This window comes from Halonotius pteroides (genome assembly GCF_003605635.1).
In the GTDB taxonomy this organism is placed as follows: Archaea; Halobacteriota; Halobacteria; order Halobacteriales; family Haloferacaceae; genus Halonotius; species Halonotius pteroides.
The window spans coordinates 1-47,639 of the sequence record NZ_QMDW01000018.1 but is presented as its reverse complement, the minus strand read 5'-3'; the positions used below and the strand labels follow the sequence as shown (position 1 = coordinate 47,639).

The window sequence follows — 47,639 nt, the reverse complement described above, 5'->3', positions numbered from 1 at the left end:
TACCGATTTAGCCTCCACTATCGGAGACAGTGAACTTCTCAATGTGATCGACTGAGTATCTCTACAGTTTCGACGATGGCTTTGACGGTGTTTCGGGTATCACTCGTCTCACGACAGCTGATAATTCATATGAATAACGACCGCTGTTGTTTAATATCAATAAATCACTTCATACATAATTCAAAATTACAAGTGTTCATTGAGTCCAGCATCATCTAATAACTTGTTTTCATCTTGGGTTGCAATCCAAGTCAAGAAGCCTTTATCAACAGAACTCAGCCTTCGATTATTGCTATCGTAATCTAGAATAAATGGTTTTATTCCGATATTTGCCTGTAGAGATGAAACTGAAGTAATTGACTGGGTTAGATTTCCTGGGTTGAGATCTGTACCTTCTGGATGCTCACTTTCTATCATTTCTCGAATATCAGAGTAATGTACACCTCGTTCTAATTCCTCTGGAGTCGATTTAATGACGGGATATAACAACCACATATACATATCATACTGTGTTTCTTGAAACCCTCCGGCAAAATCTCTAAGAAAACGTTCATATCTAGCACTATTTTTGTCAACTACTTCTGTTATGATTTCAATAACATCTGTATCATCCGCCACTACCTTCTTATCTTTTTGTGTTGTTTCAATCTCCTCTTTTTCGAGAGCTTTTTGACAAGTTTTTTGCACAATAGAAACACTTTCATGGCAATTTTCAGCAAGTTTTCGTCTGAAATCTGTATCAAATTCTATATTGAGGTGTTCTTCACCTCTTTCAACGACTTCAATTAAATTTTTATCTTCCCATTTATCAGCATTTACTGAATTCACTCTGTCTCGTAGATCACCATTCAAAGAAATCAGTCGATTTTCTTCAAGCCAAACACCAACAATAATAAAAACTAGATCTGAATTTTCGTGAATGGCTTTCAATGCTACAGAAAAGTCTTCTTGAGTTTCTTCACTCATGTAGTGAAAATCTTCCAAAATAATGTACTTGTCGAAGTTTATGTTGTCTAATGCACGGATGACGTCATTAACATCACTAGGATCAAGTTCCAATTTTTCTCTGACTTTTTGTTCACTTTTTTCAACTCCTGCTTCACCACCTCCACCGAGAAAACCGCTTTTCAACTTGGCTATTATTTTGAACCTCCCAGTTATTGTCTTTGTTTCAGACCTTTCAATTTTATAACCTGCTTTTTTCAAAATAGCACCCATTAACTGTTCTAGATCCCATTTATTACTACAATGGACTTCTATTCGATCCTCTTCGGGAATACAATGCTTCCTCAGACATGTTTTTCCTTGTTTTGAACTCCCATATATTACTGTGTGTTTATCCCTATCTAGCATGTCAAGAAGTCTGTCATCCACGATTTTACGCTCGACATAATTTAGTGGTAAATCTCTAACAGTCCCAAAAACATCGTTTCGATGATATTGGTCTACCGACATAGTATATTTCTCTTGTGATATTGTTTATATTTTTTCCCGAGATAATGTGGTAATTATAATACTTCTCCGTCAGGTCTCTTTTGCCCCTCGGAATCGTGTACGACGACGCCATCGACATCCTTTGGCTCGTAGTTCTCCCGCACGCTGATGGCTTCCTCTATCTCGCTGACCGCACGCTCCTTGAGCGCGGCGGCCAACTCTTCGGCCTCCTCGCGCGAGATGTCGCGGCCAAGGCCCTCGCACTCGTGGGCCCGAACCATGCCCTCGCCGTCAACGGCTTCGCCCATCGGCTGACTCGTCCCGCCGAGGGCGACGCTGAACGGATACGTTTGACAGATCAGCGGGCGGTCGTCGTGCACCGAACAGCTGCCGGTGCCGTCGTCGCGCTCCTCGTAGAAGGTGCAGTCGCCGCAGGCGTCGGTCTGGAGTGCCCACTCGAAGGTCTCGCCGGACTGATCGCCAGCGTCGCCGTTGAGCCCGTACGGCATCGGCCGCGCCATATCGCGCCAGTCGTAGTCCGTGGCAGCCTCTATATCACGAATCTCGTCGGGAAACACGGTCGCTGTATGCGGTTCGCGGTCGGTGGCGTCGGCATCGTCGGCTGCGTTCTCCTCCCCATCGCCATCGCTGTCGGGGTCATACCCCTTGCAGCAGGCTCCACACCGCGTACACTCGAAGCCGATTGACTCGATGGCGTCGGCAAGGTCATCGATAGCGAGGTCGCGTGCCCGGTCGAGTTCGCTTTCGAGGCTCTCCATCAGTCTGAGGGTTGACTCGCCGCTGAATCGGTCGTGACGAACGCCGAGAGGTCGATCTCGCCGCCGACGGCGTCGGGCGTCTCGTAGGGACGATTGACGACGAGATCGCCGGCGCGCTGTTTCCCGATGCCCGGGATCGCCTCAAGTTCGGTCATGCTCGCGCTGTTGATATCCAGCGGGTACGGCACCGCCGTCACCGACCGGTAGCCGTGATCGACGATGACGGCATCGACGGTCTGGCCGAGCGGTCGCTCCTCGGGGAAGCCGACGAGAAGCGGGTAGGTGCCGAGCTGGCGGCCGAACGTGCGGCCGTCCTCGTGGTATTCGAGATGGACGTCCGGGAGGACGGTGCCGGCGGGGGCAACGCGCTCTAACATCGGCTGGTCGATGGTCTCTCGCACCTCCTGTTTGTATGATTTGAACAGCTCCGTGTGCTCCTCGGCGATGGCCGCGCCGGTGTCGGACATATCGGTGCCCTCGAAGGCCATCACCTGCCGGATGTTGATCCGGCGGAGCATCAGCCCCGCATCGTAAACGCGCTGAAGGAACGCCCGGTTGTGGTCGTACGTCGCGCGGCGTTCCTCCTGCAGGCCGTGCAGCAGATTGATGCCGGGCAGCAGTTTCGGCAGGCGGTTCGCCGCATCGTCGCCGTGGGTCGGTGCGTCGGCGGGGTTTTCGCCGGGTCGCCAGCCGGCCTCCTCGTTGACGATCTTGACCGCCTGAAAACACTCCTCGGCGGTGACGTTGAGGTTGTTGGCCTCTTGGACGACGGGATCGGCGGATTCCAGCCCGAAGGCGGCGGTGTCGCCGGGGGTGTTGTGCTCGGCGATGATGCGAATCCCCTCGCGGCTCTTTTCGGGCCAGTTGACGATCGTGATCGGGTTCATGTTGTCGAGGTGCAGCGTTTCAAGATCGGGCGCAACCTCTCGAATCCCGGTGTAGAGCCGCCGAAGCGCGTCGGGGTTGGGGGCCTCGCCATCGCCGCCGAAGGCGAGGATATCGGCCTGCCGACCGAGTCGGAAGTGTTTGACACCGTAGTTCGAGAGCGTGTCGACCTCGTCGACGACCTCGTCGGCGGTGCGGAAGGCAGGGTTTCCGTACAGCGGTTCCGTACAGAACGAACACCGATAGGCACAGCCCCGAGAGGTTTCCATCTCGCAGATCAGGTAGTCGGGATGGTTCGGATGTTGCTTGACGATGAACGCACCGCCGGGGGCCCAGCGGCTGAGCTCGTCGTTGTCGCGCATCCGGTTGTTGAACCCCTCTAGCCCGCTGTCGACGAGATCGTAGGCGGCCGCCTCAACGTCGCCTTTCGCAACGAAGTCAAAGTCGAGATCCTTGCGTTCGGTCTCGGTCGCCCCGGCGTTCTCGTCGCCGACACCAAACTTGACGGGACCGCCCATCAACGAGGTGCCCTCAGCGACCCACGCGAGTTCTGTGACCTCGTCGGGCTCGGCGGGTGTCCCGCCGACGTAGCTGCCGGGGACAGTCATCCCGCCGACGTAGATCATCAGGTCGGCGTCGGCGACGGCGTTCCAGTTCTGTTTGTCCGCGCGGAGTTCATCGATCGTGTGGTAGGTGATCTGCGATTGTGGGACGCCGGCATCAACGAGCGCGCCGGCGGTAAAGCGCGGATACGTCGAGATATAGGGCGGCACGCCGAAGTGGGCCGGCTCGTCGACGTAGCCGTCGACGATGGTGACCGCAAGGTTCGAGGGCCGAGTCATACCGTGTTGTTTGGCATCAAACGGCTAAAGCCGTGTGATCCGGCCTACGGACGTGTGCCGCTTTCAACAGCGTGTCACGTCATTTAACTTCATGGCAATCCTCCCTACCGGTATGCCCGAAACTGTCGAAGTCGAATGCGGCAACGGGGACTGCGAACTCGATATGTTCGAAGTTCACTACACCTACGACGTGCCTGACGACCACGGCGTCGATGATCTCAGCTGTCCGTGCTGCGCCGACAACGCAAGCCTCTCGGAGATCACGTTATGACAAAGCTCGAAACCTACGGCCGGGAGGCCCTCAACACGGTGCTTGAACGGGTCGGCCGCGGTGTCAGCCAACTGCAGTCACGCAAGCCGCTCTCATATGATCTTCTCGAGACTGACACCGAATATCTCGTCGTCTTCGACGCGCCAGGCGCGACCGCCGAGGATGTTCAGGTGCAGTTCGTCGACGGCGAACTGGAGGTGCGGATCGACCGCTTCCGGGCGTTCCACAAGGGCTTCGAGATGCGGTTCCCCGGCCGCGGGCTGACGCTTTCGGGGACGGCGACGCTGCCCGACGTCGCTAGTGTCACCGGCAGCGAGACAACCCCAGATGCAACGCTGACCCAGGATGGAACCCTCCATGTGACGATCCCGAAAGCTGACGCCGCCCATACCGTTGCCGTCGAAGACGACGAGCAGGCCGGCGATACAGATCACGACGGTACCTCCGGCAACCACACAGACGACGCCTAAGGACGCTCTACGCTGGCAGGGATTGTCGTTATATCGGTTGTTTCTCTCGTTGCACAGGCGCGGCCTACCGCGATAGACGGCACGGTTGAGCCGTCGTGGGGAGTGTTGTCTCAAATAAATCATTTCGATACAGAGTGCTACATACACATACAAAATATCCAGTAGTCGCCGGTTTTCAGCCACGTACAAACGCTAAATTCGCCAATACGCTTTTACATCTCAACAATCAATACACAGTTGAATTGAACTGCCACCACAAGCGATCCGTCTCACACTAGCTATGAAAGACCTCACAGCGTTCCAGCGAGACCTCTTGTACGTCATTGCGAGTCGTGACGATCCATACGGACTTGGGATCAAAGAAGGGATTGAATCGTACTACGACGACGATGTCAACACCGGACGTGTCTACCAGAATCTTGGGAAGTTAGTCGACAGTGGCTACGTCGAAAAGGCCGCCATCGACAAGCGAACCAACTCCTATACGCTTACCTCAACGGCTACGACCGCGATCCATGACCGGCAGATGTGGGAAACCAAGCAGGTGCAACGGATCGATGCCGGCGACCCACCGCCGTCGCCGGAGGCTGAAACCCACTCGTAACTACACCGGGAGGTCGGCGTCGGCATCAACGACGCGGTCGGCTTCCGGCGGGATCTCCCAGTCGGTCGTGAGTTCCAATAGCTGTGCTAACATGCGGCCGGTCGCCCCCCAAACGGTGTACCCCGCCACGTGGAAGAAGTGAATCCGGATCGGCCCGTAGTGGGGGTGATCACGGTGTTCTGACTCGTAGTTTGCGTGATCGATGAGCGCGGCGACCGGTAGGCGAACGATCTCGGCGACCTCATACTCATCAGGGGTGTACTCACGGTTTGGAATCCAACCGACGAAAGGGCGGACGATGTATCGGGTGACCGTTTCGATGTCATCGATTCGGCCGACGACCTCGACCTCGTTTGGCTGAAGGCCGATCTCCTCGTCGGCTTCCCGGAGGGCGGTGGCTTGGAGATCCGCGTCGCCCGGCTCGCGACCCCCGCCCGGAAAGCTCATCTGGCCGGGGTGGTCGCCGAGCTGCTCGGAGCGTTTCGTAAAGAGGATCGCCGGTTCGCCGTCCTGCTCGATGATCGGCGCGACCACCGCGGCCTCCGTTGTGGGGTCGGCGATCGGCGACGGCGTATACCGAGCTACCCCCGTCAGATCCATATGCATTTTTGCACAGCAGTCCTCTTAGTCCTGCGGGAGGGCCGCCGACAGCGACGCTCTGATCGCGTCGGTCTCGACACTGGCCCACGCTTCGAGGTCGTAGCTCACGTCCAGCAGTACCGCGGCGCGGTCGGCGTCATCGGCGGCAACAGCCTCATCGGCTTCGGCTTTGAGCCGCGTTTGTATTTGTTCGGCCAGTCGGTCGCGGTCGACAGCCCGTTTTTCGTAGTCGAGAATATGGGGTAGATCCTCGGCGTTCGGTGGCAACGTCGGAAACGCCGCCGGCCCGACCGTCAGCAACGACTCGTTGTCTGCGTCGCTTGCGGCGGGCTGATACTCGACGAGCACATACTCGCCGGTCGCGGTTTCGATAGCGTCGGTGACGGCCGCGTCGTCAACAGCTGCCCCCCGTTTGAATGCCAACTCGGTGAGGGCCTGAGCGAGCTCCTCGCGCGTTAGCGCGCCAAAGAGGTCGACGACGCCGGCGAGTTCGTCACCTGTCGCGGTCATACCATGCTTGTGTCGCTGCTGACAGTTGAGTCTACCTCACTCGGTGGTCGATCCCTCGGTTGCCGCCGCCAAATCGGCTGCGGCCGCATCGGCGATCGCCTCGGGGCTGATCGGTGCGTTGTTCCACGCTGGCAGGCGGCTATCAGCCCCCGGTTCACGCAGGGCATCGGCGTAGCTATCGATCTGTTCGCGCTCATCGTTGCGCTCGTAGGCCAGATCGTTGTAGGCGGCGTCGACGGCGTACTGTCGGCGCAGCGATTCGGCAGCCGTCCGATAGCGGTCGGGGAGCGTTCCGTAGTCGATGTCGACCCCGTGCTCGTCGACAACCCGGAACAGTGCCTCGCCGACGGCCGCGCTCATCTCAGAGAGGCCGGTCGGGCCGCCGACCGCGCGGTGGTCGTGCTCGTAGGCCCCAAGATCGACCTGCGCGCTGCCGTCGACGCCAGCGTGAGCGAACGCCTCCCCGAGTGTGCCGACCTCAAGGCCCCATGATCGCTGAACCCGCATCGTAGCGATGAGGTCGCCTGTGGCGGCAAACTCGCCGGCCAACGCGTACCGGAACGCATCGAGATACCGCAGGATCTCGGCACCAGGGGTCTCGTCGGCTAACGCTCGGACAAGTGGCGTGTAAAATAGCCGGAACAGCCGGCCGTAGAGCTGTCCGTTCTCGACGCGGGCGTAGTAGCCTTTCGAGAACTGATGGCCGTGTTCCAGCGGGAACAACAGCCGCGGGACGTATGAGCGGTTATACGTCTTCGTGTCGGCATCATGACAGACGACGTAGTCGGCATCGAGCACCTGTCCAAGCGCGAGCCACACGTCCCGGCCTTTGCCCGCCGAGCCGTTGAGCCCGTTGTCGGCAAGCAGGTCGGCAAGCGTTGGGCCGTTACACCACAACACTTCCAGTGGGAGGTCGAAGCCGGCGAGCCAGTCCCGAAACGGGCCGACCTTCTCGGCGGGGGCACGCAACGGGACGACGACGCGTTTGGGAGCGACGGCCTCCAGTTCGGACAGGACACCCTCGGCGGCGAGGCCGGCGTACTCCCGTTCGGTCATCGGGACGACAACCGCGGCGCGATCGGTCGGCGCGGCCGGTGTCGTCTCCCGGAGGTGGTGGAGCGTTGTAATCCGTTCTTGGACGTACTCCATTGGCAACGTGTTGTGGCCGTGCAGATATAGACCCCGCGGTCGGTGTTGTGTCGACAGCACGCTCTCACCGCGGCCTCAGCCTACCACCGAACCTCGAAGCCATCGATGCCCTCGGGTGTTTCCATCGTGACATCGACGCTGTCGACCTCGGCGGCACGGCTGCCGGTTTCACACCACTCACACATCGCCCCAACGCGTTCTTGATCGCCCTCGAAGACGGCTTCGACGCGGCCGTCATCGAGGTTTTTCACCCAGCCGTCGACGCCGCGCTCACGGGCGGCATCGCGGGTGCTGGCGCGGTAGTAGACGCCCTGGACGCGACCACTGACGAACACGTTGGCTCGGACACGGTCGGAGTCGGACATACCGTTCGTTTTTGCTGGGATGCTGATAAATACTCAGTTCGTGGTCGACCCGGCTGTCCGCGACGACACCTGCCGGTCAGGGATCGACCCGATCAAGCCACTGGATCGGCTCGGCCAACTCGGCGTCCGTCGGGAGGTGTTCCGGGCGTTCCCAGACAACGCTGGCGGCTTCCAGCCCGCGGGCGTCGGCAACGGTTTCGAAAAAGCGCGCGCCGCGTTCGTACTGATCGCGTTTGAGGCCCAGCCCGAGCAGCCGGCTCATCAGCTGTTTTAGCGGCCCGCCGGAGCCACGGCGAGCGTCGAGTTTGGCGCGCAGATCGGCGTACTCCTCGTCGAAGGCGCGATCCATCAGCAACTCGGCGTAGCCCTCGACGGCGGTCATCGCGGCGGTCAACTCCTCGAAGGTTGCCTGATCGAGATCGCCAGCCGAGATCGCGGTGACGCTGTCCTGCATCCGGGTTTCGAGATACTCCGGCAGCCACGGCGCGGCACCGAACTCCGCGGCGTGGGCGACCTCGTGGAACGCGATCCACCGACGGAAGCGTGGGTAGTCCACATCGAGTTCGTCGGCGACCCGACGGATGTTTGGGCGGACGAAGTACAGCGCGTGGCCGCCGTCGGCGAGCAATAGTGGGTCGTACTGCCCGAGGACATTCCGGCTCAGAAAGCCGAGTGTGACCGCCATCGTCCCGGTGTTGATCGTGCGTGAGACCCCCGGCAGCACCGTCGTCGACGGCTCCAAGGGGTCGACGACCCGCCGGAAGGTTTCGATGTTGGCGTCGATCCAGTGGTGGCGATGCTGGATCTCGATTGTTTCCGGAAGGTCGAAATCGACGCCACCGGCCGCACGCAACCGGTCGCGGGCGTCCCGCACGTCAGCCCGAAAGCCGGCCTGCTCCTCGGACGAGAGCGTGAGATCGCCGGCCGGCGTCGACGCCTTGGCCGCCTCGGCGACGCTTCCCCAGTCGATAACCTCGCCGCCGTCAGCGTCGGCGACCGCTTGGGCGCTGCGAAAGAGATTCATACTTCTGCTGGGGTGGCGGCGAGTAAAGTCCTTGTGCGTCCACCAACCGCCGCGTGGGGGCCCTAACCGTGACGTTGATACGCCTGCTGCCGCTGCAAAATAGCATGCAGGAGTCCCACCGGGAGTTTCTTGAATCGCTGCTGACGACGGCCAGCCCCTCGGGGTTCGAAACCGACGGCCAACGCGTCTGGGTTGATTACGTCGAGGAGTTTGCCGACGAGGTCACGACCGATGACTACGGCAACGCGGTCGCCGTCCACGAGGGGAGCGGCGAGGGCCCCGAGGTCGCCTTCAGCGGCCACGCCGACGAGATCGGCTTCATGGTTCGGGATATCGACGACAACGGGTTCATCCGGATGAGCCGGATCGGTGGCTCCGACCGGACGGTCTCGCAGGGCCAACATGTCACGATCCACACCGGCGAGGGTTCGGTACAGGGCGTTGTCGGCCAGACGGCGATCCATCTCCGGGACACTGGGGGGGAGGAGTACCCGGATATCGCCGAGCAGTTCATCGATATCGGCGCGACCGACGGCGACGAGGCCGCCGAACTGGTCGAGGTTGGCGATCCGATCACGTTCTCCAGTGAGCTGTATGAGCTCCAGGGCAGCCGACTCACGGCCCGTGGGATGGACAACCGGATCGGGACGTGGAGTGCGGCCGAAGGGCTGCGCCGGGCGGTCGAAGCCGATGTCGACCCAACGGTGTATGCGGTTAGCACGGTTCAGGAGGAACTCGGCATCAAGGGAGCCCAGATGGTCGGCTTCGATCTCGATCCTGACGCCGCCATTGCTGTCGACGTGACACATGCGACCGACAATCCCGATGTGCCGGGCGACAAGCAGGGCCCCGTCGAGTTGGGCGAGGGGCCGGTCGTCTCCCGTGGCAGCGCGAATCATCCGCGCGTCGTCGACCTCGCTCGCTCAGCCGCCGACGCCGACGATATTGAGATCCAGCTCCAAGCTACCGGCACCCGCACCGGTACCGACGCCGACGGCTTCTATACGAGCCGTGGCGGCATCCCGTCGCTCAACATCGGGCTGCCGAACCGGTATATGCACACCCCGGTCGAGGTGATCGACACCAAGGATCTGGATGCGGTCGCTGCGCTTCTCGGCGCGATCGCGACGCGGGCCGACGAGATTGACTCCTTTGCAGTCGATATCTAACCGTGGTCACTCGGCGACAATCTCGATCAACACGCCGCCGGTCGACGACGGGTGGAGAAACGCGACCTCGTGGCCCCACGCGCCAGGGCGTGGTTCGTCGTCGATGCGGTCGATGCCCTGCTCGGCGGCCCGGGTGAGGGCGGCCTCGATGTCGGCGGTGCTGAGCGCAAGATGGTGGATCCCGGGGCCGTGGCTGTCGAGATAGTGGGCGATCGGCCCGTCATCGTGTGGTTCTAAGAGCTCAAAATAGCCCGAACCGAGGTCGAGAAAGTTGACCGCCATCCCGTCGAAGCGCTCCTCGTGGACGATCGGCGCGTCAAACAGCGCGGCGTAACGGTCGGCGACGGCGGCAGCGTCGTTGGTGGCGATTCCGGCGTGATGAAAGTTCATGCCGAGCGTTGCGACGATAGCGGCATAAAATCGGGCGGTCGATGTGGTGCCAGCACGCCGTCGACCCGGCGCGTTACGCGCTGACGAGCGCGCGATCGAAGGCGATTCTGACGGTTGTCCCCCCGCTGTCTGGGGTTTCGATCGAGAGGTCAGCTCCGTAGCGGTCGGTGATCCACCGCACCAACCAGAGACCAAGCCCGCTGCCATGGTGGAGTGGCGTGATATCCTGATCGCCGGTGACAACCTCGCGTTCGGTCGCCGGAATCCCTGGCCCGTTGTCGTCGATGAGCAACTCGGCGGTGACATCGTCGACGACATGAGCGGTGACCGTCACCGCTGGTGTTGCGGCTGTATTGTGCCGAATCGCGTTGTCGATGAGGCTTTCAACGAGTATTCGGAGGCTGGCGTCGGCTGCAACAAGCAAGGCTGTCGGGCAGTCGGTCGTGATGGCGGCAGCCGGGAACTCCTTGTTGCAAGCTGTGACGACCCGATCGATGATGGCCGTGATATCGGTTGGTTCCAGCGTCGGCGACTCTCCGAGGACACGTTGGACGGTTTTGGCCTCCTCGCTGAGGCGGGCCAGCCCGTTTGCGGTCTCGCGGATCGTTCTTGCGGCCGTCTGTATCTCCTTGTTGTCGGCCAGCGTGGTGATCTCCTCGGCTTTGCCGACGATCACGTTCACGTCGTTGCGAAGATTATGTCTGAGGACGCGCTGAAGCACATCGAGATGGCGTTCCCGGCGGAGTTCCGCCGTCACGTCGGTGTAGACCGCAAAGGCGTGGCCCTGATCGATTGTGACGCTCCGATAGACGAACTGCCGGCGACCGTTGGCGGTCACCCGTTCGACGACCGCGGCATTTGACTCGCCGGCGGCCGTCTGCTCGTCGAACTGTTCGGCTTCCTCGCGGCGATCAGTTGGGACGATGAGGTCGTTGAGCGAGCTGCCGCCCAGTGACTCAGTTCCATCACCGAAGGTGTCGACAAACGTCGCGTTCGCCTGAACGATCATCGGGTCGCCGTCAACGAGTTCGAACTCGACGACAGCCTCGTTGAGTTCGTTGAACAGTCGTTCGAAGCGATTCGTGCTCTCGGTGCGTGGATAGGTGGTCACTGTGTCCCTCCTCTCATCGTCATCACCCCGGCAACGTATCGGCTGATCGAACTCAATGTATACTTTCAATCGATATGTAATAAAACACGACCAAGCGTTGTATAATCGCTACAAACGTCTTGCTTTTCGGAAAACGACCGTCCGTTACTGCACAGAGATTCGCATACAGCGGTCGTCGTCTATGTTTGTGGGGTTGGTGGCTCACACAGGGTGCCAACCGTGGCTGAAATCGATTGGTGCCATCAGACGCCGGGCTGGTACTCGCCGAACTCATCGCGAAACACATCGCAGATCTCCTCGACGGTTGCGTAGGCTTTCACCGCCTCGATCACCGGCGGCAACACGTTGTCGCCGCCAGCGGCCGCCGTAGCCACCGCATCGAGTGCCTCGTCGACGGCGTCGTCGTCGCGGTCGGCCTTGATCGCCGCCAGTTGGTCGATCTGTCGCTGTTCGTCTTCCTCGTCGACGGAGTCGAGATCCATTTCGGGATCGTCGTCGACCTCGAACTCGTTGACGCCGACGATGATCCGCTCGCCCGCCTCGATCTCCTGTTGGCGCTCGAAGGCGACATCCTGGATCTCCTGTTGGATGTATCCCGCATCCACCGCGCGCAACATCCCGCCGCGGTCGTCGATGTCGTCGATGATCTCGCGGGCCTCGGCTTCGACCGCATCGGTCAGCGACTCGACGTAGTAGCTGCCGGCCAGCGGGTCGATCGTGTCGGCGACGCCGGACTCGTGGGCGAGGATCTGTTGGGTTCGGAGCGCTGTCCGCACCGACTGCTCGGTCGGCAGTGAGAGTGCTTCGTCCTTGCCGTTGGTGTGCAAACTTTGTGTACCGCCGAGCACCGCCGCGAGTGCTTGGTAGCCGACACGAACGACATTGTTCTCGATCTGTTGGGCCGTCAGCGTCGAGCCGCCGGTCTGGGTGTGGAACTTCAGCTGTTTGGATTTTGGACTCTCCGCCCCGAATCGCTCGTCCATAATCCGTGCCCAGAGGCGGCGAGCGGCGCGGAATTTCGCTACTTCCTCGAAGATGTTATTGTGGGCGTTGAAAAAGAAGGAGAGCTGTGGGGCGAACTCGTCGACGTCCTGCCCGGCGTCGATGGCGGCCTCGACGTACTCGATCCCGTTGGCGAGCGTGAAAGCGATTTCTTGGGCCGCAGTCGACCCCGCCTCCCGAATGTGGTACCCCGAAATCGAGATCGTGTTGAAATTCGGGATTTCGTCAGCGGCGAACCCAAAGGTATCCGTGATCAGCCGCATCGAGGGCTCCGGTGGGTAGATGAAAAGATTGCGGGCGATATACTCCTTCATGATGTCGTTTTGAATCGTCCCGCGCAGTTCCGCGCGGTCGACGCCCTGCTTGTCGCCGACGGCGATATACATCGCCAACAGCACGACTGCGGGGGCGTTGATCGTCATGCTCGTCGAGACCTCGTCGAGTGGAATCCCCTCAAAAACGGTCTCGAAATCCGCGAGCGTGTCGATGGCGACGCCGGCTTTGCCGACCTCACCGGCAGCCATCGACGCGTCGGAATCGTAGCCCATCTGCGTCGGGAGGTCGAACGCCATCGAGAGGCCGGAGGAGCCCTGATCGATCAGATAGTTGAACCGCTCGTTGGTCTCGCTGGCGGTGCCCATCCCGGCGTACTGCCGCATCGTCCATAGCCGCCCGCGGTGCATCGTTGAGTAAACGCCTCGCGTGTAGGGCTCTTCGCCCGGAAAGCCGATATCGTCCTCGTAATCGAGATCAGCGATATCATCGGGTGTATAGAGCCGTTTGACGCGCTGGCCACCGGTGTCGGTGGTGAACGTCTCTTCGCGCTCGCCGAAGCGATCCAGCGTCGGGCCGGCCGTCTCGGCCTCCCAGTCGGCTTTCGCCTCACGGATCGCTTCGAGATCCTCATCGTCGAACATGGCTGTGGCCGACGGGCGGCACCGGCAAAAGCGTGACTCCGCCGGTGTCGTGTTCAGATACACCAGAGCAACTGAAACCATCTCGAAAGCCCACCCGACTGCGGCCGGTTGACCCACCGACGCGGAGGGACTGAAAGGGGCCGACGGCTTTCGAGGTAGTCTCGACCCAATCGACCGTATCTGAACGGTATCCTGCCCACGGTCGGTATGGCTTCGCCATGCTTTTGCTGCCGCCACAAGAAAGATGAGGCATGTTTGGAGGCGGCGGTATGAACCCGCGGAAGATGCAGCAGATGATGGAACAGATGGGGATCGACGTAACCGAGATCGACGCCGAGTCGGTCACGATCACGACGAGCGACGGCGAGCAGCTCGTCTTTGAGGCCCCAGAAATCACCCGAATGGACGCCCAGGGCACCCAGACCTACCAGATCGTCGGCGAACCCAACCGACAGGAGGCGTCCGGCGCGGCCGGTGCCGTCGAAGGCGGCGACACGGACGACAGCGACGCCGGCGACGCTGACGACGAGATCCCTGAATCCGATATCAAGCTTGTCGCCTCTCAGACCGGCGTCTCACCGGGCGAGGCCCGGGAGGCACTCGAAGCCGAGGACGGCGAACCCGCCGCAGCGATCAGCCGACTGGAGTGATCCTCCTCGTTCACGGCGACCGGGAGTACCTCCGGGAACCGGGCGATGAGCTTCACACCGACCTCGGCGTCGTCGACATCCCTATCGACGTCGACTCCGGTGACACGCTTGAGACGCATCTCGGCGAGGAATTCCGTGCCCGTGAACTCCGCGGGCCAGACCTGTTTAATCATCTTGAACGCACGGGCGCGCCGATGATGCCACGAGATATCGGTCTCGTGATCGGCCATACGGGCGCGGCCGCCGGCGACCGCGTGCTCGATGCTGGCACAGGAACGGGGATTCTCGCGGCGTATCTCGGCCGCCTCGGTGCCGACGTGACGACCTACGAGCGCGACGCCGACTTCGCCGAGGTTGCCCGCGACAACATGGCTGTCGCCGGCGTCGCCGACACCGTTGACGTGCGAACCGGTGACCTTACCGAAGAGACCGACGCGCTTGCCGGGGCCGAGCCGTTCGATCTGCTGACGCTCGATACTGAGGACGCCCCCGAGGTCGTTGCTAGCGCGGGTGAGTTGCTCGCTGCCGGCGGCTATCTCGCCGTTTACTCGCCGTTTGTTGAGAACTCCCGAGCAACGGTTGCGGCCGCGGAGGCGGCTGGGCTCTCCGATATCGAAACCATCGAGACGATCCAGCGGGAGCTTACCGTTGACGACCGCGGCACCCGTCCATCGACTGCGGGCGTCGGCCACACGGGCTATCTGACGTTCGCTCGGCGGTAATCGCCGGAAGCACTATTATGTTGCCAGTCATGCATTGAGGTACAATGGCATCAACTGATGCGCAGATCGAAGAGACGCAAACGTGGCCAGAACTGGCGATCGGACTCTACGAGCGACTGACAGGCCGTGGTGCCGAGATCGCGTATGAGTTCGAGGAGATGTACATCGATGTGCCTGACAAGGTCGGTGAGGACGCCAGCCACGCCCGCTGGCGGCTCGACGGAACGTTAACCATCCGAACGAGCGAGAACGACGAGTAACGAGTGTGACCGACGCCGAGTCCGGATCGGCCCCGCAGCAACTCGTCGTGGGGGCGGATCTGACCCTCCAATCCGACCGCACAGACGTGTCGATCACAACCGCCGACGGCACGCTCGTCGTCGATATCGACAGTCTCGGCGGGCTGTTCGCACTGTATGACCTCCAGCAGAGCGTCACCGCAACAGCCGGCTACTGGCTGCCCGAAACGGACGCGCTCCCTGATGAGACGCCGCTGGTGTTCAACTCGCCGGCCGTCATCCGGGTTCGTGGGCGTGCGGTCGCTCACTACGTTCCGGACGGCACCGACAGCCTGCTGGCTCGTGTGTCGTCGCTGTCGATGATACAGCTTTCTCCGCGAGGCGTGTTCGGTGCGGTTGCCGCCGAAGTGGGTTCCCGCCTTCGCGGCTGGCTCGGCGCGTAACCGACGCCGTCCCGCGGTATCCCGTTTTTGAAAAACTCGTCACCGCCAGCCGCCTGTGTTGTAGTATTGTGAAAATAGCCCAAAACAGTTTTACGTCGATAGGCTTTATGTAATCGTGATGAGTTCACAAACTGACGTCGCGCCAGCCGAACCGATCCACCTGACCGACGCCGACGAGTACGCCGATATCGTCTCGCGGTATGATGCCGTTCTCGTCGATTTCTATGCTGACTGGTGTGGCCCGTGTCAGATGATGGAGCCAACAATCGAGGCCCTCGCCGAGGACACCGCGGCGGCGGTACTCAAAGTTGATGTCGACCAGTTCCAAGGAGTAGCGAGCCAACACGACGTACAGGGCATTCCAACGCTGTTGGTCTATGCTGGCGGCGAACAGGCCGAGCGCATGGTCGGTGCCCAGACCGGCGACACGCTCGAAACCACTATCACCGGCTACACGGCCTAACCGCCGTGGGGGTGAGCTGTCTCGGCCGCGACGGTTTTCCGTCCCCTCTCCGGAGTAGTGAGCAATGACACCGCGAGAACTCCGTGCGGACGTGCCAGCCTTCCAGGAGTCGGCGTATCTCAACTTTGGGGCTCATGGGCCAAGCCCGGCATATGTTGTTGATGCGGTCAGCGACACCGTTGCCGACCACGAGTTCAACTCCGGGGCTGACGACCCCTACACGACCGCTTTTGCGAGCTACGACCGTGCTCGCGAACGCGTCGCCGCGTTCATCGGAGCCGAGCCAGAGGAAGTTGCTCTCACAGAGAGCACAACCGACGGGATCAATCGGATCGCCACAGCCGTCGACTTCGAACCCGGTGATGTGGTCGTCCGTACCGATCTTGAACATCCGGCCGGCACACTGCCGTGGCAACAGCTTGAAGCGCAAGGCGTTGAGGTACGCGTCGTCGAAACCACCGACGGCCGCCTCGACATCGACGCCTACACCGAGGCCGTCGCCGACGCACGGCTTGTCTGTTTCAGCGCGGTAACGTGGACACATGGCACACAACTACCCGTTTCCGAGCTGGTCGATATCGCCGCCGAGGCCGGCGCGTTTACCCTCGTTGATGCGGTGCAGGTGCCCGGTCAACTCCCGATGGACGTTCAGGAGTGGGGGGCCGATGCCGTGGCCGCAGCCGGGCATAAATGGCTGCTCGGGCCGTGGGGTGCGGGCTTTCTCTACGTTGACCGTGCAGTCGCCGACACGATGGAACCAAGCGCGGTCGGCTATCGGAGCGTCACCGACCCGACAGCCGCCGAGTTGACCTACGAACCCGGCGCGAAACGCTTCGAGATCGGCACCACCTCGCCGGGCCCCCACGCCGGCTTGATCGAGGCGATCGATGCCATCGAGTCGGTCGGGGTCACGACGATCGCCGACCGGATTGAGACGCTGACCGATCGACTGAAAGCCGGGGTTGACGACGAGGCCCTGCTGAGTCCACAGGCGTACGAATCGGGGCTGGTGTCGATCACCGTCGACAACCCCGAGGCGACCGTCGAGCGACTCGCCGAGGAGGGGATCGTTATCCGGTCGCTGCCCCACCCCGATGCGATTCGTGTGTCGGTACATGCGGTCTCGACGGCCGCCGAAATCGATGCAGTGATCACGGCGTTGGAGACAGCGTAACCACTACCGACACGCGCGTCTGGCTCAGCGAACGTCCCTACTCAGAACACCGAGCAGCCCCCGGTCGGCCTAACCCACGACACGCCCAACAGCAGCTACCGAACTGCGTCGGCGACCTTCTCGATCGGATGCGGCGGCTTCCCGTCGTACTGGTCGGCGTCACCGAGTTGCGAGCGACAGGAGGTACCCGGTGCGACGACTGTGTCGGCCGGCGAGTCGTCGACGGCGTCAAACAGCAGCCGGCCGATCGCCTGGCTCATCGAGTAGTGTTCGGCCTCGTAGCCGAAGGAGCCGGCCATCCCACAGCAGGTGGTATCCAGCACGTCGACCTCGTAGCCGGCCCGTCGAAGCACGCCGACCGCGTGGTGCTCCCGGCTGGCGGCAGTCTGGTGGCAGTGGCCGTGATACGACAGCGTCTCGTCGCCTGCCGTGTCGATGGCGTCATCCAACCGGAAGGTGTCGATATACTCTAAGACGCTGTAGGTGTTGTCGGCGACGGCTTCGACCGCATCACCGGACAACAGATCGAGATAATCCTCCTGATACATCACCGCGTCGCTGGGTTCGACGCTGATGAGTTCCCAGCCGTCGGCGACACGGTCGGCCAGCACCTCGACGTTGGCCTCGGCGGTTGCCGTCGACTGGTTGAGCAGGCCCTTCGAGTGGGCCGGTCGGCCGCTGTCGGTCACCTCCTCGGCGATGGCGACGTGGACACCGGCGGCTTCGAGCACCCGAACCGCGGCTTTGCCGACATCGGGCTGGGTGTAGTTGGTGTATGGGTCAGGGATCAACAGGGCCTTGCGGTCGGCGTCGGCCTTGCTGACGGCTGGCGTCCGGTCGCGGTTCCACCTCTGAAGCGTGTTGCGCGTAAACCTCGGCAACTCCCGTTCCCGGGCGATGCCGAGGGTTTTCTCGGCGAGGAGACCGCTGCCAGGAAGCGCCGTCGCTATGTTTGACAGCGGGGCCAACGTGCTCCCGAGGCTGTACAGCGTTTCGACGTTGGCGAAGAGCTTGTCGCGGAGTCCGATCCCCTCGCGTTGGTGGCGTTCGTGGGTGATCTCCGTTTTGAGCTTCGCCATGTCGACACCGCTGGGGCAATCGCGCTTACAGCCCTTACAACCGATACAGAGATCCAACACCTCGTCGCTGAACTCCTCGCTGAACACGTCGTCAGGGAGTTCGCCGCTCATCGCCCGGCGGAGCATATTTGCTCGCCCCCGCGTTGAGGTGATCTCCTCGTTTTCTGTCGCTCGGTAGGTTGGACACATGACGCCGCCTGTGGTATCCTGGTGACCCTCACAGCCGGCACAGCCGTGACAGAGTTCGGCCATCCCCTGAAAGCCGTTATCGTTGTCCCAGTTGAGCGTTGGCTCAAAATCGGCGTCGAACGCGTAGTCGGCGTCGTATCGCAGATTCTCGGTCGGGTCGGCGTCACCGCTGACGTTGCCGGGGTTGAGCAGGTCATCGGGATCGAAGGCGGCCTTGAGTCGCTGGAACAGCGACCAGATCTCGTCGCCGTAGAGCTTCTCGTTCCACGTCGTCCGCGCGCGCCCGTCGCCGTGTTCACCGGAGACCGACCCGCCGTACTCGACGACGAGATCGGTCACGTCGTCGCAGATCTCATGCATCGTCTCGATGCCATCGTCGGCTTTGAGATCGAGCAGCGGGCGGATATGTAGCACGCCTGGCCCGGCGTGGGCGTAGTAGGAGGCAAAGGTGTCGTACTCCTCAAAGAGCGTCTGGATGTCGCTGACGTATTCGGGGAGATTCTCGGCTGGGACAGCGGTGTCTTCGATGAACGGCCAGTGTTTTGCGTCGCTCGTCCGCGAGAGGAGGATCGGCAGGCCGGCCTTCCGCATCTTCCAGAACTTGGCCTGTCGGTCGTCGTCATAGGCCTCTAGGGCGTCGACGGCGTAGGGTTCGTCTGTCGTCGTCGATCCCGCGTTGTCGCTCGGCGCAACCGCCGCATCACTGCTCGGCAGCCGGTCAGCCAGGAGGTCGGCGATCTTCTGTTTGCCATCCGCCATCGAGTCGGCATAGAACTCAACGAGCAGCGTTGAATCGGTGCCCTCAGGCAGAAAATCGACGACATCGGCGAACTCCGGACGGTCGGCCGCGAGATCGAGAAACACGTCGTCCATCACCTCAACGGCCGCGGGATCGTGTTCGAGGATCGGGGCCACGTCCTCCATCGCGTCGATCACGTCGTCGTAGGTCAACATGACGACCGCCGTCTCGTTGGGGATCGGTTCCAGCGAGACGGTCGCCTCGGTGACGATGCCGAGGGTGCCCTCACTGCCGGCCAGCAGGCGACCAACGTTGACCGCGCCGTGTTCTTCGGCGTCTTCGATCAGTTTATCGAGGTTGTACCCCGAGACGTTGCGCATGAGATCCGGGAACCGAGATCTGATCGCATCGCGGTGATTGCGGAGGATATCGCTGACGACAGCGTAGACCTGCTCTTCGATGCGTGGGTCGTTGGTACCCGCGGCGGCCTCGGCGCGGTCGTGGAGTTCGTCGACCGACATCCACCCGAACGTTGTTACCGTCCCGTCGGCGAGGACAACCTCTACCGATTCGAGATAGCCGTCGGCCTTCTCGTATTTCAGGGAGTGTGCGCCCGTCGAGTTGTTGCCGATACAGCCGCCGAGGACGCTTTTGTCGCCCCACGCCGGATCGGGGGCGTATTTGAGGCCGTGCTCCGCAAGCTGGTCGTTGAGTCGGGCGAGTGTGATCCCGGGTTCGGCGGTCACCGTCTGGGCGTCAGGGTCGACCTCGATGATGTCGGTGAACCGCTTTTTGAAATCGAGGACGACCGCCTCGTTGACCGTCTGGCCCGCAAGGCTGGTGCCACCGCCGCGGGGGAGTACCGGAATCTCGTTGTCGGCGCAGTAGCGCATCACCGCCTGCACGTCCGCGGTCGACTCGGGGACGACAACGCCGATCGGGAGCTGGTGATACGCGCTGGCGTCGGTCGCAAACAGGTTGCGAGTATAGCTATCAAAGCGCACGTCGCCGTCGACAAGCGCTTCGAGATCGGCGACGAGGCCGGGGTCGTCGACCTCGTCGCTCCGATAGTCGTAGTTGCTTCGCGGATCATCCGCCGGATCCGGGCGTGGATCGTCGGGTGGGGTTGTTTTGCTCATGGTATCTGTTAGCTAGGGTTTGTGAGACGTGATCAATGAATCTATGGTTGGCAGGCGCTGTGAGGGTGTCGTCGCTATGGGCGTTGGAGGGTGATCTGTGCGATCGTCCCGTCGTCGACATCAGCAACAAAGATACCGCCGGAGTAGGTGGCGATCCGGTCTATCAGCCAGAGGCCAGCGCCGCTGGCGTGGCTCAGTGTGGATTCGTCAGCCTGGTCGAGAACCGCAAGCTCGTTTGTTGGAATCCCCGGGCCGTCGTCGGCGACGGTGATGTGTACCTCATCGTCGGCTGTGGCTGTCACCCGGATCTCCCCGCCATCCTGCGTCGCGTGTTCCAGTGCGTTTTCGATGAGGTGAGCGACCGCTGCCGGGAGCTTTGGGTGGCCAACAACGGTTGCTGTGGTGTCGATATCGACGACAAGATCCACGTCGGCTGGTGGCTCAGGGGCCGCCGCGATCCCGTCTTCGATAACAGTCTCGACAGGCAGCTCCCGGCGGTCATCACGGCGTTGAACGACCGTCCGCATCGTCCGGGCGGTTTCGGCGGTCGACTCAAGCCCTTCGGCGTGGGCCAACATCTGCTCAGTAAACGCCGTTTCACCACAGTCTTCGGCAAGCTGCTGAATTCGGGATTTGATCACGCTGAGCTCCGTCCGCAGATTGTGTCGGAGGACACGGTCGGTGACAGCCTCCAGCAGCTGGAGGTCTCGCCGGTTTTCGATCAGCTTGATCGCTGTCGTGAGGCTTGAGGCCAGCGTCTCGGCGATCTTTTGATCACCAACGGTGATATTCTGTGGGCGCATCGCCGCCGGGATCAGTACGCCGAACTCGCCGATCGGTGTGATCACCTCAGAGCGGATCACGCTCGCTTCGTTGTAGGCCTCCCGGTGTTCCTGTACATCCGATACCAACCGCGTTTCACCCGCCTCGTAGGCTTCCCAGGCCAGACTGTTTCCGGGTTCGAACGTCGGATGCGTCCCGATGAGCTCCGCGGCACGCCCGGTCGCGCCGATCGGTTTGAGTTGATCTGTGGCGGGGTCGGCCCGCCAGATCCCAGCGGTCGGAAAGTTGGTCGCTGTTGGGAGCTGGTCGACAACCGTCTCAACCATCTCATCGACGCTGTCGGCGGTGACAGCGTCTTGGGTGATCGATTGGATCGCCTCAAGACTCTGCACGCGCTCTGTCCGGGTCAGCGCGATACGGCCGAAGGCCGCAAGCAGTTGGCCCAGTTGCCGGGCTGTTTCGTCGAAGCTATCTGGTCGGTCGTCGCCGACGATGACAACGCCGTGATCGCCCAGCGGCAACGATAGAACGCTTTCGATCGTCTCGTCGTCACAGCGGAGTGTCGCGTCGGTTTCCGACAGCGCGTCGATCCGGCGTGGCGTCCCGTCGTACGTTGCCCACAGCACCGAACTGTCGGCTGCGTCGCTCTGGACAAATACCGGCGTTTCGGCGGTTGTTGCCGCCGGCTGTAGTGTGTCGGTGCCCCGATCGTAGCGGTGAATCTCTGCGACCGCCACGTCGAGCACCGACACCACCGTTGCTACCGTTCGGTCACAAGCTGTCGCCTGATCGTCGCTTGTCAGAATCGCCGCCGACTCCTCGGAGAGCGATGCTAACGTCCGCTGGCGGCGTCGTTCTTCGGTGATATCCACATACAGCAGAAAAATCTCCTGGCCGTTCGGGGTTCTCACCGGCACGCCGCGCAGGAGAAACTCGCCCGTTCCGGCTGTCGTCTGTCGGCGCACCGCCTCGGTTACAGGGTGACCGTCACGGAGGCGTGATTCGAGCTCGACCAACTGGTCTGGGTCGCTGTTGGGGGTCAGATCGGTGGGATCAATCCCGTCGACCGGGGCTGTCGGCTGTCCAAACGTCGCTGTGAACGCCGCGTTCGTGCGACCGATCTCACAGCCTGTTTCGCCGACACCGACGGTGACCATCGGCTCATCGATCGTCGTGAACAGTGCCTCAAACCGCCGGCGTGCGTCGCCTAGTGTCGTTTTGACCTGCTTGGTTCTGCAGGCTGTTGCCAACTGCTCATTGAGCGGTTTCAGCCCTGTCAGCATCGCGTCATCGAACGGTTCGCCACGCCGGCCGAGCAAGAGCATCCCAAAATCAGGCAAGTTGAACAGCCAGTAGTGGCTGTCGTCACCGACCGCCGCGGTGACCGGCAGCGACGTGTGGTGCTCCTCGTCGGTGACTGCCCGCCTTATCAGTTGATCTTCGGCAGCTTCATACAGCGGGTCGTCTGCCCCGACGGCCGCATCCGGGCCGACGAGCCGGTACTCGCCCGTGTCGCGTCGCTCGAAGACCGCGCCGACCGAACAGTCGAGTCGATCCAGATACGCGTCCAGCGCGGTCGCCGCCGTCGCTTCGAGTGTCTCCTCGGGGGTGATCGCCAGCGACAGCGCGTACAACGTTTCGATCCGTTGGTGACTATCCATCTGTGAGTTTACGTGATATCAGCGACGGAGTCGCCTTGGGTCGCGGTCAGTCAGTGAGACCACATCGTGTACGGGACTCAGTAGCAACTTCGCCTACCGCCAACTCCATTTGCGGCCACGGATCGCGCGCATGGCAATAAACCCGATCAGCACCATCGAGACGAACGTGATCGAACTCGAGACCGTGAGATAGCCGGACGCCACCAACACCCCAGCCATGATAATCCCCATCACCACGGTCGACACCAGTTCGAGATCAGTGACGCTGGACATACTCTGAGGGATACCGGCGACGCGAAAAATCGTTTCGGTCAGGTATCCCCGGACACCGACTCGGCAGCAAGATCGACCCATTCCCCCGTGTTGTCGGCGCGCTCGATGGCATCGAGAACGCGCTGGACGGCATAGCCGTCGGCAAACGATGGCTGAAACGCCGTCTCGTCGGCAACCGCCGAGAGGAAGGCCGCGTTTTCGTGGACGGCGGTGTGTTCCCACCCGAGAACGTGGCCCGGCGGCCACCAGGCGTCCAAGTAGGGGTCGGTCTCCTCGGTCACAAGCACCGTCTCATAGCCGCGGGCATCGCCGGTGAGCACCGCCAGTTCGTTGAGTCGTTCAAGCGAAAACCGCAGACTTCCCTTGGTGCCGTGGATTGTGATGGTATGGTCGTTTTTGTGGCCGGCGGCAACACGGGAGGCCTCGAAGGTGGCAGTCGCCCCGTTGGCGAAGACGGCTTCGGCGGTGTAGGCGTCGTCGACAGTGACCGGCTGATACTCGGTGACTGTCTCGCCGTCGTCGGCGTAGACCGGGCGTTCATCGACGAACGTCTGTCGCTGGCCGGTGATGCGGTCGATCCCGCCGGTGTGGTCGCCGATGAGAAACCGTGCGAGATCGATCGTGTGCGCTCCCAGATCCCCGAGTGCGCCGGAGCCTGCGGCGTCGCTGTCCAGCCGCCACGTCCAGGGGGCTTCGGGATCGACGAGCCAGTCCTGTAGATAGCGCCCCCGAAACTGCTGAATCTCGCCGAGTTCGCCGCGGTCGATCAGCTCCTTGGCGTGCTGGATCGCGGGGAGAAAGCGATAGTTGAAGCCACACCCTGCCGGAACTGTCGCCCTGTCTGCGGCCTCGGTCATCGCCTCGGCGTCGGCCAGCGTCGTCGCCAGCGGTTTCTCACAGAGTACGGCGGTGTCAGCGTTGAGCGCGGCAATCGATGGCTCGGCGTGGCGGTGATTCGGCCCGAGATTGTACAGCACGTCCACGTCGTCGATGACGGCTCGCCAGTCGGTCGCTGTGTGCTCGAAGCCGAGTCGATCGGCGGCCTCGCTGAGCGCGGCCTCGTCGCGGCCGATCAGCGTGTGCCGTTCTGTCGCTGGGGCCTCTGGGACGAACATCGGGAGCCGGGCGATAGCGTTGGCATGGGCACGACCCATGAACCCATAGCCGAGCATCCCGACCTGCAGGGGGTCAGCCATCGCTTCCACCGTGTGGTCGATCGTCGATCAGTCCCGCCGTGGGTTGTTGTGACATACTCGCCGCAACAGCGACCAGCCGAATAACGGTTCGCCCACGGCGCGATCCGCTGGTGCCCACCAGTCAGCCTCACTCAACCCCGACGGCGTGGCTCGCGTCCGCGGAGCGATAGATCGCATCGATCACCCGCTGGACGGCTACCCCCTGTTCGACCGTGTTTGTCGTCGGTGCTTTTCCCTGCCGGACGTGCTGAAGAAAGGAGCCAACCTCGGCGGCATGCGTGTTGCTGTCGCGGGTTTCGACGGTTGTTTCGGTGAGATGCTCTTGCCCGGCTGTGTCCGCCTCATAGAGGGTGAGCGAATCGGCTTTTCGGTCGTAGATCGCGCCGGCGTCGGTGCCGCGAAACACGAACTCGTCGGTTCGCGGTCGGTTGGTCGCCCACGCGACTTCCAGAGAGATCGTGCGGTCGTCGGCCGTGCGGATGAACGCGCTAGCGGCATCCTCAACATCGAAGGCATCGGGGCCCTCGTCGTCGCCCCACATGTGGAGATAGGTGTACTCCTCACGGGTGCCGAACGCCGCCCGTGTTGTCGCCGAGACCTCGGTGATCTCAGGGAAGTCAAGCACCGACAACGTAAGATCGATGGCGTGGACGCCGAGGTCGATCATCGCGCCGCCGCCGGCGACCGCCTTCGAGGTGAACCACGAGCCTCGACCGGGGATGCCGCGTCGCCGCACGTAGTTTGCCTCAACGTGGGTGATCTCGCCGAATCGCCCCGCTGCGCGGTAGCTGGTGAGCACGTCGATCGGGGCGGCAAACCGGTTGTTGAAGCCGACCATACAGAACCCCTCAGCGTCGGCAGCCGCCGCCGCGATCCGTTTCGCGCTGTCAAGCGTGTGGGCGAGCGGCTTTTCGATCAGTACGTCACAGCCAGCCGCCAATGCGGCGGTTGCATACTCCTCGTGGTATTTGTTTGGCGTCGTGACGAAGATGGCCTCGGCGGCATCAAGCAGTGGTTCTAACCGCTCGTGCGTTGGCACTGCCCATTCGGCGGTGAACTCACCGCGGGCGGTTTCGTCGATGTCGACGCCACCAACGAGGTCGGCGTCGTGGTCGGTCAGGATCTCGGCGTGGTGGGCGGCGATTCCCCCGAGACCGACGATGCCGACGCTGACTGGCTCCGGTGTCATTGACATGGTTCGGGCACCGCCAGCCGATAAACCTGTGGCCACGCCGGAGATTACCCTCCGATCGAGTCAGGATCGTCGAGCGCAGCCACCACGTCGACCGCGGATCGGTTCTCGGCGACATCATGGACACGGACGATATCGGCCCCGCGCTCGGCGGCTAAAGCGGTTGCCGCAACTGTCGCGTCACGCCGGTCGTCGGGCTCGCTGTCGATCTTGCTGAACATGGATTTTCTGGAGTGGCCGACGAGCACGGAGCAGCCGAGGGCGTCGAACTCGCCGAGGCGATCCAGCAGCTCAAAACTCTCCGCGCTGGTTTTCCCGAAGCCGATGCCGGGATCGACGATGATCCGCTCGCGGGGGATACCGGCTTTTTCGGCGAGTATCAGTCGCTCGTTGAGGACGGCGAGAACATCCGCAACGACATCGTCGTAATCGATCTCCTTGTCGGGGACGACCGGCGCGTCGATCGAGTGCATGAGGATCACCGGCACCTCGCGATCGGCGACCAACTCCCGCATCGCCGAATCGTCAAGCCCGGTTACGTCGTTGACGATATCAGCACCGGCATCGAGCGCGGCCTCCGCAACCGCGGCTTTCCGTGTGTCGACGGAGATGGCCACGTCCAGTTCGGCGACAGCCTCGATGACCGGCACGACGCGATCGATCTCCTCGTCGACGCTCACCGGTTCCGCGCCGGGGCGCGTACTCTCGCCGCCGATATCGATGATATCTGCTCCCGAATCGACGAGTGCTCTTGCTCCTTCGATGGCCGCATCTTGATCAAAGAAATCGCCGCCGTCGTAGAAGCTGTCGGGCGTGACGTTGAGAATGCCCATAACCGCGGTGCCATCGTCCCACGGTCTGGGCTCGGTCGATGTCGCGTCGGCGGCGGTCTCGGCAGCGAGGCCCAACCCCTCGCGAAGATCGGCTGCGACCGCCGGGAGGCCAACGCCGCAGTCAGCGAGCTCCGTTGTCAGCGCGCGGAACTCCGCGAGTGTCCCCGAGAGGACGAGTTCATGGCGTTCGCCCGGTGTCGTGACGCCCGAAGCGACGCAGTTGCCGCCGAGGGAGGCGAACTGCTCGCGGAGGATGGCCGCCTGTCTATCGTCAACACGGGTCGCGATCGTTCGGTGGACTGTCTCCTCGTGGCCGCTGTCGATGTCACCGGCTGTTGCGTGAATCCCCTTCAACACCTCAGTCGCTGTTTCGGTGTCATCGACGCGCTTTGGAATATCGAGCCGCGTCACCGCCGACCGCGCTTCGCCGACCGCAAACAGCGACCCCGTGACGAGCAGACAGTCGTTGGGGCCAACCCGCGTTTCAGCCTTGGTGATGGCATCGGCGACCGCCTCGCCTGCGGTCACCGACGCGATGCCTTCGGTTTCGAAACAGCGGGCGAGAACGGCCGGATCTTCGGCGCGGTCGAGATTTGGCCGGCAGGTGATCACCGATGTTGGCGTCGGCAACGCGGCGACCATCTCGGCGTGGGGCTTGTCGTGCATCGCGCCGAAGACCACGTGGAGGTCGTCGTACTCGAAGGTCGATAGCGTCTCGGCGACCTTTTCGATAGCGTCGGCATTGTGCGCGCCGTCGAAGACGGTCAGCGGCTCCGTTTCCAGCACCTCAAACCGCCCGGGCCAGTGGGCGTTGCGTAACCCCCGCCGGAGGGTGTCGGTGTCGAGGGTGACGGCTGTATCGTCGTCATCCTCGTCGAACGTCTCGATGACTTGGCCGGCCAGCGTCGTTGCGATCCCGGCGTTGAGGGCTTGGTGTTCGCCGAGTAATGCGAGCCGTGCCGAACAATCCAGCCCGTCGGCAAACGGTGCTGGGAATTTGGTGGTTCCGTCGCCGCTGCTCGCAGCCGCGTCGTCGCCCGGCATCGACACCGAGATCTGTGATTCGGTGGTCGTCACCCGGCTATCGTAGCCGACGGTCACGTCTGTCGATCCGTCGGTGCCAACTGTCAACACGTCGCCAGCGTCGGCTTGGAGTGTCGCAAGCGCGTCACCGGTCGTTCCGGTTACCAGCGGGGTTCCGTCCTCGGGGGCGACTGCCGCTTTTGTCGCCGCGATCTCTTCGATTGTCTCACCCAGGACGCTCGTATGTTCCAAGGAGATGGTCGTCACGCAGCTGGCGACGGGATCGATGACGCTGGTCGCATCAAACTCGCCGCCGAGGCCGACTTCGAGGACGGCGACGTCGACGTTCTGTCGATCGAAATACCAGATTCCGAGCAGGGTGACAACCTCAAAGAAGGTCAGCGGCTCGCCGTCGGCGGCGCGGTCGATCAGCCACGGTTTTACCTGCTCGACAAACTCGGTGATCGCTTGGTCGGTGATCGGCCGCCCGTTGACCTGAATCCGCTCGTTTAGCGCTTCGAGGTGTGGCGAGGTGTAGAGGCCAACCGAGTAGCCGGCCTCCCGTAGCACGGATTCGGTCAGCTTTGCGGTGCTGCCTTTCCCGTTAGAACCGGCGACCTGCACGAACCGGATGTCGCCCCCGGGGTCGTCGAGTTCCGACCGCAATGCGGCCGCGGATTCGATCCCCGGCCGCACCTGAAACCGGCGGAGGTCAAAGAGGAAATCCACCGCCTCGTGATACTCCATACAGGTTGATCTCGCCGCCGCCGCTTATGGGTAACGAAGGGGGGGTAGTCGAGATCGTCCTCTTAGGTGTCACGACGCAATATCCCATCGCTTCTCGATGTTGTCCCGAACCACCGGCCACCATAGACGGTGCCGTGATTGAGATGCAGGTGCAAGCGAGACTGTTGGGCCGATTACCGACTCAGTCTGTCCGGTCTGGACGCTGGCGGTGTCGACCATACAACGACCCGTCATCTATCACACAATCTCCGATCCCGGGCAGGATCGCTGTCATCAACCGCGAGGTCGAAGTCGCGGCGGTCTCATCGGCTGCTCGCGGTGGTGTGGATCTTCTCAGACACTGTCGTCACCGAACGAGAGCGTGAGCCCCTCGTTTTCGTAGCTGTTGATAAGTTCGGTGACAACCTCGTCGTAGGATTCGTTATCGATGCGGAGGGCGTCGAGTCGCTCGATGGTCTTGTCCTCAAGTTCGACTACCGGCATAGCAGTTGTTCTATGCTGTCAATCGGATTGAATGTAACGCCGACCGCCGCTTACTCCGCCGTTGTGGGGGCAACGCGAACCCACTCTTCGAGCCGGAAGCGGTCGTACTCGCTCGTCGATTCGAGTGTCCAGGCCTCGTCGTCCCACGCGGGATAGACTGCATCGCCCTCGTAGGTGCCGGCGACCCGACTCAACACCATCCGGTCGAGATGCGATTGAAACAGGTCGTAGATCACCGCCCCACCGATCACGTAGACCGTCTCCGCAGCCAACCTCTCAGCGACAGTGATCGCGTCGTCGACGCCGGCGGCGTGGTGTGCAGTCGGTACGTCAAATTTTTGCTCGCTTCGACTGAGGACTATCTGGGCGGTGCCCGGCAGGCCGTCCAACATCGACTCAAAGGTGACCCGCCCCAAGATGACGGGATCGTCGGCGATCCGCTCGCGGTACTGTTGTTTGTCGGCTGGGATCGACGGCCACGGAAGCCCGCCGTCGTCGCCGATTACACGGTTGTCTGCGAGTGCGGCGACTGACACCAGTTCCATAGCCAGCGTACGCGCGGTAATGCAAAAACGATTGGCGTATCGACTCAGCTCGGTTCGTTGATCGCAAGATTGGTCGCGGCGGCGGGCTCGTTGGTGGCCAGCGAGTAGAGCCGTTTCCGGGCGTCCTGAATGTGGAGTCGCTCCTCGATGAGGTCATCATCGGCCAGTGTTGTCAGCGCGTAGCGAACGGTACGGGAGGGGAGCAACGATTCGGTTGCGAGGTCACCCTGCGTCAACGGCCCCTCGTATTCGAGCGTTTTGTAGACTAGCTTCGCGCTTGGCGGGAGATCTTCGAGGGTTGATCGGGTGGCGTCATCCATAAAAAGTAGCCGATACGCCGGGAATTAAACACCACGCGGTTGTGCATCGCCCGCGGTCGACCGTGTATCGCCACTGCCGAGGGAGCTACTGCTGTCGAGTGGAAAATCAACAGAAACAACGATCGTTGATCGGAATCCGCGCGGCGTCGTCAACCGGTCGCTACGGCGCTTCGCCGGTTTCGAGCGTGAAGTCCGCGATCGGGTAGGCCACACAGGTCAGGGTGTAGCCCTCTTCGATCTCCTCGTCGGTGAACGTTTCCTGCTCGTAGTGGATCACGTGATCCTCAGCCGGGCCATCCTCAATGTGACCCGCACAGGAGACACACTGGCCCTGCCGGCAGGCATACGGCAGGTCGAACCCCTCGTCTTCGGCCGTGTCAAGGATCGTCTCGTTGCTGGCAACCTCGATCGTTTCGCCCTGTTTGGCGAGTTCGATCTCGTGGTACTCGACCTCGTCTTCGGGCATCTCCGCGGGGCTCTGTTCTTCCGGCTCGGCCTCTTCGAGTTCGCCGTCATCGCCTGTTTCAGCCCCGCCTTCGATGGCGACCGCGCCGCCACCGCCGCCGATCGACCGGTTCATCGGCTCAGGGAAGCTGGTTTCCGGCACCGCCGCTGCGCGCTTCTCTAAGATCTCCTGGGAGATATCGGGGTTGGCCTCCCACTCGGTTCCATTGGCAAAGTGCAGCACGACGAATATCCCTGTCAGGGCTGCAGCGATGCCGAACGCCACAAGATCAACCATACTGAGGCGTTAGGAATCGGGGGTTAATTACCTTACGAGGTTCCGCCTGCGTGTGTCGCGATCTGTGACGCTCACTCGTTGCGAGCGACATGATGTCGCCCAAAGCCGTATCGGAGCCGGTTGGCAAGCCGCCGGGAGAATCGCCCCTCGTTGCGGCTGTCGAACCGCTCGGCGAGGGCCTGATAGATGAGTGGCACCGGCACCTCCTGTTCGAGTGATTCCTGCACCGTCCAGGTGCCTGTCGAGCCGCCAGCGACGTGGTCGGCAACATCGCCGAGATCGCTGCCCTCCTCGACGAAGGCCTCCTCACAGAGCTCAAGCAGCCACGAGCGGATCACCGCGCCGTTGTTCCAGGTTCGGGCGATCGACTCCATATCGAGGTCGTATCGACCGTTGGCCAACAGCTCAAAGCCCTCGCCGTAGGCCTGCATCAGCGCGTACTCGACGCCGTTGTGCACCATCTTCACGTAGTGACCCGCGCCGGATGGGCCCATTCGATCGTGGCCATCCGGGCCGGTGGCGACCGCATCGAAGACAGGGGTGAGTGCCTCGTAGGCCCACTCGGGGCCGCCGATCATCAGCGAGAACCCCACCTCTGCGCCCGCGGGCCCACCGCTGGTGCCGCAGTCGAGGTAGGCCGCCGAACAGGCGTCGGCGCGGTCGACCGATCGCTGGAACTTGGAGTTGCCGCCGTCGACGACCACGTCGTCCTCGGTGAGGTGTGGATCAAGATCGTTGAGGGTTGCATCGACCGCCTTGCCGGCCGGCACCATCAGCCAGATCCGTTTGTCCGCGCCGAGTTGCCCGACAAAGTCGGCGATCGAGTCGGCGGGCGTCGCCCCCGCGTCGGCTGCCGTTGTGACCGCGTCGTCGTCGAGATCGAAGGCGACCACGTCGTGGCCGCCGTTGACGGTACGGTCAACAACGATCTGTCCCATCCGGCCAAGCCCGATCACGCCGAGTTGCATGCGCGGAGGAAGGCGGTGGGGGGTGGTAGTGGTTGTGATTGTACTCGCCCCAACACAGGGGAGTTTTCACCGTTGCCGACAGAATCAGTTCATGGACGATTCACTTATCGACAGCAGCGAGCTTTCGCTTGATCGGCGGTCGGTGCTCCCGGGCACGGGGTTCTTCTATCCGAACTCACTCGACGAGGATCGCAGTGAGAAACGCGCGAAAGACGCCATCGACGGCGCGGAGGCCGTCGTTGTCACCGACTCCGATGCCGACGGACTGGGCTGTGTCGCGCTCATCCGCGAGCGGTACGACGCCGCGCTCGATGTTGAGCCGTTTCTTGACGCGATCGAGAGCCGACTTGACGATGGCGACGACACCGATGAGATAGCCGTTGAGATGGATGACACGGGTGACTCCGCGGTCGGGCTGATCGCCGCCGGGCCCCACTCGCTGGCAGAATCCTTGGAGTATGTCGCTACGTATGCCGAGCCGGGCACCGATGTCTACGTCTGTGATATCGCGCCGGATAGCTACGATGCGGTTGCCGATCCGCTTGAGACGATCCGTGATCGTGACGACCGGGTCTCGTGGTACGACCACCACCAGTGGCCGAAGAACGTTGCCGACGCTGTCCGTGATATCGGTGTCGACCTCGTTGTCGGCGATTCCGACGCGGAGTGTAGCACGGATGTCACGTTGCGCTCGCTGGCGTATGACTTTGAGGCGCAGTTCGCCGAGCTGGCGGCGGTCACCCGTGATCACGACCTCTGGATCAAGGATGATCCACGGAGCATGGATCTGGCCGACTACGCCTTCTGGACGGACGCCGAGGAGTATGCCGCTGTCGTCGGTGCCTATGGGGCGTCGCTGCCACAGCCGGTCGAGGCGTACATCAGCCACCGCCGCGTCGAAAAGGAGCAACTGATCGAGAAAGCGGTCGACCGGGCGGCGTACAAATCGGTCGGCCCGTGGACGGTCGGCGTCACCTACGGCCGCTGCTCACAAAACGAGGTTGCCGACGAGCTCCAAGACGTGGGTGCGGACGCCGCGGTGATCGTCAAACCGTCCGGCAGCGCGAGCATCCGCGGCGGTGAGGCTTTTGAGTCCGCCCATCTGGTCGCCCGGCAGGTCAACGGCGGCGGCCACCCGAAGGCGGCCGGCTGTAAGCCCGAGATCTACGACGACATGATGGATTACGCCTACCACTGGACAACGAAGGGTGAAACGGCGAAACGCGTGATTCTACAGGCCTTCGAGCATGTCGCCGAGGATCTAAACACGGCTGACGCGGCCGATGAGGGTGAGGAAAACGACACCGACACAGCCGTCGACGAGTAGCGACGGTGCTTGATCACCGCGTTCTCCCCCCCTCGACCCCCGACACTTATGATTGTGTAAACAACACAGTGGGTCGTGGTTTACGAGACAGAAAACAGAACCATCGATGACGCCGTCGCTCGCGTTCTCGATGGCGGAATGATCGACCGCACAGATGCTATCGCGTTGTTGGCGCAACCGGTTGACGACCTTGCCGCGGCGGCTGACGCCGTGCGAGCGACACTCGGCGACGGCACCGTCGACGCCTGCAGCATCGTCAACGCGAAGGCTGGTAGCTGCGCCGAGGACTGTGGGTTTTGTGCTCAATCGGCGCATTTCGATACCGGCATTGAGACACACGGATTCCTCGACCCCGAGGAGATCTTAGCGGCCGCCAAACGCGCCGAAGCCGACGGCGCACAGCGGTTTGGCATCGTCGTCGCCGAGAAAGGCGTGAGCAAGCAAAAACGCCCCGAGGAGTGGGCCGACGTCCTCCGTGCGGTTCGACTCGTCCGCGATGAAACCGATATCGAAATCGACGCCAGCCTCGGCCTCCTCACGCGGGAAGAGGCCAACATTCTCGCTGACGAAGGACTCAATCATTACAATCACAACATCGAGACCTCCCCGCGGTACTTCGATGAGATCGTCTCGACACACACCTTCGAGGATCGCCTGAAAACACTCCGCCGGGCGAAGAACGCCGGGATGGATCTCTGTGCCGGCGTGATTCTCGGGATGGGCGAGACACCAGCGGATCGTGTCGACGCCGCGCTCGAACTGCGGACGGTCGGCGTCTCCTCGCTGCCGGTCAACATCTTGAACCCGGTCGAGGGGACGCCGCTCGGCGACCGTGAGTCGGCGGCGATCTCGAAGACCGACCTGATCAAAACCATCGCTGTCTACCGACTACTCCATCCGACCGCCCGCGTCCGGCTGACGGGTGGCCGCGAGGTCAATCTCGCCACGGATGAACAGCACTGGCCCTTCGAGGCTGGCGCGGACGGCCTGCTGACCGGCGACTATCTCACAACCGGCGGCCAAGACGCCGCAACCGATATCGAAGTGATCGAGCGCGCCGGCCTTACGCCAAACATGGCTGTCAATGAGTTTGACCCTGAGCGTGTCAAAACAACGGCTAACCACGACGGTGCGGACGCTGCCGTCGAATCGCGTGCCGACGACTAACTATTCGCCAGTAAACGCCGGGTCGTCATCGTTCTGGAATGCGGTGACACCTTCGCTGAAGTCCTCGGTATCGAGCAGTTGCCCGAAGGCGTGGGCCTCGATTTCGAGGCCGGCGTCGGTGTCGTCGCGGCCGGCGCCCATCGCGCGTTTCGTGTATTTCTGGGCGAGCGGCGGGCCAGCGGCGACCTGTTCGGCCACCTCCATTGCTCGCTCGCTGAACTCGTCGCCGTCGACAACGCGGGTCAGAAAGCCGTAATCGGCCATCTCCGCCGCGGTGTAGTGGTCGCCGGTGAAGATGATCTCCTTGGCGCGACTTTCGCCGATGAGGTTCGGGAGTCGCTGGGTGCCGCCCCAGCCTGGCAGCAGCCCGAGGCTGTGTTCGGGCTGGCCGAACGTCGAGTCGGCGGTTGCGAGTCGGAGATCCGCAGCCGTCGCCAACTCCATCCCGCCGCCAAGACAGACACCGTCGACCGCGGCGACGACGGGCGTGTCGCAGGCGTCGAGTCGGCCGAAGGTTTGTTGGCCGGTACGAGCGAGTTCGACACCGTCGGTGGTGGTCATCTCGTCGTCGGCCAACGCTGTAAGCTCGGCTCCCGCTGAGAATGCGCGGTCACCTGCACCGGAGAGAAGCAGACAGCCCACATCGTTGTCGGCCTCAAGGGTGTCGATGACGGTCGCGAACTCCTCAAGGAGCGCCGGCGTGATCGTGTTTAGCTCGGCTGGCCGGTCAAAGATCACGCGGGCGACAGCGTCGGTTCGCTCGATTCGAAGCGTTTCGAACGCGGTGGGAGTCGCGTCGCTATCGTCGCTGTCTGCGTCCATACGCGGCCTACCGACGGGCGACCATTCAAAATTCCGTCTCGCCGTCTATGTGCTGTGGACGCTCCGGTTTGATGCGATGCCGAGGGCATCGGCGTCGCTCACCTCGTGGCCGACAACATGACCGTTGAGCGTTGCGGCCGCTGGCGACTCTCTGATCGCCGTCTCGTCGTAGCCGGCATCCTCGAAGGCAGCCATAATCGACCGCTTGTTTCGGAGGCTGTACTTCTGATGGTAGTCCTCAGCCGGAACAAACCGAGATAGCTGTTCAACACGGGTTGCGATCCCATCGACTGTGTAGTCGTTGGCGTCGAGATAGTCGGTGAGTGCCTCGCGCTGCTCGGTAGTTGCGACGAAGATGATGTTTTGATACTGGGTTTTCCGTGTCTGCTGGGTCGGATCGTGACTCCGGAAAACGAGATCCAGTAGATCGAGGAAGGATCGTTCCGCGGGGTCGTACTCGACCTGGAACGCCTCAGTGTGATCGCCCAGATCGTGATACGTCGGATCGGTTATCGTGCCGCCAGCGTAGCCAACACGCGTACGGACGACGCCATCAAGCGCGCCGAACTGAGCGTCCGGCCCCCAGAAACAGCCGAGTGCGAACGTCGCTGTCTCGGTTGCTGCTTGGTCAGGGGCTGTGTTGTCGTAGGCTTTGATCGTGGATGCTGTGGGAGCCATCGCGGTTGCTACTCATCCTCGAAGTCGAGGGCGATCCCGTTGATACAGTAGCGTTTCCCGGTTGGTTTTGGGCCATCTTCAAAGACGTGACCCAGGTGGCCCTCACAACTGCTACAGACAACCTCGGTGCGTGTGCGGCCGAGACTGTGATCCGGTCGAGTCTCGACAGCGTCGTTGTCGGCTGGATCGTAAAAGCTCGGCCAACCGGTGCCGGACTCGAACTTTTCGTCGGTCGTGAACAGCTCTTGGCCGCAGCCAGCACAGCGGAAGACGCCATCGTCGCTGATATCTAACAGTGGTGAGGTGCCAGCAGGCTCGGTGCCTGCTTCACGAAGGATCTCGTATTCCTCATCTGAGAGCGTCTCTTGCCACTGCTCGTCGCTGTCAGGTTGCCGGTTGTCAGGCTGATTGCTCATGCTCACACTCGGGGCTACAGCGGTATAGTTCTCGTGGCGGTGTCCACCCGACCCGCACAGCCTCGCCGACTCGGAGCGGCTACAACGGCGAAACGCCGACTATGCCTCCGGCACGTCGGCGGGTGTGAGCTCCTCGGCGGCCGCCTGGATCGACCTATAGCGGCCGGTTGCCCACTCGATGGCGGCCGGTGTCCTGTTGATCACAACCCCGTGGACGCCACGGTCGGCATACACGATGAGGCCGATATGGTTCGGATTGTCGCCGATCCAGAGCCCAAATTCGACATCGACCGGCGCGCGATACACCGAAAACAGTGGTCGCTGCAGGCGATCTGCAACCGTCTCAGGATTGAGCGTCGACAGCCGTTCAAACACGGAGTCCGCAAGGGTCATCTCCAAGACGGTGTCGTTGTCGGCGGCGGTACGAAACACTCGATCGGTGTATCCTGACAGCGCGCGCGGTGCAACACCACGGATGCGATCGGCATCGGCGATCCGATCGAGAAACTCCGTGAGTACCGCATCGGGCACCGGCTCCTCGGCTGGAAAGCTGTCGGCACCCTCAACGGCGACGGTCGGCACCCCGTGATCGCCCGACAGCGGCGACAACACCTGTCCCGCGGTGGTGATCGATCGAATCGAGTCGACGGTATCGGAATACACTGCCGCGGTAGCCTCACCGGCGACGGTCGGCTGCCAGACGCCATCGTGGTAGGTCACCAGATCCGCCCCTTCGAGCTCTCTGACGACGGTATCCAGCGTTGATCGCGGCATCGATAGCGTCTCGACGAGCGTGCGTTTCTCCTGTGGCTCCTTGACGATCGCCTGCAGGCAGTCCCACCGTCGATTAACCGTGTACAGAAGCTCGTGTGGGCTCTGATCCGACATCTGTTCGTTGCTCGCATCCATCTTCGTGTAGGGGCATATACTTTCGGTAGGGGAACACGAATTTGGAGCACCTAGAGAGTATTCAAATGAGGGACTGTAGATGGCATAATATAGGTGGAAACCCTCCAACAGATTGTCCACCACTGACCGCCGGCCCTCTCTACCCGTTCACCTTGGGGTGGCCACCGCCCCCAAGTCCAGGTCTCCACCGACGGCTCTTGGCTGCTGCTCCGGGCGGATCGTATTACGGAACAACTAATACCATCATTGTCGGCCGCCACGATACTGCGGTTCGACGAGCGTCCAGTGAGTGTGTCTGGCCCCTACAGCTATAGGTCGCCACCACGAGTTGTTGTCCATGACCGAGACCGTCTGGGCTGTCCGCCATGGCCAACGACAGGACACGGTTGATCCGGACTGGGAGTTGACTGCTGCCCGTGTTCACGACCCGGGGCTGACCGAACTCGGTCGCTGGCAGGCGTGGCGATGTGGACGGTTTTTCGCCGACAACAGGATCGATTTCGAGACGATCTACTGTTCGCCGTTCCTCCGGGCGGTACAGACGACCGCTGAGATCTGCGGGGTGATCGGCGGGACGGGGTGGCTCGAACCGGGGCTCGGCGAACACCGCAACAGCGAGTGGTTCGACAGCGAGCCCGAGACGCTCTCATTTGCAACGCTGGCGGACTACTTTGATCCCATCCGCGACGACTACGACCCCCGTGTTGTCCCCGAGTTCCCCGAGTCCCACGACGAAGCCGAAGCGCGGGCCGGCGAAACCGCCCGCCAGATCGCCGATGCCCACGAGGGTCGGGTACTCATGGTCGGCCACGGGCTCACCATCGGCGGCGTCGTCCGCGGCCTCGTCGGCTCAACTGAGGGTGTCGACGCGCCACTCTGTGGACTCACGCGGATCGACCGTGTTGCTGACGGCTGGGAGCTTGGGTTTTCGGGCAAGACTGACCACCTTGAGTAACAGCAGCAGCTTGTGCTCGGCAACACCGATCTCAGTCGAGCAGGTCACGGAGATCGGTCGCATCTACTGCGTTCATCCTCTCGAGATACGCTTCCACGTCATGAACTGTTTCCAGCGATGTTGCCTCCTGTAGTTTTGCTTCAGCTGCTGGACTGTACGTGGCGAGATCAGTTTGATTATAGTCGTGATCGTCGTCGATATAGAACAGGTAGATGAGATGGTGCTCGGCGTCACCACGCGGTATTTCCTCGACAACTTTGGTGTAGAGTCTGATCTGGTCACCGACTGCGTAGATGTCAAGCAGTCCGATCCGCTCGTAGCGTAGCGAGCTTGGTTTTGCGTCGCTTTCGAGAATAGAACACAATCGCTTGATGATCTGTTCTTGTTCACTTTGCTCAAGCGAACGCAGATTCGACGCCGCTTCTCCCGCAAAAATGGCCCGAGTCTCCTCGTCGGTTAGTGGAATTTCGCTCACGGGAACCGCAGTTAGGACTCTAGAATCGATTCGAGATCAGCTTTGCTTGCAGTGTTTTCGTCGGCAATATCCTCAATACCACGGAGCACACCCGCCGGGATGACGGGGTCATCTTCTTCTGATCCCGTTTCAGTGTCGTCATCGGCAGGTTGCAGACTCATTGCTCAGTTTTAGCCCAGCCAGCAGTATAAAGCTTCGTTCACCAACAGATCGCCGGGTCGAGCTTCACCGGTGTAACTGATATGATCTGTGCTCCGAACAGTCGACGACGTAACTTCTATACCAGCGCGGGACACACCCACATACGATATGAGCCAGTCGTACAATCGCGGCACCATCGAGAGCTTCGGTCGGTGGCGGGAGTTCTCCGCCGGAATGTGGGCATGGATCTTCCACAAGTTTACCGGCTGGGTGCTCGTTGGCTATCTCTTCACCCACATTGCCGTCCTCAGCACCGCAATCGAGGGCGCGGAGATGTACACCAATACGATCGTCACCCTCGAAGGGTTACTACTGGTTCGGATTCTTGAGGTCGGTCTGCTGGCGGTTGCCGTTTTCCACATTCTCAACGGCCTTCGGCTGTTGTTGGTCGATCTCGGGGTCGGACTGGAATCGCAGGACAAGAGCTTCTATGCGTCGGTGATTCTGACCGGAGCGATCACCGTCGCCTCGGTGCCGACGTTCATCGCGGGGGCGTTCTAACGATGGCCGAACACTACTCCTCGTTCACTGAAGGCGGTCGCCTCTGGCTGTGGCAGCGTATCACCGCGGCGTTTCTTGTTGTCGTGTTGGCGTTCCATTTCTTCCTCCTCCATTTTGTCTACCACGCCGATGAGGTGACGTTCGCGTTGAGCCAGTCGCGGATGCAGACGTGGACGTACTACTCGCTGATGGTATTGTTCCTGATTACGGCAACGTTCCACGGTGTCAACGGCGTCTACAACGCCTTGCTCAACCAAGGGTTGACAGGGACGAAACGCCAAGTCGTCAAATGGACACTTGTCGTCGCCAGCGGGATCCTCCTCGTTCAGGGGATCCGCACCGCAAACGCCTGGGCAGGCATCGGGGTATTCTAACATGAGCACACACCCACCACAACAGCAATCCGAGGAACCGGCCGCCGAACAGTCCACAGACTCGGCTGCAACCGAGTCTGATCACCATCATGATCACGCCGCCGAACCACGGCGAGATGTCGGCGACCAGACCGACGAAACCGAACACGAACCCGACGCCAACGAGGACACCCGCGAAATCAAGGTGTTCCGCTATGATCCCGAGGTTGAGGCCAAACAGGAGCCGCGGTTCGACACCTTCCATGTTCCCTTCACGAAGGGGATGACCGTCCTCGACGCCGTGATCTACGCCCGGGATCAGTTTGATCCCTCACTCACCTTCCGACACTCCTGTCGGCAGGCCGTCTGTGGCTCGGATGCCTTTTTCGTCAACGGCCAGCAGCGGCTCGGCTGCAAAACCCAGCTCTCCGAGTTGGAGGAGCCGGTTCGGATCGAACCGCTTCCGCATCAGGATGTCGTCAAGGATCTCGTCGTCGATATGGAGCACTTCTACGAGGAGATGGAGGCCGTCGACCCCTACTTTGATCCCGACGAGACACCGGACGGCGAGCTTGAGGAACAGCGACAGTCACGCGCCAACCGCGAGAAGGTGAAGATGTCGACGCGGTGTATCTGGTGTGGGGCGTGTTTCTCCTCGTGTAACATCGCCGCCGGCGACAACGAGTATCTCGGCCCGGCCGCGCTCAACAAGGCCTATCGGTTTGCGATGGACGAACGCGAGGGCGACTCCAAAACGCAGGATCGCCTCGAAACCATCGAGCAGGAACACGGCGTCTGGCGGTGTCAGACCCAGTTCTCCTGTACCAATGTCTGCCCGAAGGATATCCCGCTCACCGAGCACATCCAGGAGCTGAAACGCGAGGCTGTCAAGAAGAATCTGAAATTCTGGTAGACGTTATCGCGCTGCGTGACCCTGTCTTCGGATATCGGCGGCCGTTTGTAGGCGAACGACAGCGGCACAGCCGGAATGTCCGGCCGAACCGCCGTCAGGTGGTACAATGAATCCTGTCGGTCGCCCGTTGTGAGGACAAGCGACCATTTATCTATCTGTTGGCTACGAATTAAAAACTGTCGCAGCTGTGGGTGTAACATGGTTTACAGTAGCACGCATCAGACAGTATTCCGTTGCTGAACGGCGAATCGACATGGCGCGCACAGCGTGTGTAGTTACTCTATCTCGGCTTGAAAGGCGGGACGGCGGTGGATGTGGGTCGACCCGCCAGAGGGAGTCGGTACAATGAACGGTCTCGGGCATGGCCGTGGTGGTGGCACACGACCAGTTACGTTGAGCATCGAAAGCTACTAAAATATTCTGCAACGTATTAGCCAAATAGTGTAATAGCATCTTACAATCGGCGTATCTATGTAGTATATGTCTTTTATTACAGATATTCTACGATGATCTTCGTAGTTTCTGTCGCCAGTTGTGGGCTCTCATGGCACACTCAGCAGGGAGGATCACCGCAGCGATGGCCCGTCGAACCCGAATGTTTTACTCCATGCCTCTCATTGCCACAGCTAAGATTGGGAGTACCGTTGCTCGGCCGCCGATAGGTGGGCCACGCTCGACAATGTGGCCACAGCTGAGTTGTACTCCCAAGACTGCTGGTAACGCATACGACCGTCAGAACCCAACACACCAACCATGTACGAACACGATGTCGTCGTCGTCGGCGCGGGCGGAGCCGGACTCCGGGCCGCCATCGCCGCCGACGAGGCCGGTGCGGATGTCGCTATCGTCTCGAAACTCCACCCGGTGCGAAGCCACACGGGCGCGGCCGAAGGCGGGATCAACGCCGCCCTCCGGGACGCCGACTCCTGGGAGGATCACGCCTACGACACGATGAAGGGGTCGGACTATCTCGGCGACGCCCCCGCGATCGAAACGCTCTGTCAGAATAGCCCCTACGAGGTCATCCAACTCGAACACTGGGGAATGGCCTTCTCCCGTGAGGACGATGGCCGCGTCTCCCAGCGACCCTTCGGCGGGCTCTCGTTTCCCCGCACCACCTACGCCGGCGCGGAAACCGGCCACCACCTGCTGCATACGATGTACGAACAGGTCGTCAAGCGAGGCATCGAGGTCTACGACGAGTGGCACGTCCTCGATCTGGCGGTCACCGACGAGGAACGGCCCGAGGATCGGCACTGCCACGGCGTCGTCGGCTATGATGTCGCCAGCGGCGAGGTCTCCGGGTTCAAGGCCCGCGATGGCGTCATCCTCGCGACCGGCGGTCCCGGCCAGGCCTTCGATCACACGACCAACGCTGTCTCCTGTACCGGTGACGGCCAAGCGATGGCCTACCGCGCTGGCGTCCCGTTGGAGGACATGGAGTTCATCCAGTTCCACCCAACCACGCTGCCGTCGACCGGCGTCCTCATCTCCGAGGGTGTTCGCGGCGAGGGTGGCATCCTCTACAACGCCGACGGCGAGCGGTTCATGTTCGAACACGGCTACGCCAACAACGACGGCGAACTCGCCTCCCGCGACGTGGTCTCCCGGGCCGAACTCACCGAGGTCAACGAGGGCCGCGGGATCGAAGACGAGTACGTCCATCTCGATATGCGCCATCTCGGCGAGGAACGGATCACCGACCGGCTGGAGAACATCCTCCATCTTGCGGAGGACTTCGAAGGCGCGGACGGACTTGATGAGCCGATGCCGGTCAAACCCGGCCAGCATTACGCGATGGGCGGGCTCGAAACCGACGAAAACGGCGAAACCTGTGTTGGCGGGCTGTACGCTGCCGGCGAGTGTGCCTGTGCCTCCGTCCATGGGGCAAACCGTCTCGGCGGCAACGCCCTTCCCGAGCTTATCGTCTTCGGCAAACGCGCCGGCTACCACGCCGCCGGCAAGGAGATGGAGCCCGCCGAGATCGAAACCGGCCAGCGCGGCGAGTTCGAGCGGGCGACCGTCGACAGCCCCGTTGAACTCGGCGACCCCGGCTCGTTCGGCGACGCCGTCGCCGACGGTGGGGCTGTCGCCGCGAGCGGCTCAGCCGACGCCGACTCCGTCCTCGACAGCACCGTCGAACAGGCCCGCCAGCGCATCGACACGCTGCTGCACAGCGACGGAATCCACCACTCGGAGGTGCGGGCCGATGTCCAAGAGACGATGACCGCGAAGGTCAACGTCTTCCGCGAGGAAAATGGGCTAAAGGAAGCGCTGCGAGAGATCCGTCAGGCACGGGAGGAGTACGAGAACGTGGCTGTCTCCGATCCCTCCCAGACGTTCAACACTGATCTGTTGCAGACGATCGAAACCCGGAATCTGTTGGATCTCGCCGAGGCGATCACCGTTGGCGCGCTCGCCCGCGATGAGTTCCGCGGGGCCCACTGGCGAGCCGAACACCAAGAGCGCAAGGACGACGAGTGGCTGAAACACACGCTGTTGTCGTGGAACGATGGCTCCCCGGAGCTATGGTTCCGACCGGTCGTCCTTGAGGGCGAGGAGAAGACCTACAAGCCGAAAACCCGGAGCTACTGAGCGCGGACTCTGCGACGGTCAAAGCCTGTCGCAACACATTTTGCCCGAGGCAAATACGTTGAGGTATGATTAACGAGACCGTCGAGGAGATCCAGGGGATGCACTCCCACAGCTCCTCGACAATCGCGATCAAGGCGACCGAAGCGCTGTCGGAACTGCTTGACCGCGAGTACGCCTCGGTCGACGAGTTTGAACTCGATCTCCAGCGCAACGCCGGCGCGCTTCGGCGGGCCAACCCCTCACATGCCTCCCTCCACAACGCGGTGCGGGCGGTCGAACGCTCGGTCGTTGATGTCACCGACACCGTCTCGGCGGCCAAGGAGCTCACCCGGGAGATGATCGACCGCGTTGTCGACGACATCGAGACGGGCAAGCGGCGGGCCGCCGAGAACGCCGCCGAAACGTTCGATGACGGCGAGACGTTCATGACCCACGACTTTTCTTCGACCGCCTTGGCCGCGGTCGAAACCGCCGCCCAGGAGGGCCACTATCTCGACGCCTACGTCATGGAGGCCCGGCCGCGCTACATCGGCCGCGGGACGGCGCGGATGCTGTCGGCGATCGACCGTGTCGAACCACATCTCATCGTCGACAACGCGATGGGCCACTTCCTCCAAGAGTGTGACCGCGTGGTTATCGGGATGGACTGTATCGTCGACGATACACTATACAACCGCGTCGGCACCTTCCCGCTGGCGGCGACCGCCAATCAGCTTGATGTCCCGGTCGTCGCTGTCGGCTCCGGCGCGAAGGTCATCGAGGAGGGCTTTGTTTTCGAAAACCAGCAGCGCGATCCCGCGGAGGTCATGTTGGAGCCGGTCGAAGGGATCACCATCAAGAACCCGGCCTACGACGCAACTCCGGTTGAGCTCATCGATACGCTGATCACCGATACCGGTGTCCACGACGTCTAACTCGGTGTGACCGCCGATCTGCAAGCACCGTTTCAATCGAGATATCCTTACGACCGCACCACTCACACACGGTATGGACGACACAGAGGAACCCGTAGAGGCCGCCGCCGAGAAGTCACGGGATCTCTATGAGATCGCCTCCTGGGAGGAACGCACCTCGATCGACGGGGCGGCGGTCGCCCTTTTCTGGCTGTTGACACGGACAGCGAAGTGGATCGTCGTCCTGCTGGCGCTTGGGATTCTCGCCGGAATCGGCGGTATAGCCGCGCTCAGCGATCCTGCTGTCGGAATGTTGACGTTGCTGTCAGTTGTGCCGGCCGCTGGGTTGACCCTCTATGTGTATCGCTCGGATGTGACCGACGCCGAGCCGTTGTCGCTGCTGGTAACGACGTTTTTGCTCTCGATTCTGTTTGCTACCTTCGCCGCCTTGTTTAATTCGTATGCTGAACGATATTTCCGGCCGCTTGGCGTGTTGGGGATGCCGCTGTTTTTCTTCCTGATCGTTGGCCCGGGCGAGGAGACCGTGAAGCTGCTTGCGGTGCGGCTGTATGCGTACACCGACCGCCGGTTCGATGCCGTCATCGACGGGGCGGTGTACGGCGCGGTCGCCGGCCTCGGCTTTGCGACGATCGAAAACGCGCTGTATATCCTCCGTCAGCTCTCTGAGAGCGGTGAGTTAGCTGAGCTGACGATCGGGTTGAGCGCGGTCGCTGCCGGCGGCGACATCACCGCGGTGCGCGCCTTAGCGGGGCCGGGACACGTTATCTACTCCTCGATCGCGGGGTACTATCTCGGATTAGCAAAATTCAATCCGGCAAACCGGGGGCCGATCGTCGTCAAGGGCCTCCTGCTTGCGGCGGCGATTCACGCGACCTACAACTCGACGGTGAGCATCGGCTCCTTTGCCATCACCAGAATCACCGGGCTGCCAGGGTTGGGTGGATTTCTCGTCTACGTCATTATCTTCGACAGCATCTTCGGGCTGTTCCTGCTGCGGAAGCTGTGGCGATACCGGCGGCACTATCTGGAGACAACCGACGCGGAGCCCGGCGAGCCGACGGCTGACGACTGAGGATTACAGCTTTTCGCGGTCGATGCCGATCCCGGTCGGGGTGACGATCAGCTGGTCGTCGCCCTTCTGGACGATGTCGCCGTCAACCTCACGGGTCACCTGTCGGAGCTCGTCGATGATATGTTCGATCGTTCGGTCGCTCGTGCTGTGGCGGGTGATATCCGCAAGTACGAGATCGCCGTCATAGATCGCGTCCTTGATATCGATCACGTCGTGTTTGTCGCTGATCTCGGCGATTCTGACCGACAGCCCCGCGCTCTCGGCAGCCCCCGACACGTCCTGCATATCGAGTTCGACGTACTCCGACGCCGAGTGGCCGTCGTCGCTACCGAGGATTTTGCTCATGATACCCATAGCGTACTGGAGCCGGTGTTCAACAATAGTTCTTACGTCAGACAGGCCTCTGACACCCCAGAAAAATCCCCGATCTGTGGGGTTTTGTCACTCCGGCTCGAGCCACCGGTATGACCGTCAGTCTCTGCGTGCGGGAGCCCTACCGTGTCGACGGCGACCGCGGGTTTCGATTCGGCGTTGTCGCGGCCGCCGCGGTGCCGACGGTCGGCGCGCTTGCGCCGGTTGTTTCCCCCGACGGCGCGGCCGCGATGGGTGGCCACATCGACGACACCCTCGGCGACCGTCTCCGTCGGTATCTCGCCGATGGCATCGCGATCGACGACGCTGTCGAGGCATTGCTCGGTGCCGCGGATGTGGCGACCCGGCGCGGTCGACAACTCCACGGTGTCGGCCGTACCTCACGAGTGGCGGTCACCGGCCGCAGCTGTGTGGCGGCCGCCGACCGCGATGGCGATCACTACACCGCTGCTGGCACACATCTGCCGAGTGAGGCAGCTCTTGATGCGATGGTTGATCGATACACCGGGGCTGCCTTCGGTGACGAGCCGCTGGCCGAGCGGTTGATCGACGCGCTGACGGCGGCACGCGAGGTCGGCATCGACAGCCGCCGTGGTGACAGCGATGGGTCGCTCACCGTCGGCAGCGCGGCGGTTCGTGTTGTCACGACCGAGTCGACTGACAGCCGGCGGTTCTACAACGATCTCCGGGTTGACGCCAGCGAGTCGCCGATCGCCGACCTCGAAACAACGTACAGCGCCGCGCTGTTAGGGTACGAACAAGCGGTTGACGCCTACGGCGACCCGAACCCCCGTCGTCTCCCTGACGACGAAAACTGAACTGTGGGGGCTGGTGTTACACGGAAAATTCATAGAGGTCGTCGCCGACGTGGTGGATCGAGTCGACGACCTTCCCGGCGTCGCCGAGCATATCGTCGCTGTCGGTCTGTGCGCGACCGACGGCGAGTGTCTTCCCGTGGGTTTCTTCGGCGATGGCGACCAGATCACCGGCGGTGATCCTGTCGTCGATCTCGACGATCCCCGGCCGCATCACGTCCGCGCCGTTAGAGACAAACTCGATCGCGCCGGCGTCGACGGTCACGAGCCCGCGCTGTGGCGGATATTCGTTGGCCCCCTCGACGGTGAGAAACGGTTCGTCGTCGACGGAAGCGACCAGCTTCTCGCCGTCGACGAGAACGATATCGAAGGCGGTGTTGTCGAGTTCGACGAGCTCGAAGGTGTCGCCCTCGATGTCGACCCCGAGGGCGTCCGCCAGCGACGCCGTGAGGTCGTCGATGGCATCACTGCGGAGGTGGTGTCTGGAGCTGACCTGCATGCGCGGCCGGAGGGTGCCGGGGCGAATAAATCGCCCGTTTCGGTCAGACGTACGTGGTTAGCTGGGTGAGCTGGCCGTCGGGCCCAAACTCGAAGACATCGATGAACGCAAACAGCTCGTTGCCGTCGGCATCCAGCAGGCGCCCGCTGGCTGCGCGGCCGCCCTCGGAGGCACAGACAGCGGTCAACTCGTGGGTGGTCTCGGTCAGCGGCCGTTCCGATCGCATGAACTGTATGAACGCCGCCCGATCCTCGAAGGTGCGGTCTGGGCGTTGCTGGACGAACTCCGGGTGGAGCAGCGACTCCAGTTCGGCGTACTCGCCGTTATCGAGTCGCCGGTAGTAGGCTCGGATGCGACTGTCTCGATCCATACCCCCTATTGGCGTGGCTGCCTCACAGGCCTATCGGTTCCGGCTCGCTACAACGCGTCGCTTTTCTTGGTCGCTCACCAAACCACAATCGATCGTGGAGCTACATATCCGGTATGCGGGCGATGACGACCCCGAGAAGTGCACCGCCCGCAAGCTGGCGAAATTCGACCGCGCGAGGCTCCACCACAGCCACAGCGATACGCCGTACGGCGTTGTGCTCAACCCTCACGCCGAGCAGGCGCTCTCGCCGGCCGACCGCCCGACCGCCAGCGATGGCGCGCTTGTCGCCCTCGATTGCTCGTGGGAATCCGCCGGCGAGGCACAGTTCTCGCTGGCCGGCAAACACCGCGCGCTGCCGTATCTCGTCGCCGCAAACCCTGTCAACTTCGGCCGGCCGATGGAGCTCACAACCGTCGAAGCGCTTGCTGCCGCGCTCGCTATCTTTGATGAAGACGAACAGGCCGACGCGATCCTCAGCAAGTTCACATGGGGCGAGACATTTCTCGAACTCAACGCCGAACCGCTTGATCGGTACGCCAACTGTGCGGATTCCAGCGAGATCGTCGCTGTCCAACAGGAATATCTTGACCGCTGAGTAACGTGCCGTTTATTTTGAGCCAACACAGTACTGTTGTGTACTGACAAGCTTCGAGCACAAACGCAGCAAAAGTTAGAATATCTTCATTTGGAAGAATAATTATATTTCCTCGCATGGTCAGGGTGGATAATGAGTTCGCCACACTCTAAACATAATCTCCTCAATAACATTGAGATGCTTGGATCGACTGGCACGCCGTTTTCGATATCCGAGGTCAGCGAAGTGATTGACTGTGACGACGAACCACTTCGGGAGAAACTCGCGGAACTTGTAGCCGACGGCTCTTTGCACACAAAGGAAATCGGATCCGAGCAGGTTTGGTGGCGACCGGTCGAGAATCAGACGACTCTCGACACCGCTGAACGCAATGACGAACATCTCTCAACTGCAGATGTCACCAAGTGCACAGAATGTGGGCGGGAAATCAAATCCCAACAGGAGTGGCGAAAGGCTATCTTTGAGGGGAGCCGTGATGCGGTATTTATCTCTGATACGGATGCGAATTTTGTCGAGGTGAATGCCGCAGCATCTGATCTCACCGGGTACGACCGTGAGGAGCTGT

53 protein-coding genes are annotated in these 47,639 nt (G+C 61.7%); 22 read left to right on the top strand and 31 right to left on the bottom strand.

The genetic code is table 11. The annotated features are described in order from the left end of the window. Positions 1-186: 186 nt before the first annotated feature. Genes DP106_RS11575 through DP106_RS11565 form a run of 3 tightly spaced genes read right to left on the bottom strand, consistent with a single transcriptional unit; the run spans position 187 to position 3,940 of the window. Complete coding sequence (locus tag DP106_RS11575; protein ID WP_120085459.1) at positions 187-1,455, bottom strand: hypothetical protein; 1,269 nt, start codon at positions 1,453-1,455, stop codon at positions 187-189. Between the two features lie 53 nt (positions 1,456-1,508). Next, positions 1,509-2,213 (bottom strand): YkgJ family cysteine cluster protein, encoded by a 705-nt coding sequence (locus tag DP106_RS11570; RefSeq protein WP_120085457.1) that lies wholly within the window; start codon positions 2,211-2,213, stop codon positions 1,509-1,511. Then, positions 2,213-3,940, bottom strand: a complete 1,728-nt coding sequence (locus DP106_RS11565; RefSeq protein WP_120085455.1) for a radical SAM protein — start codon at positions 3,938-3,940, stop codon at positions 2,213-2,215. The genes DP106_RS11570 and DP106_RS11565 overlap by 1 nt, the downstream gene beginning before the upstream one ends. A 112-nt stretch (positions 3,941-4,052) precedes the next feature. On the opposite strand from DP106_RS11565, the gene DP106_RS15895 reads away from it, so the two are divergent. The 3 genes from DP106_RS15895 (at position 4,053) to DP106_RS11555 (ending at position 5,285) form a co-directional block, all read left to right on the top strand. Further along, on the top strand, positions 4,053-4,211 hold the full coding sequence (locus DP106_RS15895) for a DUF7559 family protein (RefSeq protein WP_165857880.1): 159 nt from the start codon (positions 4,053-4,055) through the stop codon (positions 4,209-4,211). Then, complete coding sequence (locus DP106_RS11560) at positions 4,208-4,681, top strand: Hsp20/alpha crystallin family protein (protein WP_120085453.1); 474 nt, start codon at positions 4,208-4,210, stop codon at positions 4,679-4,681. Before DP106_RS15895 ends, DP106_RS11560 begins: the two co-directional genes overlap by 4 nt. 280 nt (positions 4,682-4,961) lie before the next feature. Further along, positions 4,962-5,285 (top strand): PadR family transcriptional regulator, encoded by a 324-nt coding sequence (locus tag DP106_RS11555; RefSeq protein WP_120085451.1) that lies wholly within the window; start codon positions 4,962-4,964, stop codon positions 5,283-5,285. On the opposite strand, the gene DP106_RS11550 is transcribed toward DP106_RS11555, so the two are convergent. The 5 genes from DP106_RS11550 to DP106_RS11530 form a co-directional block, all read right to left on the bottom strand. Further along, positions 5,286-5,885, bottom strand: coding sequence for an NUDIX hydrolase (locus DP106_RS11550; RefSeq protein ID WP_120085450.1), 600 nt, complete (start codon positions 5,883-5,885; stop codon positions 5,286-5,288). A gap of 24 nt (positions 5,886-5,909) precedes the next feature. Further along, on the bottom strand, positions 5,910-6,395 hold the full coding sequence (locus tag DP106_RS11545) for a DUF7109 family protein (protein ID WP_120085448.1): 486 nt from the start codon (positions 6,393-6,395) through the stop codon (positions 5,910-5,912). Positions 6,396-6,431: 36 nt separating this feature from the next. Continuing rightward, positions 6,432-7,544 carry a glycosyltransferase family protein gene (locus DP106_RS11540; protein WP_120085446.1) on the bottom strand — a complete coding sequence of 371 codons (1,113 nt, stop codon included), beginning with the start codon at positions 7,542-7,544 and terminating at the stop codon, positions 6,432-6,434. 80 nt (positions 7,545-7,624) lie between these two features. Then, on the bottom strand, positions 7,625-7,909 hold the full coding sequence (locus DP106_RS11535) for an acylphosphatase (protein WP_120085444.1): 285 nt from the start codon (positions 7,907-7,909) through the stop codon (positions 7,625-7,627). Positions 7,910-7,985: 76 nt separating this feature from the next. Next, a complete protein-coding gene (locus DP106_RS11530) occupies positions 7,986-8,933 on the bottom strand; it encodes a zinc-dependent metalloprotease (RefSeq protein ID WP_120085442.1) in 948 nt (315 codons plus the stop codon). 104 nt (positions 8,934-9,037) lie between these two features. Here DP106_RS11530 and DP106_RS11525 point away from each other — a divergent pair, with 104 nt between their 5' ends. After that, a complete protein-coding gene (locus DP106_RS11525; protein WP_120085440.1) occupies positions 9,038-10,102 on the top strand; it encodes a M42 family metallopeptidase in 1,065 nt (354 codons plus the stop codon). A 6-nt stretch (positions 10,103-10,108) separates the two neighbouring features. Here DP106_RS11525 and mce read toward each other — a convergent pair whose 3' ends face one another. The 3 genes from mce to DP106_RS11510 form a co-directional block, all read right to left on the bottom strand. Beyond that, complete coding sequence (mce, locus tag DP106_RS11520) at positions 10,109-10,492, bottom strand: methylmalonyl-CoA epimerase (RefSeq protein ID WP_120085438.1); 384 nt, start codon at positions 10,490-10,492, stop codon at positions 10,109-10,111. Positions 10,493-10,565: 73 nt separating this feature from the next. Beyond that, on the bottom strand, positions 10,566-11,603 hold the full coding sequence (locus DP106_RS11515) for a PAS domain-containing sensor histidine kinase (protein ID WP_133305136.1): 1,038 nt from the start codon (positions 11,601-11,603) through the stop codon (positions 10,566-10,568). Positions 11,604-11,845: 242 nt separating this feature from the next. After that, a complete protein-coding gene (locus DP106_RS11510) occupies positions 11,846-13,522 on the bottom strand; it encodes an acyl-CoA mutase large subunit family protein (protein WP_120085434.1) in 1,677 nt (558 codons plus the stop codon). A gap of 251 nt (positions 13,523-13,773) precedes the next feature. On the opposite strand from DP106_RS11510, the gene DP106_RS11505 reads away from it, so the two are divergent. From DP106_RS11505 to DP106_RS11480, 6 genes are all read left to right on the top strand, one after another. Then, entirely contained in the window at positions 13,774-14,172 is a 399-nt protein-coding gene (locus DP106_RS11505; protein ID WP_120085432.1) for a nascent polypeptide-associated complex protein, read from the top strand. Beyond that, on the top strand, positions 14,169-14,894 hold the full coding sequence (locus tag DP106_RS11500; protein ID WP_120085430.1) for a methyltransferase domain-containing protein: 726 nt from the start codon (positions 14,169-14,171) through the stop codon (positions 14,892-14,894). Before DP106_RS11505 ends, DP106_RS11500 begins: the two co-directional genes overlap by 4 nt. Positions 14,895-14,938: 44 nt before the next feature. Further along, complete coding sequence (locus tag DP106_RS11495) at positions 14,939-15,154, top strand: hypothetical protein (RefSeq protein ID WP_120085429.1); 216 nt, start codon at positions 14,939-14,941, stop codon at positions 15,152-15,154. A gap of 5 nt (positions 15,155-15,159) precedes the next feature. Further along, entirely contained in the window at positions 15,160-15,576 is a 417-nt protein-coding gene (locus DP106_RS11490; protein ID WP_120085427.1) for a hypothetical protein, read from the top strand. A gap of 118 nt (positions 15,577-15,694) precedes the next feature. After that, a complete protein-coding gene (locus DP106_RS11485; protein ID WP_120085426.1) occupies positions 15,695-16,039 on the top strand; it encodes a thioredoxin family protein in 345 nt (114 codons plus the stop codon). A gap of 64 nt (positions 16,040-16,103) precedes the next feature. Further along, on the top strand, positions 16,104-17,213 hold the full coding sequence (locus DP106_RS11480; protein ID WP_120085424.1) for an aminotransferase class V-fold PLP-dependent enzyme: 1,110 nt from the start codon (positions 16,104-16,106) through the stop codon (positions 17,211-17,213). A gap of 95 nt (positions 17,214-17,308) precedes the next feature. Here the strand turns inward: DP106_RS11480 and DP106_RS11475 are convergent, their stop codons facing one another. From DP106_RS11475 to gnd, 11 genes are all read right to left on the bottom strand, one after another. Then, positions 17,309-20,359: an FAD-binding and (Fe-S)-binding domain-containing protein gene (locus DP106_RS11475; RefSeq protein ID WP_120085422.1), complete on the bottom strand. Its 3,051-nt coding sequence runs from the start codon at positions 20,357-20,359 to the stop codon at positions 17,309-17,311. A 74-nt stretch (positions 20,360-20,433) separates the two neighbouring features. Then, complete coding sequence (locus DP106_RS11470; protein ID WP_120085420.1) at positions 20,434-22,803, bottom strand: sensor histidine kinase; 2,370 nt, start codon at positions 22,801-22,803, stop codon at positions 20,434-20,436. 93 nt (positions 22,804-22,896) lie between these two features. Further along, positions 22,897-23,076: a hypothetical protein gene (locus DP106_RS11465; RefSeq protein ID WP_120085418.1), complete on the bottom strand. Its 180-nt coding sequence runs from the start codon at positions 23,074-23,076 to the stop codon at positions 22,897-22,899. A 38-nt stretch (positions 23,077-23,114) separates the two neighbouring features. Continuing rightward, positions 23,115-24,272, bottom strand: a complete 1,158-nt coding sequence (locus tag DP106_RS11460) for a Gfo/Idh/MocA family protein (protein ID WP_120085416.1) — start codon at positions 24,270-24,272, stop codon at positions 23,115-23,117. Positions 24,273-24,399: 127 nt separating this feature from the next. Continuing rightward, positions 24,400-25,461, bottom strand: coding sequence for a Gfo/Idh/MocA family protein (locus tag DP106_RS11455; RefSeq protein ID WP_120085414.1), 1,062 nt, complete (start codon positions 25,459-25,461; stop codon positions 24,400-24,402). 50 nt (positions 25,462-25,511) lie between these two features. After that, positions 25,512-28,067, bottom strand: coding sequence for a dihydropteroate synthase (folP, locus tag DP106_RS11450; RefSeq protein WP_120085413.1), 2,556 nt, complete (start codon positions 28,065-28,067; stop codon positions 25,512-25,514). A 333-nt stretch (positions 28,068-28,400) separates the two neighbouring features. After that, entirely contained in the window at positions 28,401-28,550 is a 150-nt protein-coding gene (locus DP106_RS15890) for a DUF7557 family protein (protein ID WP_165857879.1), read from the bottom strand. A gap of 50 nt (positions 28,551-28,600) precedes the next feature. Continuing rightward, on the bottom strand, positions 28,601-29,095 hold the full coding sequence (locus DP106_RS11445; protein WP_120085411.1) for a dihydrofolate reductase: 495 nt from the start codon (positions 29,093-29,095) through the stop codon (positions 28,601-28,603). A 44-nt stretch (positions 29,096-29,139) separates the two neighbouring features. Continuing rightward, positions 29,140-29,415, bottom strand: coding sequence for a MarR family transcriptional regulator (locus DP106_RS11440; protein WP_120085410.1), 276 nt, complete (start codon positions 29,413-29,415; stop codon positions 29,140-29,142). A gap of 160 nt (positions 29,416-29,575) precedes the next feature. Continuing rightward, on the bottom strand, positions 29,576-30,157 hold the full coding sequence (locus tag DP106_RS11435) for a 2Fe-2S iron-sulfur cluster-binding protein (RefSeq protein ID WP_120085409.1): 582 nt from the start codon (positions 30,155-30,157) through the stop codon (positions 29,576-29,578). 71 nt (positions 30,158-30,228) lie between these two features. After that, positions 30,229-31,125, bottom strand: coding sequence for a phosphogluconate dehydrogenase (NAD(+)-dependent, decarboxylating) (gene gnd, locus DP106_RS11430; RefSeq protein ID WP_120085407.1), 897 nt, complete (start codon positions 31,123-31,125; stop codon positions 30,229-30,231). Between the two features lie 91 nt (positions 31,126-31,216). Between gnd and DP106_RS11425 the strand changes: the two genes are divergently transcribed. Together DP106_RS11425 and bioB are read left to right on the top strand one after the other, a co-directional pair. Beyond that, the gene (locus tag DP106_RS11425) at positions 31,217-32,452 is read left to right on the top strand and encodes a DHH family phosphoesterase (protein WP_120085406.1); all 1,236 of its coding nucleotides are present in this window, start codon (positions 31,217-31,219) and stop codon (positions 32,450-32,452) included. Between the two features lie 75 nt (positions 32,453-32,527). Beyond that, complete coding sequence (gene bioB, locus DP106_RS11420; protein ID WP_120085404.1) at positions 32,528-33,619, top strand: biotin synthase BioB; 1,092 nt, start codon at positions 32,528-32,530, stop codon at positions 33,617-33,619. Here the strand turns inward: bioB and DP106_RS11415 are convergent, their stop codons facing one another. From DP106_RS11415 to DP106_RS11400, 4 genes are all read right to left on the bottom strand, one after another. Further along, positions 33,620-34,441 carry an enoyl-CoA hydratase/isomerase family protein gene (locus DP106_RS11415; RefSeq protein ID WP_120085403.1) on the bottom strand — a complete coding sequence of 274 codons (822 nt, stop codon included), beginning with the start codon at positions 34,439-34,441 and terminating at the stop codon, positions 33,620-33,622. 45 nt (positions 34,442-34,486) lie between these two features. Next, positions 34,487-35,119, bottom strand: a complete 633-nt coding sequence (msrA, locus tag DP106_RS11410; RefSeq protein WP_120085401.1) for a peptide-methionine (S)-S-oxide reductase MsrA — start codon at positions 35,117-35,119, stop codon at positions 34,487-34,489. A gap of 8 nt (positions 35,120-35,127) precedes the next feature. After that, a complete protein-coding gene (gene msrB / locus DP106_RS11405; RefSeq protein ID WP_120085400.1) occupies positions 35,128-35,535 on the bottom strand; it encodes a peptide-methionine (R)-S-oxide reductase MsrB in 408 nt (135 codons plus the stop codon). Positions 35,536-35,634: 99 nt separating this feature from the next. Next, entirely contained in the window at positions 35,635-36,444 is an 810-nt protein-coding gene (locus tag DP106_RS11400; RefSeq protein ID WP_120085399.1) for a helix-turn-helix transcriptional regulator, read from the bottom strand. Positions 36,445-36,781: 337 nt separating this feature from the next. Here DP106_RS11400 and DP106_RS11395 point away from each other — a divergent pair, with 337 nt between their 5' ends. After that, positions 36,782-37,399: a histidine phosphatase family protein gene (locus DP106_RS11395; protein ID WP_120085398.1), complete on the top strand. Its 618-nt coding sequence runs from the start codon at positions 36,782-36,784 to the stop codon at positions 37,397-37,399. Positions 37,400-37,430: 31 nt separating this feature from the next. On the opposite strand, the gene DP106_RS11390 is transcribed toward DP106_RS11395, so the two are convergent. Further along, positions 37,431-37,874 carry a hypothetical protein gene (locus tag DP106_RS11390; protein ID WP_120085397.1) on the bottom strand — a complete coding sequence of 148 codons (444 nt, stop codon included), beginning with the start codon at positions 37,872-37,874 and terminating at the stop codon, positions 37,431-37,433. Positions 37,875-37,885: 11 nt separating this feature from the next. Next, positions 37,886-38,035, bottom strand: coding sequence for a hypothetical protein (locus DP106_RS15885; RefSeq protein WP_165857878.1), 150 nt, complete (start codon positions 38,033-38,035; stop codon positions 37,886-37,888). A gap of 148 nt (positions 38,036-38,183) precedes the next feature. Here DP106_RS15885 and sdhC point away from each other — a divergent pair, with 148 nt between their 5' ends. From sdhC to DP106_RS11360, 6 genes are all read left to right on the top strand, one after another. Further along, entirely contained in the window at positions 38,184-38,576 is a 393-nt protein-coding gene (gene sdhC / locus DP106_RS11385; RefSeq protein ID WP_120085396.1) for a succinate dehydrogenase, cytochrome b556 subunit, read from the top strand. Between the two features lie 2 nt (positions 38,577-38,578). Then, entirely contained in the window at positions 38,579-38,950 is a 372-nt protein-coding gene (locus DP106_RS11380; RefSeq protein ID WP_120085394.1) for a succinate dehydrogenase, read from the top strand. A 1-nt stretch (position 38,951) separates the two neighbouring features. Further along, positions 38,952-39,842, top strand: coding sequence for a succinate dehydrogenase/fumarate reductase iron-sulfur subunit (locus tag DP106_RS11375; RefSeq protein ID WP_120085393.1), 891 nt, complete (start codon positions 38,952-38,954; stop codon positions 39,840-39,842). Positions 39,843-40,595: 753 nt separating this feature from the next. Then, positions 40,596-42,437, top strand: coding sequence for an FAD-binding protein (locus DP106_RS11370; RefSeq protein ID WP_120085392.1), 1,842 nt, complete (start codon positions 40,596-40,598; stop codon positions 42,435-42,437). A gap of 65 nt (positions 42,438-42,502) precedes the next feature. Further along, a complete protein-coding gene (locus DP106_RS11365; protein ID WP_120085391.1) occupies positions 42,503-43,351 on the top strand; it encodes a translation initiation factor eIF-2B in 849 nt (282 codons plus the stop codon). 73 nt (positions 43,352-43,424) lie between these two features. Beyond that, the gene (locus DP106_RS11360) at positions 43,425-44,423 is read left to right on the top strand and encodes a PrsW family intramembrane metalloprotease (RefSeq protein WP_120085390.1); all 999 of its coding nucleotides are present in this window, start codon (positions 43,425-43,427) and stop codon (positions 44,421-44,423) included. 3 nt (positions 44,424-44,426) lie between these two features. On the opposite strand, the gene DP106_RS11355 is transcribed toward DP106_RS11360, so the two are convergent. Then, on the bottom strand, positions 44,427-44,777 hold the full coding sequence (locus DP106_RS11355) for a cell division protein SepF (RefSeq protein ID WP_120085389.1): 351 nt from the start codon (positions 44,775-44,777) through the stop codon (positions 44,427-44,429). A 110-nt stretch (positions 44,778-44,887) separates the two neighbouring features. On the opposite strand from DP106_RS11355, the gene DP106_RS11350 reads away from it, so the two are divergent. Then, complete coding sequence (locus DP106_RS11350; protein ID WP_120085387.1) at positions 44,888-45,613, top strand: DUF1028 domain-containing protein; 726 nt, start codon at positions 44,888-44,890, stop codon at positions 45,611-45,613. Positions 45,614-45,629: 16 nt separating this feature from the next. Here DP106_RS11350 and DP106_RS11345 read toward each other — a convergent pair whose 3' ends face one another. Continuing rightward, positions 45,630-46,109: a PUA domain-containing protein gene (locus DP106_RS11345; RefSeq protein ID WP_120085386.1), complete on the bottom strand. Its 480-nt coding sequence runs from the start codon at positions 46,107-46,109 to the stop codon at positions 45,630-45,632. A gap of 43 nt (positions 46,110-46,152) precedes the next feature. Beyond that, positions 46,153-46,479, bottom strand: a complete 327-nt coding sequence (locus DP106_RS11340; RefSeq protein ID WP_120085385.1) for a nuclear transport factor 2 family protein — start codon at positions 46,477-46,479, stop codon at positions 46,153-46,155. A gap of 94 nt (positions 46,480-46,573) precedes the next feature. Here DP106_RS11340 and DP106_RS11335 point away from each other — a divergent pair, with 94 nt between their 5' ends. Together DP106_RS11335 and DP106_RS11330 are read left to right on the top strand one after the other, a co-directional pair. Continuing rightward, a complete protein-coding gene (locus DP106_RS11335) occupies positions 46,574-47,074 on the top strand; it encodes a DUF367 family protein (RefSeq protein WP_120085463.1) in 501 nt (166 codons plus the stop codon). Between the two features lie 132 nt (positions 47,075-47,206). Then, on the top strand, positions 47,207-47,639 hold a 433-nt coding region (locus DP106_RS11330; protein WP_120085461.1), incomplete at its 3' end, for a PAS domain S-box protein.

What these genes read in the sequence shown, in the direction of transcription:
- DP106_RS11365 (WP_120085391.1), top strand. Translation starts at nt 42,503, where the DNA reads ATGATTAACGAGACCGTCGAGGAGATCCAGGGGATGCACTCCCACAGC.
- DP106_RS11495 (WP_120085429.1), top strand. Translation starts at nt 14,939, where the DNA reads ATGGCATCAACTGATGCGCAGATCGAAGAGACGCAAACGTGGCCAGAA.
- DP106_RS11540 (WP_120085446.1), bottom strand. Translation starts at nt 7,544, where the DNA reads ATGGAGTACGTCCAAGAACGGATTACAACGCTCCACCACCTCCGGGAG.
- DP106_RS11350 (WP_120085387.1), top strand. Translation starts at nt 44,888, where the DNA reads ATGACCGTCAGTCTCTGCGTGCGGGAGCCCTACCGTGTCGACGGCGAC.
- DP106_RS11380 (WP_120085394.1), top strand. Translation starts at nt 38,579, where the DNA reads ATGGCCGAACACTACTCCTCGTTCACTGAAGGCGGTCGCCTCTGGCTG.
- DP106_RS11460 (WP_120085416.1), bottom strand. Translation starts at nt 24,272, where the DNA reads ATGGCTGACCCCCTGCAGGTCGGGATGCTCGGCTATGGGTTCATGGGT.
- msrA (WP_120085401.1), bottom strand. Translation starts at nt 35,119, where the DNA reads ATGGCTCCCACAGCATCCACGATCAAAGCCTACGACAACACAGCCCCT.
- DP106_RS11445 (WP_120085411.1), bottom strand. Translation starts at nt 29,095, where the DNA reads ATGGAACTGGTGTCAGTCGCCGCACTCGCAGACAACCGTGTAATCGGC.
- msrB (WP_120085400.1), bottom strand. Translation starts at nt 35,535, where the DNA reads ATGAGCAATCAGCCTGACAACCGGCAACCTGACAGCGACGAGCAGTGG.
- DP106_RS11525 (WP_120085440.1), top strand. Translation starts at nt 9,038, where the DNA reads ATGCAGGAGTCCCACCGGGAGTTTCTTGAATCGCTGCTGACGACGGCC.
- DP106_RS11565 (WP_120085455.1), bottom strand. Translation starts at nt 3,940, where the DNA reads ATGACTCGGCCCTCGAACCTTGCGGTCACCATCGTCGACGGCTACGTC.
- DP106_RS11455 (WP_120085414.1), bottom strand. Translation starts at nt 25,461, where the DNA reads ATGACACCGGAGCCAGTCAGCGTCGGCATCGTCGGTCTCGGGGGAATC.
- DP106_RS11400 (WP_120085399.1), bottom strand. Translation starts at nt 36,444, where the DNA reads ATGGATGCGAGCAACGAACAGATGTCGGATCAGAGCCCACACGAGCTT.
- DP106_RS11375 (WP_120085393.1), top strand. Translation starts at nt 38,952, where the DNA reads ATGAGCACACACCCACCACAACAGCAATCCGAGGAACCGGCCGCCGAA.
- DP106_RS11480 (WP_120085424.1), top strand. Translation starts at nt 16,104, where the DNA reads ATGACACCGCGAGAACTCCGTGCGGACGTGCCAGCCTTCCAGGAGTCG.
- DP106_RS11370 (WP_120085392.1), top strand. Translation starts at nt 40,596, where the DNA reads ATGTACGAACACGATGTCGTCGTCGTCGGCGCGGGCGGAGCCGGACTC.
- DP106_RS11575 (WP_120085459.1), bottom strand. Translation starts at nt 1,455, where the DNA reads ATGTCGGTAGACCAATATCATCGAAACGATGTTTTTGGGACTGTTAGA.
- DP106_RS11570 (WP_120085457.1), bottom strand. Translation starts at nt 2,213, where the DNA reads ATGGAGAGCCTCGAAAGCGAACTCGACCGGGCACGCGACCTCGCTATC.
- DP106_RS11395 (WP_120085398.1), top strand. Translation starts at nt 36,782, where the DNA reads ATGACCGAGACCGTCTGGGCTGTCCGCCATGGCCAACGACAGGACACG.
- DP106_RS15895 (WP_165857880.1), top strand. Translation starts at nt 4,053, where the DNA reads ATGCCCGAAACTGTCGAAGTCGAATGCGGCAACGGGGACTGCGAACTC.
- DP106_RS11340 (WP_120085385.1), bottom strand. Translation starts at nt 46,479, where the DNA reads ATGGATCGAGACAGTCGCATCCGAGCCTACTACCGGCGACTCGATAAC.
- mce (WP_120085438.1), bottom strand. Translation starts at nt 10,492, where the DNA reads ATGAACTTTCATCACGCCGGAATCGCCACCAACGACGCTGCCGCCGTC.
- DP106_RS11485 (WP_120085426.1), top strand. Translation starts at nt 15,695, where the DNA reads ATGAGTTCACAAACTGACGTCGCGCCAGCCGAACCGATCCACCTGACC.
- DP106_RS11530 (WP_120085442.1), bottom strand. Translation starts at nt 8,933, where the DNA reads ATGAATCTCTTTCGCAGCGCCCAAGCGGTCGCCGACGCTGACGGCGGC.
- DP106_RS11435 (WP_120085409.1), bottom strand. Translation starts at nt 30,157, where the DNA reads ATGGTTGATCTTGTGGCGTTCGGCATCGCTGCAGCCCTGACAGGGATA.
- DP106_RS15885 (WP_165857878.1), bottom strand. Translation starts at nt 38,035, where the DNA reads ATGAGTCTGCAACCTGCCGATGACGACACTGAAACGGGATCAGAAGAA.
- DP106_RS11470 (WP_120085420.1), bottom strand. Translation starts at nt 22,803, where the DNA reads ATGGATAGTCACCAACGGATCGAAACGTTGTACGCGCTGTCGCTGGCG.
- DP106_RS11545 (WP_120085448.1), bottom strand. Translation starts at nt 6,395, where the DNA reads ATGACCGCGACAGGTGACGAACTCGCCGGCGTCGTCGACCTCTTTGGC.
- DP106_RS11345 (WP_120085386.1), bottom strand. Translation starts at nt 46,109, where the DNA reads ATGCAGGTCAGCTCCAGACACCACCTCCGCAGTGATGCCATCGACGAC.
- gnd (WP_120085407.1), bottom strand. Translation starts at nt 31,125, where the DNA reads ATGCAACTCGGCGTGATCGGGCTTGGCCGGATGGGACAGATCGTTGTT.
- DP106_RS11510 (WP_120085434.1), bottom strand. Translation starts at nt 13,522, where the DNA reads ATGTTCGACGATGAGGATCTCGAAGCGATCCGTGAGGCGAAAGCCGAC.
- DP106_RS11475 (WP_120085422.1), bottom strand. Translation starts at nt 20,359, where the DNA reads ATGAGCAAAACAACCCCACCCGACGATCCACGCCCGGATCCGGCGGAT.
- DP106_RS11415 (WP_120085403.1), bottom strand. Translation starts at nt 34,441, where the DNA reads ATGGACGCAGACAGCGACGATAGCGACGCGACTCCCACCGCGTTCGAA.
- sdhC (WP_120085396.1), top strand. Translation starts at nt 38,184, where the DNA reads ATGAGCCAGTCGTACAATCGCGGCACCATCGAGAGCTTCGGTCGGTGG.
- DP106_RS11555 (WP_120085451.1), top strand. Translation starts at nt 4,962, where the DNA reads ATGAAAGACCTCACAGCGTTCCAGCGAGACCTCTTGTACGTCATTGCG.
- DP106_RS11535 (WP_120085444.1), bottom strand. Translation starts at nt 7,909, where the DNA reads ATGTCCGACTCCGACCGTGTCCGAGCCAACGTGTTCGTCAGTGGTCGC.
- DP106_RS11355 (WP_120085389.1), bottom strand. Translation starts at nt 44,777, where the DNA reads ATGGGTATCATGAGCAAAATCCTCGGTAGCGACGACGGCCACTCGGCG.
- folP (WP_120085413.1), bottom strand. Translation starts at nt 28,067, where the DNA reads ATGGAGTATCACGAGGCGGTGGATTTCCTCTTTGACCTCCGCCGGTTT.
- DP106_RS11465 (WP_120085418.1), bottom strand. Translation starts at nt 23,076, where the DNA reads ATGTCCAGCGTCACTGATCTCGAACTGGTGTCGACCGTGGTGATGGGG.
- DP106_RS11550 (WP_120085450.1), bottom strand. Translation starts at nt 5,885, where the DNA reads ATGGATCTGACGGGGGTAGCTCGGTATACGCCGTCGCCGATCGCCGAC.
- DP106_RS11560 (WP_120085453.1), top strand. Translation starts at nt 4,208, where the DNA reads ATGACAAAGCTCGAAACCTACGGCCGGGAGGCCCTCAACACGGTGCTT.
- DP106_RS11440 (WP_120085410.1), bottom strand. Translation starts at nt 29,415, where the DNA reads ATGGATGACGCCACCCGATCAACCCTCGAAGATCTCCCGCCAAGCGCG.
- DP106_RS11425 (WP_120085406.1), top strand. Translation starts at nt 31,217, where the DNA reads ATGGACGATTCACTTATCGACAGCAGCGAGCTTTCGCTTGATCGGCGG.
- DP106_RS11505 (WP_120085432.1), top strand. Translation starts at nt 13,774, where the DNA reads ATGTTTGGAGGCGGCGGTATGAACCCGCGGAAGATGCAGCAGATGATG.
- DP106_RS15890 (WP_165857879.1), bottom strand. Translation starts at nt 28,550, where the DNA reads ATGCCGGTAGTCGAACTTGAGGACAAGACCATCGAGCGACTCGACGCC.
- DP106_RS11360 (WP_120085390.1), top strand. Translation starts at nt 43,425, where the DNA reads ATGGACGACACAGAGGAACCCGTAGAGGCCGCCGCCGAGAAGTCACGG.